This window comes from Candidatus Babeliales bacterium, from assembly GCA_035288105.1.
Lineage (GTDB): Bacteria > Babelota > Babeliae > Babelales > Vermiphilaceae > SOIL31.
The window spans coordinates 1-42,103 of the sequence record DATEAY010000002.1; the positions used below are offsets into that span (position 1 = coordinate 1).

38 protein-coding genes are annotated in these 42,103 nt (G+C 36.7%); 14 read left to right on the forward strand and 24 right to left on the reverse strand.

What is annotated here, in order from left to right; all coding sequences use genetic code 11:
• Window positions 1-86: 86 nt before the first annotated feature.
• Complete coding sequence (locus tag VJJ26_00025) at window positions 87-410, reverse strand: hypothetical protein (protein HLC06548.1); 324 nt, start codon at window positions 408-410, stop codon at window positions 87-89.
• Between the two features lie 367 nt (window positions 411-777).
• On the opposite strand from VJJ26_00025, the gene VJJ26_00030 reads away from it, so the two are divergent.
• Complete coding sequence (locus VJJ26_00030) at window positions 778-1,179, forward strand: hypothetical protein (protein ID HLC06549.1); 402 nt, start codon at window positions 778-780, stop codon at window positions 1,177-1,179.
• A 90-nt stretch (window positions 1,180-1,269) separates the two neighbouring features.
• On the opposite strand, the gene VJJ26_00035 is transcribed toward VJJ26_00030, so the two are convergent.
• Window positions 1,270-1,545 (reverse strand): hypothetical protein, encoded by a 276-nt coding sequence (locus VJJ26_00035; protein HLC06550.1) that lies wholly within the window; start codon window positions 1,543-1,545, stop codon window positions 1,270-1,272.
• Window positions 1,546-1,753: 208 nt separating this feature from the next.
• On the opposite strand from VJJ26_00035, the gene leuS reads away from it, so the two are divergent.
• Entirely contained in the window at window positions 1,754-4,210 is a 2,457-nt protein-coding gene (gene leuS, locus VJJ26_00040) for a leucine--tRNA ligase (GenBank protein HLC06551.1), read from the forward strand.
• A 99-nt stretch (window positions 4,211-4,309) separates the two neighbouring features.
• On the forward strand, window positions 4,310-4,921 hold the full coding sequence (locus VJJ26_00045) for a hypothetical protein (protein ID HLC06552.1): 612 nt from the start codon (window positions 4,310-4,312) through the stop codon (window positions 4,919-4,921).
• Window positions 4,922-4,985: 64 nt separating this feature from the next.
• Here the strand turns inward: VJJ26_00045 and VJJ26_00050 are convergent, their stop codons facing one another.
• The 7 genes from VJJ26_00050 to VJJ26_00080 all read right to left on the reverse strand — a co-directional run bounded on the left by VJJ26_00050 (window position 4,986) and on the right by VJJ26_00080 (window position 11,350).
• Window positions 4,986-6,590 (reverse strand): DUF87 domain-containing protein, encoded by a 1,605-nt coding sequence (locus VJJ26_00050; protein ID HLC06553.1) that lies wholly within the window; start codon window positions 6,588-6,590, stop codon window positions 4,986-4,988.
• A gap of 202 nt (window positions 6,591-6,792) precedes the next feature.
• Window positions 6,793-7,041, reverse strand: coding sequence for a hypothetical protein (locus VJJ26_00055; GenBank protein HLC06554.1), 249 nt, complete (start codon window positions 7,039-7,041; stop codon window positions 6,793-6,795).
• 12 nt (window positions 7,042-7,053) lie between these two features.
• Window positions 7,054-8,511 carry a F0F1 ATP synthase subunit beta gene (atpD, locus tag VJJ26_00060; GenBank protein ID HLC06555.1) on the reverse strand — a complete coding sequence of 486 codons (1,458 nt, stop codon included), beginning with the start codon at window positions 8,509-8,511 and terminating at the stop codon, window positions 7,054-7,056.
• 96 nt (window positions 8,512-8,607) lie between these two features.
• Window positions 8,608-9,042 carry an HI0074 family nucleotidyltransferase substrate-binding subunit gene (locus VJJ26_00065; GenBank protein ID HLC06556.1) on the reverse strand — a complete coding sequence of 145 codons (435 nt, stop codon included), beginning with the start codon at window positions 9,040-9,042 and terminating at the stop codon, window positions 8,608-8,610.
• Complete coding sequence (locus tag VJJ26_00070; GenBank protein HLC06557.1) at window positions 9,030-9,332, reverse strand: nucleotidyltransferase domain-containing protein; 303 nt, start codon at window positions 9,330-9,332, stop codon at window positions 9,030-9,032. Before VJJ26_00070 ends, VJJ26_00065 begins: the two co-directional genes overlap by 13 nt.
• A gap of 135 nt (window positions 9,333-9,467) precedes the next feature.
• Window positions 9,468-10,247 (reverse strand): macro domain-containing protein, encoded by a 780-nt coding sequence (locus tag VJJ26_00075; GenBank protein HLC06558.1) that lies wholly within the window; start codon window positions 10,245-10,247, stop codon window positions 9,468-9,470.
• 380 nt (window positions 10,248-10,627) lie between these two features.
• Complete coding sequence (locus VJJ26_00080; protein HLC06559.1) at window positions 10,628-11,350, reverse strand: hypothetical protein; 723 nt, start codon at window positions 11,348-11,350, stop codon at window positions 10,628-10,630.
• Window positions 11,351-11,757: 407 nt separating this feature from the next.
• Between VJJ26_00080 and VJJ26_00085 the strand changes: the two genes are divergently transcribed.
• Entirely contained in the window at window positions 11,758-13,077 is a 1,320-nt protein-coding gene (locus VJJ26_00085) for a hypothetical protein (protein ID HLC06560.1), read from the forward strand.
• A gap of 166 nt (window positions 13,078-13,243) precedes the next feature.
• Here VJJ26_00085 and VJJ26_00090 read toward each other — a convergent pair whose 3' ends face one another.
• Entirely contained in the window at window positions 13,244-13,678 is a 435-nt protein-coding gene (locus tag VJJ26_00090; GenBank protein HLC06561.1) for a hypothetical protein, read from the reverse strand.
• 120 nt (window positions 13,679-13,798) lie between these two features.
• Between VJJ26_00090 and VJJ26_00095 the strand changes: the two genes are divergently transcribed.
• Together VJJ26_00095 and VJJ26_00100 are read left to right on the forward strand one after the other, a co-directional pair.
• Window positions 13,799-14,557, forward strand: coding sequence for a hypothetical protein (locus VJJ26_00095; protein HLC06562.1), 759 nt, complete (start codon window positions 13,799-13,801; stop codon window positions 14,555-14,557).
• A gap of 109 nt (window positions 14,558-14,666) precedes the next feature.
• The gene (locus tag VJJ26_00100) at window positions 14,667-15,668 is read left to right on the forward strand and encodes a hypothetical protein (protein ID HLC06563.1); all 1,002 of its coding nucleotides are present in this window, start codon (window positions 14,667-14,669) and stop codon (window positions 15,666-15,668) included.
• Between the two features lie 4 nt (window positions 15,669-15,672).
• Here VJJ26_00100 and VJJ26_00105 read toward each other — a convergent pair whose 3' ends face one another.
• The gene (locus VJJ26_00105) at window positions 15,673-16,953 is read right to left on the reverse strand and encodes an FAD-binding oxidoreductase (protein ID HLC06564.1); all 1,281 of its coding nucleotides are present in this window, start codon (window positions 16,951-16,953) and stop codon (window positions 15,673-15,675) included.
• Window positions 16,954-17,172: 219 nt separating this feature from the next.
• On the opposite strand from VJJ26_00105, the gene VJJ26_00110 reads away from it, so the two are divergent.
• A complete protein-coding gene (locus tag VJJ26_00110; GenBank protein ID HLC06565.1) occupies window positions 17,173-19,413 on the forward strand; it encodes a hypothetical protein in 2,241 nt (746 codons plus the stop codon).
• Between the two features lie 76 nt (window positions 19,414-19,489).
• Here VJJ26_00110 and VJJ26_00115 read toward each other — a convergent pair whose 3' ends face one another.
• The 8 genes from VJJ26_00115 to VJJ26_00150 form a co-directional block, all read right to left on the reverse strand.
• Window positions 19,490-20,155 (reverse strand): hypothetical protein, encoded by a 666-nt coding sequence (locus VJJ26_00115; protein ID HLC06566.1) that lies wholly within the window; start codon window positions 20,153-20,155, stop codon window positions 19,490-19,492.
• Window positions 20,156-20,186: 31 nt separating this feature from the next.
• Window positions 20,187-21,884: an MlaD family protein gene (locus tag VJJ26_00120; GenBank protein HLC06567.1), complete on the reverse strand. Its 1,698-nt coding sequence runs from the start codon at window positions 21,882-21,884 to the stop codon at window positions 20,187-20,189.
• Window positions 21,885-21,959: 75 nt separating this feature from the next.
• Window positions 21,960-23,081 carry a hypothetical protein gene (locus VJJ26_00125; protein ID HLC06568.1) on the reverse strand — a complete coding sequence of 374 codons (1,122 nt, stop codon included), beginning with the start codon at window positions 23,079-23,081 and terminating at the stop codon, window positions 21,960-21,962.
• A gap of 350 nt (window positions 23,082-23,431) precedes the next feature.
• A complete protein-coding gene (locus tag VJJ26_00130; GenBank protein ID HLC06569.1) occupies window positions 23,432-24,496 on the reverse strand; it encodes a hypothetical protein in 1,065 nt (354 codons plus the stop codon).
• 80 nt (window positions 24,497-24,576) lie between these two features.
• Entirely contained in the window at window positions 24,577-24,993 is a 417-nt protein-coding gene (locus VJJ26_00135) for a type II secretion system protein (GenBank protein ID HLC06570.1), read from the reverse strand.
• Window positions 24,971-25,549 carry a type II secretion system protein gene (locus tag VJJ26_00140; GenBank protein HLC06571.1) on the reverse strand — a complete coding sequence of 193 codons (579 nt, stop codon included), beginning with the start codon at window positions 25,547-25,549 and terminating at the stop codon, window positions 24,971-24,973. The genes VJJ26_00135 and VJJ26_00140 overlap by 23 nt, the downstream gene beginning before the upstream one ends.
• Entirely contained in the window at window positions 25,524-25,958 is a 435-nt protein-coding gene (locus tag VJJ26_00145; protein HLC06572.1) for a type II secretion system protein GspG, read from the reverse strand. Before VJJ26_00145 ends, VJJ26_00140 begins: the two co-directional genes overlap by 26 nt.
• Window positions 25,959-25,986: 28 nt before the next feature.
• Window positions 25,987-27,198 (reverse strand): type II secretion system F family protein, encoded by a 1,212-nt coding sequence (locus VJJ26_00150; GenBank protein ID HLC06573.1) that lies wholly within the window; start codon window positions 27,196-27,198, stop codon window positions 25,987-25,989.
• Window positions 27,199-27,303: 105 nt separating this feature from the next.
• On the opposite strand from VJJ26_00150, the gene VJJ26_00155 reads away from it, so the two are divergent.
• Window positions 27,304-28,254, forward strand: a complete 951-nt coding sequence (locus tag VJJ26_00155) for a hypothetical protein (protein ID HLC06574.1) — start codon at window positions 27,304-27,306, stop codon at window positions 28,252-28,254.
• Between the two features lie 36 nt (window positions 28,255-28,290).
• Window positions 28,291-29,055, forward strand: a complete 765-nt coding sequence (locus tag VJJ26_00160) for a hypothetical protein (protein ID HLC06575.1) — start codon at window positions 28,291-28,293, stop codon at window positions 29,053-29,055.
• Between the two features lie 156 nt (window positions 29,056-29,211).
• On the opposite strand, the gene VJJ26_00165 is transcribed toward VJJ26_00160, so the two are convergent.
• The gene (locus VJJ26_00165; GenBank protein ID HLC06576.1) at window positions 29,212-29,973 is read right to left on the reverse strand and encodes a Fic family protein; all 762 of its coding nucleotides are present in this window, start codon (window positions 29,971-29,973) and stop codon (window positions 29,212-29,214) included.
• Window positions 29,974-30,070: 97 nt separating this feature from the next.
• Here VJJ26_00165 and priA point away from each other — a divergent pair, with 97 nt between their 5' ends.
• Entirely contained in the window at window positions 30,071-32,044 is a 1,974-nt protein-coding gene (priA, locus tag VJJ26_00170; GenBank protein HLC06577.1) for a primosomal protein N', read from the forward strand.
• Between the two features lie 120 nt (window positions 32,045-32,164).
• On the opposite strand, the gene orn is transcribed toward priA, so the two are convergent.
• A complete protein-coding gene (gene orn, locus VJJ26_00175; protein HLC06578.1) occupies window positions 32,165-32,728 on the reverse strand; it encodes an oligoribonuclease in 564 nt (187 codons plus the stop codon).
• Window positions 32,729-32,976: 248 nt separating this feature from the next.
• On the opposite strand from orn, the gene VJJ26_00180 reads away from it, so the two are divergent.
• Complete coding sequence (locus VJJ26_00180) at window positions 32,977-33,843, forward strand: hypothetical protein (GenBank protein HLC06579.1); 867 nt, start codon at window positions 32,977-32,979, stop codon at window positions 33,841-33,843.
• A gap of 65 nt (window positions 33,844-33,908) precedes the next feature.
• Entirely contained in the window at window positions 33,909-36,263 is a 2,355-nt protein-coding gene (locus tag VJJ26_00185) for a hypothetical protein (protein HLC06580.1), read from the forward strand.
• Window positions 36,264-36,267: 4 nt separating this feature from the next.
• On the opposite strand, the gene VJJ26_00190 is transcribed toward VJJ26_00185, so the two are convergent.
• The 3 genes from VJJ26_00190 to VJJ26_00200 all read right to left on the reverse strand — a co-directional run bounded on the left by VJJ26_00190 (window position 36,268) and on the right by VJJ26_00200 (window position 41,130).
• A complete protein-coding gene (locus VJJ26_00190; protein ID HLC06581.1) occupies window positions 36,268-36,912 on the reverse strand; it encodes a hypothetical protein in 645 nt (214 codons plus the stop codon).
• 71 nt (window positions 36,913-36,983) lie between these two features.
• Window positions 36,984-38,600 carry a cation transporting ATPase C-terminal domain-containing protein gene (locus VJJ26_00195; GenBank protein HLC06582.1) on the reverse strand — a complete coding sequence of 539 codons (1,617 nt, stop codon included), beginning with the start codon at window positions 38,598-38,600 and terminating at the stop codon, window positions 36,984-36,986.
• Window positions 38,590-41,130 carry an HAD-IC family P-type ATPase gene (locus VJJ26_00200; protein ID HLC06583.1) on the reverse strand — a complete coding sequence of 847 codons (2,541 nt, stop codon included), beginning with the start codon at window positions 41,128-41,130 and terminating at the stop codon, window positions 38,590-38,592. Before VJJ26_00200 ends, VJJ26_00195 begins: the two co-directional genes overlap by 11 nt.
• A 73-nt stretch (window positions 41,131-41,203) precedes the next feature.
• On the opposite strand from VJJ26_00200, the gene VJJ26_00205 reads away from it, so the two are divergent.
• Together VJJ26_00205 and VJJ26_00210 are read left to right on the forward strand one after the other, a co-directional pair.
• Window positions 41,204-41,539, forward strand: coding sequence for a hypothetical protein (locus VJJ26_00205; protein HLC06584.1), 336 nt, complete (start codon window positions 41,204-41,206; stop codon window positions 41,537-41,539).
• A gap of 69 nt (window positions 41,540-41,608) precedes the next feature.
• Window positions 41,609-42,103 (forward strand): IS5 family transposase (locus VJJ26_00210; GenBank protein ID HLC06585.1); only part of this gene is annotated, 495 nt, incomplete at its 3' end.

A 42,103-nucleotide genomic window follows, 5' to 3' on the forward strand; every position in this document is an offset into this window, starting at 1 on the left:
TACCGCTTAAGGATTTAACTGAGGATCAGTTAGACCGGATTGAAACAAAGATAAATAATTTACCAAGGAAGTGCCTAGGTTTTAGGTCAGCCGCCGAGGCGTTTGGCGCTGAGATAGTCGCACTTCAAACTTGAATGAACCGATTGATATTCATTATTACCACGGAAATCATCAAGAAGTAATGCCTTCACTCCCGTTATCTCTCGTAATCGTTTTACATTTTTTGGATCAATAATTGTTAACTCCAATAATTCAAGAGCTTTTTCAACTGCATCATTGGACTGTAATTGATCACCTTTGTGTCGCCAATGAATTGCCATTTCTACATCACAACCAATATTCGCTAATTGTTCAATAGTAGAGAATTCAAACCAAGAATTTTTTGTAAAAGTTTCACGTATAATCTGCATATTTTTCCTTTATAGTTATGTTTTCAGTATAAATCAGGCACAAAGATTGGCAACCCAAAATACCCAAATCTTCGTTATAGTTATTGACTTTTTGTTGTTTTTAAACTACTATATTCAAAGAAATAATTACTGAATTTTATATAGTTAAAAAACCTCCAATCTTTGGGGGTTTTTTAATGCTCATTTTTTTCTACACAGTTATCACGCAATATGGTATGTCTAAAACATCTATCAAAAAACATCCGAGCCTATCCCTAAACTAATCCTTCGCGCTCATTCTGAACTTGTTGAAGAATAAAGCGCTTGATCCTTCAACAGGTTCAGGATGAGCGCAGCGAGTTAGGCTCTAAATTAAAAAGGAGTTCTCATGTTGATGATTAATGAAGACAAGTTTAATACACTGCTACTCTCGCTGAAATATATCTACGGATTAGTACCCATCGCCATTGGCCTTGATAAATTCTTCTTTTACATTGTTAATTGGAATATCTACGTAAGTCCTACCGTTATTCTCTATCTTCCTTCTATAATCACTCCTAAAATCGTACCAATAGTGGGAATCATAGAAATTATCGCAGGTATTATTATTTTGAGTAAATATACCCGTTTTGGCGCATATTTGGTTGCTGCATGGCTTGGTGTAGTAATTCTTAATTTACTTACCATAGGCGGCATGTACGATATTATTTTACGCGATATTGCAATACTCGTTGGCTATGTAGCGTTTGGTGTTTTAACAGAGCTCAAGGAAACTGCGCGTCAACAATAAGTTCAAAAAGATAATTTCCGCTTGGCCATTTTGAAAGACTCAGCGGAAATTATCTTTAATTAATCACACTTTTTAATTGATCTTTCTCAATTATTTTTCTCCATCTGATAATTTACTATAGTTGCGTTTCTGTTTTGTAAGTATTTTTTTACATCGAGAGGGTAATGGTGAAGGAGAACGCCTATTTTGCTCCTGAATTATTTTTTTTCGTGCTTCTGGCGTTAATCTTTCAGTTTCCGGGGCATACCACGGTCTTCTTTCTTCTGGACGCAATCTACCAAGCTTTGGTGAATTATTATCCATAGTCATCAACAATGCCGTATTGAAAAGAAATGGCGCAATAAATAGTAGAGCTGTATTTTTCATCAAATGACCCTTTCTTTATAAAATAATAAGCATAAAACCCCTATAGCCTACGCTATTTTCACCATTATTCACAAGTAATTCAACAGAAAATCAAAATTTTGCCAAAAAACAATACTACACTAATTACTGTTTGTTTTTTTGCGCATAAAAATAAACAGTTTATACTGTAAAGTAATGATTTTTTCAGATACCATAAAGGAATGTCTCAATGAATTATGATGTTTCAGCAATCGAAAAAAAATGGCAGAAGCGATGGAGTGAACACACTCCTGCAAAGACTAAACCTGCCAACGGCGAGAAGAAGTTTTACTGCTTAGATATGTTCCCGTATCCATCGGGCAGTGGCTTGCATGTGGGGCACTGGCGCGGATATGTACTTTCTGATGTATACACACGTATCAAATGGCTTGAAGGTTATAATATTTTGCATCCAATGGGATGGGATGCATTTGGTCTTCCTGCAGAAAATGATGCAATAAAAAAAGGTATTCAACCAAAAGAAGGTACCGCACACAATATTGCTCATTTTAAAAAACAACTGCAAGAAATTGCTGCACTCTACGATTGGGATAAAGAACTCAATACAACAGATCCTGATTACTACAAATGGACACAGTGGATCTTTTTACAAATGTTCAAAGCAGGCCTTGCCTACGAAGATCTTGCACCAATCAATTGGTGTTCATCATGCTTAACAGGTCTTGCCAACGAAGAAGTTATTGATGGTAAGTGCGAACGTTGTGGATCAGAAGTGGTGCAACGCGAAATTAGACAATGGATTTTAAAAATCACCGCATACGCAGAAAAATTGTTGCAAGGTCTTGATACACTTGAATGGCCAGAAAAAGTAAAATTGATGCAACGCAACTGGATTGGTAAAAGTGAAGGATTAATTTTCTCTTCTCCTGTAAAAGATTCTCACCTTGTGTTGGAAACATTTTCTGCTCATTTTGAAGCATTTTGCGCTGATACATTCTTAGTAATTGCACCAGATCATCAGTTGTTACCATATCTCATTGAAAAATCACCACATCGTGATGAAATCATGGCAATGTGCCATGAAATTGAACAAGACCGCATTCGTGACAAAGGAGCCGCAGGCCATGAACCTAAAGGTATTTTTACCGGATGCTACACAATTGATCCTGTTGGTAACGGAGAACTTCCTATTTGGGTTGCAAGTTTTGCGTTAGCTGATTATGGAACTGGTATTATTAAATGTTCTGCACATGATGAACGTGATTTTGCGTTTGCAAAAAAATATAACATCAAACTTAAAGCAGTATTATTCCCTGAAGATGCGCAATTGCGCAAACAAGTGGAAAATTTTGAAATCTGTTATACCGATATGAAAAATGGGATTCTCTCTGAACCAACTCTTTTTGCAGGGAGAAGGGCTGGTGATGTACGTGATGAAATAATCCGCTACTGTGAAAAAAACAATCTTGCGCGACGCACAACTAATTATAAATTACGCGATTGGATATTCTCACGCCAACGTTATTGGGGAGAGCCTATACCATTAATACATTGTAAAAAATGTGGCATTGTCCCTGTTCCAGAAGACCAGCTTCCCGTACTGTTACCAGAAATTGAACACTATCAACCAACAGGAACTGGTGAATCTCCACTTGCAGCAGTACACGATTGGGTACATGTTGCATGTCCACAATGTAACGGCCCTGCAGAGCGCGAAACAAATACTATGCCACAATGGGCAGGTTCATGTTGGTATTTCTTACGCTACCCAAACCCGCACTTGAAAGATAAACCGTGGGATGCTGCTGACATGAACTACTGGCTTCCCGTTGATTTGTATGTTGGTGGTGTTGAACATGCAATCTTACATCTTCTGTATGCACGCTTTTGGGTAAAAGTGTTGTATGATTTAGGCCATTTACCATTTGATGAACCATTCAAACATTTGTTCAACCAAGGCATGGTACTAAAATATTCAGAAAAATCTGGCCTTGTTGAAAAAATGTCAAAATCAAAAGGCAATGTTGTCAGCCCTGATGAAATGGTTGCAAAGTATGGTTCAGATGTATTGCGCATGTATATTCTTTTCATGGGTCCACCAGAACTTGATTGCGAATGGCAAGATAGTGGTATTGAAGGTGTAAAACGTTTTGCACACCGCGTGCACGATTATTTAGTTAAACAGTCAACTATATTGCCACAAGGTGAACAAGAAGACATTGCAGTTACTCGCCGCACACATAAATTGTTACAAGATTTTCAAGAACGTATTGATTTATTCAAACCAAACACTGCACTTTCTGCATTCATGGAATGGATTAATGATGTAACAAGTAACAATATGCGCTTGAGCCGTGATTCGGCAGAAAAAGTGATTGTTGTACTTTCTGTGATGGCACCGCATATGGCAAGTGAATTGCTTGAACAATTGTTTAATAAACAATTGCAAGATTGTTCTTGGTCATACGCAAATCCAGAATATACGTATGAAAATAATGTAGAAATAGTTATTCAAGTTAATGGTAAACATCGCGGTAACGTACAAGTAAAACGCGAATCTGAGCAATCAGTTGTTGAACCATTGACAAGAGTTGCTATTGCAAACTGGCTAGAAAACAAAGAAGTAGTCAAAGTGGTTTTTGTGAAAGACCGTTTGATTAGTTTTGTAGTGAGACAAAAAAAGTAAAAATAAAGAAAGCAAACTGTCACTATACAATTTGCTTTCTTTATTTTTTATAAAGGTGGTAGTGTTATTATAAAATCACCATAAAAAAAAGGAGATCCAATGCACACTTTGCATGCGAAAAGCAATCTCTTAATACTCTTTTTGTGCACGCTTCTCACCATACAACCCTTGAATTGCATGCCCCCACAAGAATTAAGCTTTGAACCATCGCAACCTTACGCAATTATCTGCTTTATATCTTTTTGCATAGGAGCTGCGCTTTGTGCTCTTATTCATAAATATTGCGTACATCAACCGGTAATTCAACCAATAAAAGACTCATCAGAAAAAAAAGAAGAGAAAAAAAAGATTTTTGATGCGCTCAACACAAATATACTCACCATAAAAACAGAACAACAAAAAATGGTTGATATCGTAACAGAACAAAGTGAAACGACCAAAAATTTTACCATAACTAATAATTGGATGCAGCTAGTACTCTGCGCTGTTGCATATCAAACATCTCTAGCAAAAAATGATCTATTGCTCAAAAAAGTAAAAAGAATAAGCAAAGAACGCAATGGCTATGTACCAGCACCTGTAGCATATTATTGGATGAATAAATATAAAGAACAAACAACTTTACTTGAAGAGTACAAACGGACATCAATGTCTACTGAAGCCCAATTATTATTTGGAAACAAACCAAAAGAACTTATCAAAGCTCCGTAAACACTATATAGTAATTCTAATAGCTCAACATACAATAGGAATGACTATGAACAAACAAATAACCCTAAAATAACTCGTCAACAAACTGATTAATATGCTGCGCAGTAACAGGATCACCCATTGCACGGTAGAATTTTTCATCATATTCACGTGTTTGAACAACAACAGGCATTGCAATTGCATGACCAAGCAATAGTGCCTGTTTTTTGGTGTCTAGAGAAGCTAAAATTGATCGTAATGCTGTTGCACCACTTACACCAGTCAGCACCGCCTGGATATCTTTTTCATCATTCAATTGTGCAACAATTTTGGTACCAATTTGAGAAATTATTTCTGGATCAATACCAGAAGGCCGCTGATCAACAACCAGCAATGAAACATAATATTTACGCATTTCTCGTGCAATTACGCCAAAGATTGTTTGGCGTGCAGCTTGCGGATTTAAAAATTTATGCGCTTCTTCAATAGTAATCAATAATTTTTTTGGTTCATCATGCTTTTGTTGCGACCCCAAAAATTTTTCAGTTTTAGCAACATACTCAGAGTGAATACGGCGAGAAATAATATTGGCAATCAACAAATACACAAATGTGGAAGTATAATTACCAAACTCCACAACAATATTGATGCCTTTATCAATAAATTCCATCATCTGATCGATAACCGGTACATGCGCACCTTTGTGTAACGGCTTAAAGAATGGTAAACGCTCAATGCGTTTTAATTTTCTATATAACGCAGCAATTGATTCTGGATGCGCACCAATTGATTGTGCAAATTCTTTTAACGTCTCTCCCTGATTGAGTAGCACGTATAACCAATCCTGTTTATATTGTGCAACAATCAAATATGCAGCTTCAATTGCCGTTGAGTGGAGATTAAGTTCATCTTGTAAAGACAGTATATCTTCCACCTGAATTGATTGGTACGAAAGCACAATATCAACATCGGGGCTGCCGCCACGGCGACGAGTTGAATCGGGATCCAGTGAAAAAATAGCAACGCGGTCAGGGAACAATGTTTTTAGCCCTTTAACAAATGATTGATGTTCCGATTCTTTACGTGCTTGCAGACCATATTCACTGTGCATATCGAAAATAAGGTTAATTGCTTTATCGTTCTTAATCAGTCCGGCCAATACTAATCGCGTTAAAAACGTTTTTCCTGTCCCTGTTTTACCAAAAATACCATTGCTGCGTTCAGTTAATTTTTCTAAATCAATGCACACAGGCGTATCCATATCAAGCGGACAGCCAATGCTAAAATATTTTTTACTGATATGCGCTTCATCACCAAAAATAAGCGCTACATCTTTTTTATCTGCTTCGTGAACTACTGCAAAGTGAGCAGGAATAGTTTTAACCGGCGACGGTTTGTCATCTTGAGTAAGCATCAGCATTGGTTTTAACGTAGCAGTCGCATAGATGTCGCGTTGTTTTAATAACGATGTGAGCAATTTTTCTTCTGGTGTGGGCGGATACAGTAAAATATCAGGATGTGTAACTTCTAACGTCAGATCAGTAATGAGTGAAAAAAAGGTATGAGATTTACCCTTGATAGAAACAAACTTACCTGTTTTTATTTCTTCAAGCGAAGTATCAGGAGAAATGCGAATGACCAAACCTTCCGTCAGTGAACCGGATATGATATGGCCAAGAATTTTTTTCATGACCACATCTTCGTACTTATAATTATTAATTTACTCATCATTACTCTCCGCGCTCATCAGTTTAACCCCTTGTTTCGATTCTCTTCACATGGGGACCCCCAATGGAGCTCTTAGCGGAATTGGGGATAATTAAGCGCGCTTTGACCCTTCAACAAGTTCAGGGTGAGCGCGAGGAAAAAAATTATCCAGAAAAATAACGCTATTAACCTTCTTGGCTAATAAGTGCAGTTGCACTTGTTCTAGTTACTTCCAAAAAACCTGGACGAACAAGACGAATTATTTTTTTTTCATCCGTATCCAAAACAAATGAAAAATCAGAACCTGCAATAAGAGAGAGAATTATCGGCGCATGATTGGGTTTTACTATCAATGTACCAGATGGCGTATGCGCTTCAATCCATTGCACCGTATATTCATACTTATGTTGCGGACTGACTACTGCTAACTTCACGCGCAAACCTCTTTATACTTGTAACAATTTTTCAGTTTTTTGCAGAACTTCTTCAAGCGTGCCAACCATGTAAAACGCTTCTTCTGGCAAATGATCATAATCACCGGTTAAGATTTTTTCAAAATCCTCAATCGCCTTTTCTCGTGATACGTAGCGCCCCGGCATACCTGTAGCAAACTCTGCCGTAAACAATGGTTGCGTTAAGAATTTTTGTATACGTTTTGCACGTTTAACAATAATTTTGTCTTCTTCCGCTAACTCTTCCATACCAAGGATAGCGATCACATCTTGCAACTCTTTATATCGCTGCAAAACATTTTGAATAGTACGCGCAACACGATAATGACGTTCTCCAATAATATTTTCTTGCAAACCTTTTGAGTTAGATACCAACGGATCAACAGCAGGATAAATACCAAGTTCTACCAATTTACGAGAAAGAACAGTGCTTGCATCCAAATGGATAAATGTTGTTGCTGGCGCCGGATCAGTGATATCATCGGCAGGAACATACACTGCTTGAATTGAAGTAATTGAACCATCAACAGTACTTGTTATGCGTTCTTGAAATGCACCCATTTCAGAAGCAAGTGTGGGTTGATAACCAACAGCGGAAGGCATTCTACCAAGAAGCGCCGAAACCTCTGAACCTGCTTGTACAAATCTAAAAATATTATCAATAAATAACAGTACGTCTTTTTTTTCTTTATCTCTAAAATATTCTGCCATGGTAAGTCCCGTAAGACCAACACGCAAACGTGCACCAGGCATTTCACCCATTTGACCAAACACAAGTGCCGTTTTATCAAGGACACCTGTTCGTTGCATTTCTAGCCACAGCTCATTTCCCTCACGCGTACGTTCACCAATACCGGTAAACACTGAAACACCGCCATGTTCTGTAGCAATATTACGGATGAGCTCTTGCACTAAAACTGTTTTACCAACACCCGCACCACCAAAAAGTCCAATTTTTGAACCTTTGATATATGGACACATAATATCAATAACTTTGATCCCTGTTTCTTGGATCTCATTTTTTACTTTGATACTGGTAAATATGGGAGCTGATTTAAAAATGGGCCATTTTTCTTCTGTTTGAATTGCTGGTTTACCATCGATCGGGTTGCCCAGTACATTAAAAACGCGCCCCAGAACTTGTCTACCTACCGGCACTGTAATAGGAGCTCCGGTGTCAACAACTTCCAAACCACGGGTAATATTAAAAATATTTTCTATCGCTATGCATCGCACTGCACCATCACCAAGCTGTTGTTCAACTTCTATGCTTGCCTTTTTTTGCGGCTCGCCATTCCGTTGCGGAAAAATAATATGCAGCTCATTAAGAATATGTGGTGTAGATTCATACGGAAATTGGACATCAACAATAGTGCCTGTTATGCCAAGGACATAGCCACTTTTTGTGTTGTGTGGGGAAGCAGTTTTTGCAGTATTTTCGAATTGATTCATTATGATGCACCTTGTGCATAAAAATAGTGTAAATCCTACGTAGTATTTAACCTAAACCATGTATTGTTCTTTGTAAAGAAGAGGGTATTACAAACTTCATTTTTTTAGAGTATTTGGCGATGCTTTCATAATAATCGCCTGAATCACGTCATGATGCTTTTGAATATCCGCGGCAACTTTGTTTGCCAAATCAATATCATACACGTGAGTGGTTAAATTTCTGTCTTCTATCAAATCAACAAGTTGAACAGTTTCTTCTCTATTGGTAAGTCCTAAAGATAAACATTCCTGAAATACTTTGCGAGGAGAATCAATAGCAACTCCACGCACTGCAATTACATACTCTCGTAAATACTTCCATAGCAAATCGTACGTTAATTCAAATCGTTTAATCAAAGAGTCCCGTATGAGATCTATTGTCTCGCAATCAGCATTTTCATCAGCCAACGCCTCTTTATATTTTTCTATAGCAGTAGCTAGTCGCCGATGAATTTTTACTAAGTTGTTATATTTTTTCTCTAATTTTTCCATAGCACGCCTTCCTTCAAAATAAATTCTTTCATAGCTGCAGGAATTGAATGCATATCTACCACATCAATTTTTTCAGGAAGATTGAGTCCTTCAAGCACGCCACGAGCTTTGGCAACTTCTCTTAACTCCATCTCTCTTCCTAAATCAATTGCTACATCGATGTCAGATCGTTCTGTATGATCTCCACGAGCGCGAGAACCAAACAAGTAAATCGTTGCCGTTGGAAATAGAACAGTAAGCAATTGTACCATTGTCTCTTCTTGCGGAACATTATGAGATAGTTGTGTCATAACATAATACCTTGTAATCTAAATTCATTTATATCGATACATTTTAGGATACCATCATTCGTATCATTCCCAAGAAAATAAAATAAGAGCACTCTGAAAATTATCAGAACGCCCTTATTTTTAAAATCAATATTATTATTTTACACGCAGCATGTTTTCATATTTTTTGTACACAGCAAGATCTTTGTCCGAATAAAGCACAAATCGCACTTCATTAAAAACTCCTGGGTGTGTTTTTACAAAATCACTCACTGCTGCAAATGCAACGGGCGTAGCTTCATTAATATCATAACCAAATATTGCCGTACTAATCGCAGGGAAAGCTATGCTCTTTAAGCCATTATCTTGAGCAACTTGCAAACTATTGAGGTATGCATCGCGCAATAACTGCTCTTTGTTGGGAGTATCACCACGAGGTCCTGTTGCATGAACTATTTTCTTAACACCTACTTTTTCCAAATTAAATGCTGGAGTAATTACCGCCTTACCCGTTGGGCAACGCTTACCGCCAGACATTATTGGCATTGCATGAGAATATTTTTGCAACTCTGGTCCAGCTGCTTTAGCAATTGCAGCAGCAACACCACCACCATGACTTAAATCTTCATTTACAGCATTAACAATTGCATCAACTTTTTGTTGTGTAATATCACCTTGCACAATCGTAATACGCGTTCTGTTAATCCTTCGTGGCCTTGGACCATTCGTTTTTTTAACGTGCTGCACTTTTTTTATGTCTTCAGGTGGCAATTTTTCTGCTGGCGCAGGAATTGCAGGAGTAATTTTTTTTAATGGAGATGGCTGGACATCCTGTTGTACAGGTACTGCAGCAGGTTGGCCCCCTACTCCCCTAGCCACTACAGATCCAATACTTAAAAAAACCATAATAGAAACGATAGCTTGTAAGAACTTCATACATTATCCTTTTCACTATAAAAATACCTCTACCATTTTTAGCTATACATAGAGCTTATCCGAAAATTCAAAATTATCTAAAATCTTTAATTTTATCCCTGCGCTCGTCAGCTTAACCCATTTCCAGTTCCTTCCAATGGGTACCCAATTGAAACGAAGTGAAGATTGGGTTAAAAAGGATATCCCCGAGCGCTCGAAGATATCCTTCAACCAGCCTTCGTCAAGACTTCGGCCGGCGCAGTCCGCCATAGCTTGAGCGACGGCGGGCAAGTTCAGGACGAGCACACAAGAAATTGACCAGAATAGGAGCTTAATTAATTTTCGGATAAGCTCATAAAAAACGATTGGTTAATGAACAAAAAGAAAATTTTTTTATGGTATCACGATTCGCCAAGATTCACATCAAAAGTAATATCATTTTTGGCATTGCCTATTTCATGCATTGTTACCGTAAAATTCGGTCGATAATCTGATGATTTTACAAAAATAAGCCACTCATACTGTCCACCAGATTTAATTATTACTTTTTTATGCAATGTTTTTTCTTTAAGATCTTTGCTGATACGGTGATTCATAACAGCAGATTTTATGCCTTGTGCTAAGAATATACAGCCTAAAGGAATCGCAACAACAGCTGCACCTAAAAAAGGAAGAAGTACAACACCGGGAGTTCCAACAGGAAACGTCACTATAGAAGTAATGGTAAATGGAAGAGCTGCAATAAACCCACTTACAGCCGCCCCTGAAAGACGAGTAATAGTATTTGTTTTTTTGATCAATACATTAACATCATGGAATAACATTTGTGGAATACAAATTCCATTAGGAGAAATGATATAACGTTTACCGCTTAAGTTATGAACAGAGAGATAGATTATTTCAATGTCATCCAACAATGCAGTTCGTCCATCAAAAAAATAATATTTTTCTGCGCAGCTAAATTGTTTTGCGCGAACAGTAATGCCTTGTTCAGTTTGTGTATAAGCAAAATAATTTTTAAATAATTGCAATGGTCTACGCGTATAACTTGATACTCTCATGCACCCAGGCAACAGCACCAGGGCTGCTAAAAAGAGACCTAAAAACTTCTTGTTATTTTTCACCTCAAACCCCCACCCAAATTTTCTTGTTGGATTTTAATAAGATTTATGATTAATAATAATTCTTATTTATAATACAGGATGGTTTAGATATGCGCAAAAGCCCTCATTAAATGGGACAAAACCTCAAAGACTCCGTTCGTTCTGAGTAGTCCTACACCGCTCGTCCTGAGTGTTTTTGTCCTCAAAAATGTATCGAAGGATGAGAATGAGAGTTTTAGGTAGCCTGGTCAAAGAAACTAACCGGCAAATTGATAAGTATAAAACTTGTTTTATTCCGTACCCTTCGATACATTTTTACTATGTAAAAACACTCAGGGCGAGCGGGACAGGAGGTATCGTATATAATTTCAGCAAAGAACTACGATTCTTCTTGCTACAATAAAAACTCCCCCTTAAAAGGAATAAAAATGGACTCTCTAGTGCTTGAATATGAACACACCTGCCAAGTTGACAGTAGTGAACTCAACACCTTACAAGATAAGCTATTGCCAGAAATTGAACGGATTTGCGCTGCTCATACAACTGGTTACAACTCCGACTATGCATCAATAAACCTTCCCTTTGATGCAGAACTATTACAAACAATATGCGCAACGGTAAAAGAAAAAAAACAGCTGCATCCAACAACATTAGTTGTAATTGGCATAGGTGGATCAAACCTTGGCACCATTGCAATTCTAGAAGCATTACGAGGAAAGTTTTATAACGAAGCACACGAAATTAAAGTATATTTTGTTGACACTGTTGACGCCGACCACGTACATGACATTGCACAATTAGTTGAACACGAACTTATAACAGGCAACAATATTGTTCTCAACGTGATTAGCAAATCGGGCACTACAACAGAAACGATTGCCAATTTTGAAATCTTTCTTGAAATTCTTAAAAGTCACCGTCCCTATAATTATCATACATTTGTAGTTGCAACAACGGATCACAGTTCTGCTTTGTGGCAACTTGCACAACGAGAAGAGTTTACACTTCTTACCATTCCAAACCGTGTTGGTGGAAGATATTCGGTTTTTTCAGCAGTTGGATTGTTTCCACTTTGTTTTTTAGAAGTTGACTGTAAAAAATTACTTGAAGGCGCTCAAAATGGTTTTGCAATGTGCACACAAAAAACTATTGCTTCCAACCCTGCTGCACTAAGCGCAGCTATTATCGGAACTCATTACAATCGTGGTAATATCATTCACGATACATTTCTTTTTTCTGTCGCACTTGAATACTGTGGTGCATGGTACCGACAACTATCCGCCGAAAGTCTTGGAAAAGCTTTCAACAAAAATAACGAACGTATCAACACAGGTGTTATACCAACAATTTCCATTGGCAGTATTGATCTGCACTCTGTTGCACAACTCTATTTGGCGGGACCATACAATAGGTTTACAACGTTTGTAAACGTGGAAAAAAATAAGTCGGAAGTAACACTTCCAAACTATCAAGAATTTGAATCACTTGTGCCACAAATTCAAACAAAATCACTCGCAACAATCATGAATGCTATTTTAGAAGGTACAAAAAAAGCATATCTTCACGATAATCGTCCTTTTGTAACGTGCAAGCTGCCAGAAAAATCTGCGTACTATATTGGCCAATTTATGCAGATTAAAATGATTGAGATTATGTACCTTGGATACCTCTTGAACGTTAATCCGTTTGATCAACCAGAGGTTGAGAGTTATAAGAAGGAAACGAAAAACATTCTGGCTAAAATGTAAGCCGTATAAAAAATAAGGAATACCCTTCGATACATTCTACTTCGCCAAGGCTTCGTAGAACACTCAGGGCGAGCGGAATTTGAGTATTCTTTTTCTCCGCTCGTCCTGAGTTTTTTTGTCTGCAAAAAAGTATCGAAGGATGCGGAAAGATAAAATAACAACTTATTTAAAACGTCAATCTTATAAAAAATGATGCACAAAATGCTGCTAATAAGTTACTCACCAACGAGAGTATAAAAAAATGTGTCACAAAAAAAGGGCGCCAGTAATTAATAATACAATAAAACAAACACTGCAATACCGATAAAATTCCACCCAAAATTAATGATGCATCAAGAGTACAATAGACATTAGGCACACCACCACCAATAAATTTCCATTGAAAAAAACTAATCAAAAGACATGAAACAAATCCAAAATATGTAACAATTGCAAAAGCATATGAACCTACGGTCAAAAATAATGCTGGCATAAGTCGCATACGGCCCATCAGAATAAACATGAACCACGTAAAAACAAGTCCCAACGTAAGCTGATACCAACCCCACGTCATCATCCACAATAGTTCATCAACAAAAAAAGTTACACATCGCATCAACATAGTTTTTCCTGTCTTTTAAACACATTCTTTCCAAATATAAAGGTGATCTTTCTTTTGACCCTTGTCAAACAACCAAAAACATTAGTATCTTGTAACAAATTTAACTCAAAAGGGAATGTAATGCTTTATACATCTAAAATTCGTACTTTCTTTTTCTCTCTTTTACTTCTACCACCACTTTTTACCCATGCACAAGAAAAAGAACCTCAAAGATGTACCATTAACAATACTCCCGTTTCAAGTCCTGTCTACAATGTGGAAATTAGTCCAATAATTACCACCACCGCAACAGCTACCATTCACGCAATTGGGGTAAAAATAAGAGATATTATGGTACTCATTTCACAAACAGCAAAAGAAGCGGTAACAAAAAAAAATTTTGATTTACTCAAAGACCTTATAAAACAACTTATCTGGCAAAATCGTTATAAAATTACAGGAAGTACGTTGGTTGGATCGTACAGCGCTACCAGTTTGTTACTGATCGCAGATTATAATCAATTAGATACTATGTTTTGGGCACACTGGAAACACCAAAGCACATTTGAAGATTTATGCGCAATTCCACAAAAGGAACTTACAAAAGAATTAATGCTCGCTATTGGTCAACATCATTACAATAAAACCAACCCAACCGATCTTGCGTATCCACTCGTTACCTTCATCAAAGCAATAGATTGGGAAGTAAATACCATTAAGAGATACATAACTACCACCAAAATTATTAAACATTTACACCTTATACCAATCTTTCCAACTAATGACAATAAGATTAATCAGGCAACAAAAATGCTTGCGAGAGCCCTTTTTATCAAACATATCTTTTTATCATGGCTCGCAGATTATAACCTCACCAGCACACAAAAACTGAATAGCTAATGACGAAAACGTCGATCAGAAAACTCTATTCTTAAGCCAATTGCCAATTTGTCACAATTTGATAGACTTATAGTATACAAAGGAACCTTAAAAATTAAGGGGTTATACTATGAAATCATATATAAATCTTGGCAATCTTAAACAATTACTTTTTATCGGTCATCTTTTTGTTACTTGTTTTGCTACTGCAGAGCAACAACAAACTACCGAACAAACCTTTTTTAAAGAACCACTTACACAATATACTAAAAAATGTTGGCATAATACCGGTGGTTACAATAAAGGTATTAAGTTTTTTAAAGATGCCGATGGAAAAGATTTCGTTTTGAAATATCAAGATACAATAACAGCAATTAATGAAACACTTGCAGCTCAAATGAGAGCATCCGTTGGTGTTCCAGCTAATCAGGTAATACTTCTGCCTAAAGACACACTATTTATGGGAAAATCTTTACAACACACAGCAACATTGCACACACACGCGCCAGGAAAGGCAGTACGTGATTCCCAGAATATGCCGTATTATGTTGATATACAAGATGGACTTTCTAAAAAAATAAATTTAAAAAGCATCTCTGAAAACGATGATCTTTGTCAGAATGTAGCCGCCAACTTGTACGATGACAATAATGACGGTAGTAGAGCAAATCTTTTCTTTGCTCAAGAAGGTAATCGATTTTGTGCGATTGACCTGGGTAATAGTTTTCATCATGCGCACAGTTTAGTCGACAAAAATAGCTTGCCACATGATCTCCTTGCTACAAAAGCATGTAGTTTTGTAGAAAAGCTACGTGCAAAAAAATTATCACCTCAACAAGTTACAGCACTTCAACGTGTTGATGAAACATTGGATAAGCTCATAACACACTATCCATCACATAAAATATATGATGAATGGATGAATGTAGCACAACAAGCAAACTACACGTATAGCCCACAAAGAAAAGAATATATTAAAAAGCTTGTTGAATATAATTGTAGTGAAATTCAACGATTACGTCCTCATATTGATTGTGCCATAGAAGCACAGAAAATTTCCTACACATTGCGCAGTATGGCAGAGCCAAGTAAAAAGGCCAAACGTGATTTTTGGCACACGATGAATTCGTAATTTTTTATAAACTTCCAACGGCTAAAAAGTTTGATAACGCAAAAGTTAGACGTGTTCCCAAAATTCTCTGCGTAACAGGTCCGAGTGTAAACGATCTGTATGGTGAAAAATGCGCATCAAACTCCGTATTGTTATTCACAATACGATCAGCACAATGCGTACCAAGCGCTGCTGCAAATGGTAATCCACACGTTCCCGCGATGTAATACACCGATGACATTTTTTCATCAAAACCTGCTACCGGAAACACATCTTTACTGATACCAATAATGCCCGGCCATATGTATTCAAATTCAACATTAACGGATGGGAATTTTTCTCTGAAGTACCGCATTAACTTTCTTGCTACGCGCGCGTTATTGTGCGATTCGTTTGCATACGTATACAATAAATCTGATCCCCCTAACATTAAACGATTCTCTCCGGTCAAACGATAATATTGGTAAATCATATCCGTATCCCACACCATAAACGGTTTTTTCGGGAAAATACGCGCAATCTGCGCATCAGACAATGGCGACGAAATCATCAAAAATGTTTGCACGTGATATATTTTATCCCACAAAGATGACAATGCTGGTTCAAAACGATCAGTGCACACAACAATGTGTTCTGCGTTGATTGTTGCGTGCGGTGTTTGTACTTTTTTTTCTTGAATGTTTATCGCAGGCGTTTCTTCATAAATCTGCACACCAGCCTCTTGCAAAACGTGTTTCATACCAAGACAATATTTATACGCATGTATACCAAACGTACCATCATATGATATCCCACCAACATACTTATTTGAGCCAATAACGGAACGCACTTGATCGTGCGAATAAAGAACACTTGTGTAACCAGCTTTTTCACGATTGTTGTATTCTTTTTGTATATCATTAGTAAACGCACGTGCACTGTTTGCAAGAATAAGTGTATCTTGAACTTGGTAATCACAATCTACGTTATAATTTTGAATATTGTTGGCAATGGTTGTGACACCTGCACCAATAAGGTTCCATAATTTTTTTCCTGTGTCTTGGCCAAAAATACGCGTAAACTCAAATAACGATAATTCTGAATCGGGAGTTATAAATCCAGAACTTTTGCCTGAAGCTCCCGCTCCACAATAATTTTTTTCAATAAGAACAACTTTATAGCCTTTTGCATGGAATGCCTGAGCGGCTGTTAAGCCCGCCATGCCTCCACCAACAACAAGAACATCGGTGGATATGTCAGAGGTCAGTGGTTTTGCTTTTGTGGTATTGAGATACCAAAACACTTGATCTTGGGGTAAAAGTTGCATAATAATGCCTCCCTTTTTTCTTTTTTGATTGTATAGGCTACTACGCCAGAATAGTGGTGACAATGGATGACAAACCAGAATCTATAGCTTTTCCCTCTAAAAAAGCCCTTTCCATATGAACTATATAATCATTATCATAATTAAGTTGAATTTATATCTGAAATTATAATACAATTATATTAAACCTTATGGTTCAGGTAAAAAGTTAAAGGGTCTCGAATGAAATTACAAAAAACAACACTTTCAATAAGGATAAAGGCTATTATTAGCCTATTTTGCCTACTCATTTCAGCACAAACAATGCCCCTTCAGCGAGCGCAAACTTTCTTAACCCCTGAGCAAAGACGCTATCTTGCAGCACGGCAAGCAGTGTTCCGTCAAAAAATAAGAGCCCAGGCATTATCTGCCACAGAAGCTTCTGTATGGATACGCACCAATGACAATGAAGTAATGATGCTCCCGCAGTGGAAAATAGACGAAACAGAAACGCTCAAATCTCTTTTCTCTTCCCAAAAAGATAAAAATAGCCAAACAAATCCAATCGATGCATCTATGCTGACTAAAGCTGAACTAGAATTGCTTTCCACCGCTCTAGATAAAATAGCTGCTGGGCAATTTGATCAATACTATGCAAGCCTAGAACCAGAGTATAAAAAAAGCCTTACCGATAAAAGCGTTGGTCCTGGTCAATTGCGTAATCTTATTTCTCTTGCCGGAAAAGTTAAAGCTCACACATTATCCGCATTCCTTGGATCCTACTTTTTGCCTACTGATATGCAAAAACATCTGATGGTACCGCAGATCATTAACCCTGTAGTTGATTACCTAAAAAATGAAATTCTCAAGAAGAATATTCTTCACACAACTATTCTGGCAGGTCATCAAGGCAAACTAGTCAATGTTGAATTTAGTAAAGACGGCAAAGTAGCAGTGACAAGCTCAGAAGGTGAACGTGATAATCTTATTACCTGGGATGGTCAAACCGGAAAAAAATTAAAAACGTTTACTGTTACGCAAGGCGATATTAAGTTTGTTGCTATAAATAACGATGGCAGTAAAATTCTTATCAATGCAACCCAAAACTCTCTCAATATGCAAGAATTCTTTAATGCTAGTGATGATAACGATCAGAATAAACAACCTAATTCACCAGAAAAAGAAATACTTGTCTTATGGGATGCTAAAACTGGCCGCCCTATTAAAATACTCGATAATCTACCTGATACCAATGTCAACAATGCACAATTTAGTAGCGATGGACAAAGAATTGTTGCTGCAGTTGGTCACGATGACAATCAACAAAATGAAGAAAAAGCATATATTTTGATTGCTGACAGCGCAACAGGAAATACAATTGCAACACATGAAATAAAACAAAATTATCCAGATTTTACACTTAATCCTAGTGGCAACACTGTATTGGTAAGATCCGAAATGAATCTCATTCTGTATGATCTTGGCACGGGTAAAGAAATCAAAAAGCTCGATGGTCCTACTGAAAGAATTTACAATGCAAGCTACAGTACCGATGGAACAAAAATTATTGCCTATGGCTTTACCGCTCAAACTATTTTTATTTGGAACGGAAGAACAGGAGAGCAAATAACACAGTTTAATAATATTATTTTATCCAAGATAGAACTGAATTCTGATGGAACAAAAATGCTCACTGTCTCTCCGGGCACTACCGATGTCATATCTGTGCGCGATGTCGCAACGCAAACAGTATTACATACACTCGATGGGCAGCAAAGCCAAATAAGTTCTATGCGGTTTAGTCCAGATAGCACGATGATTGTTTCAGCAGGACAGGGCGACAAAAATATAATTGTATGGGATGCTATTACCGGAGAACAACTGCGTACATTAGACCATCCTAGCAACTTTACTGAAGTTGAGTTTAGTTCTGATGGAAAACGCATTCAATCACATTCTAGTCCTACTGAAGTTGAAGAAAAATGCACCATAAAACTATGGAATACTCGTACCGGAAAAGAAATACACACATTCATTGCAGACCACAATTTGTTAGAAATGGATTCAAATTTTCTCAATATAATAGGCCCTGATGATGCAAATAATCGCAACTGCATCTTGTGGACATCTTTTAGCGATAAAGAACGTGCTACGTTTGCAAAAATAGAAAACAATCTCAATCTCAGTCAGGCGCATTTCTTATACCAACTTTATATGGCAAAATTAAGCAATACACCACTATTATTCGATACCAGACAAGAATTTCAAGGACTGCCAACTGATATTCAAACCATGGTTACAATGTACCTAAGAAGCTCATTACCAAAAGTTTCTTTACCACAGCCAAGCGCTTTATCACAGCCAGCATCAGCACCAGTGCAACAGCCTGCAATAGTGATACCGCAACAAAAAACATTAACAACGCCAGTTCAAGTCCCCACACCAAAAGCACAAACGTGGTGGCAATGGATGACAGGTAGATAACAAATTTTAAAAGAAGTGCGCAGATCCTTACATCATCAAGGATCTGCGCACTTCTTTTTATGTCATCAAACAAAATTTAAATCTTGTCAACTTCACCTATGATAATGCTTGAAAGTACATAATTACTTACAGAACTCAAGAGCATCGCCTTCCAAGAATTGTCATTGCCTATATAAGATTTTACTAAAGGCTGAACTATATATTTATCTGCTGCATCACAAGTAACTTGTGCCACACAAGCTTTACCAAATTTTTCGCCATCCAGCGTAGCTCCTTTTTCTCCGAGCATATTACGACCTACTGTAATTAAACCAGCCGTAACAATTAACTGAACATTATCTGCTATAAATTCTCTTTCTTTGTGAGAAATATTATCGGTAATTGCATTAACAGCCTCAGCTTTATTGATTATAGCCATAGCGTTACCGACCGCATGATCAACGATTGGATACGCAAGATGGTCAATAAGATTATCATTTACCCAATCTCTCTCTTTTTTCTTCGCGTAAAACTGAGCATGCTGAACATATCTCGCTGCGAATTTTTTATCGCTATAAAGAATATAGCCTATTGCCTTAGCCTGTATTGCAGGATTATATACACTTTCTGTTCCCTTTTGTATTACTGTATCTTTAGCCCTTTGACGTTGTTCTGGTGTCCATTCAAAGCTTATCTTTGCTTCGGCTATATTGATACAACAAACCACAGAAATTGCACACAAAATATAGTTATACTTTTTCACTAAAAATCCCTCATTACTTTACTCAATATAATTACGTTTTCATCAATCCACTTGCACCGGATAGACTGCCAAGAACATATTTTACATCATCATCACCAAATCGCATACCAATACCAACGAATGCATTTGCGTTTTGTTTACTGATAAAGTCATCGGCACCAAAAGTGAAGTAAATGTTACGCATCAAAAACATTCTGTTGAGCCACTTCAAATGTGGACGTTTATCTTGGTGGAATTTAGTAGGACCTCTACGGTTAAAACCACGGAAATCGAATCCTTCAAACGTTGTTACCCAACGGAAGTTATCAGTTTTAAGTGGAAATTCATAATCGGCACCCATTCCAGCAAAACCATCCATCAAGCCAATCCGCAATGCAAGATCGCCAAATATTTTACCAAACTGCAAACCAACTTTAATGGCATTGCGATCAAACCACAATTTTTGTTGTCGGTACACTGGTTTTAATTTATCCTCAGACGCAAGCGTATTTTCGTAGAGATTATCGGACAATAATTGAGGTCGCGCATCTACTGCTGCGGGTGGATTAAATTGTTTTGCGGGATCTATAAAATCAAGATTATCGTTTGTATACACGTATTCTTTATCTCTACGATATGCAAAACCATGCTCAGAGCTTGTTATTTGTACTACATAAAAATGTTCTTCATTCGGGTGAATACGAATATCAAAATATCCTTTTGAATCTTCGTAGCGATAATTTTCCGCCGGACGGTGCATTGATTCAAAATGCGTATCGAATGTTATTTGTAAACGATCAAGCTTGCTTACATAATTTTTAAATCCTGATACAGCAACTTTAAGATCACGATATGTTTCATCTTCGTTGACAAGTTTACCCAGCAGTCCTTTTCCTTCATCAATTTTTTCTGCAACAGAACTGACGTTTCTCAATCCATCACGCGCTTGTGCTGCTGCTTCTTCAAGCGCTTCTGTTGTCGCTTCAACACGAGATGCTATACGTCCAAAATCACGATCAAACACATTGGATATTTTTTCGATACTATCTTGGAATGATGGGAATACATTGTTGTCCAATCTATCAGATAACATTTGTACGTTAGCACCAATTGCTAAGAATGCGTCAATATTTGCTTCGTTACGCACAAATGATCGTTCAATTACATTGGTGACTGTAGAAAACTTTTCTGCTGCATTGTCTAAATTAGTAATAAAAGATCTAATTTGATCAGCTCCTTGTGGTCCTGCTAATGCTTCTTTGAACGATTCACTTACTTCACGAACATTACCAGCAATTTCTTTAAATTCGCGGAATAAATCATCAAGATCTACCGGATCAACTCCTGATTTTTGTAACGAATCACCTTCGTGTAGCTGTCGTAATAATGCATCACCTGGAACAAGGTCTACATATTTTGGTCCCAAAAGACCATCCTGACGAACAACGGCACAAGCATTCTGATACAAAGGAAAGTTCTCCGAAACCATTACAATAGCTTCTGCTTTAGCGTCAAGTTTTGAATCACTTCCTGGAATAAGTTTAATTTCTTCAACCCATCCTACTTTTACACCCGAAATTTTTACCGCCGCTTTACGTGATAATCCAGAAATATCACGAAAATATAAAATATATTTTGTATATTGTGCGCGATCAAAGCGAAATGCTCCAATTTTAAAGCCCATATACCCAAAAACGGCAAGTGCTATTAAAACAAAGATTCCAACACGCGTCTCTATTTTACCTTGCAAACTAATTTCCTTATACCCCACGTTACATTTCATTTCACGCGGGGGACCCCGGTGAAGAAAAGAGTGGGATTTTTTTTAAAGCCAATATAATTTTTTTATTACAACATCATATTCAACAGTATCTCCTTGTGAACGCTTATTTCTTTCCAGAATTGCATACACAATTTGTGTTATTTCACCAACTTTTCCATGAACAAGAACAGAAAAAAATCGTGGAGCAAAAGTGGTGCTCAGCACTGAGTCTATATTTTTAGGCAAAGTCCGCAACTCTTTCCCATACACCGGCACCAAAGTTGTTTGCCAATCCTGTTGCCAATTGGATCGCTCTTTAAAATTTTTTACCCAACCTTCAACTTGTTCTTTTCTTTTTTTTATATCATCAACTTCTACTCGTGGCAATCCAAATAATCCATTTATTGAATCTGAGAAAAGCCACGGTTCAACTTTATCCGAACTGGACCATACCGTAAAAATATCTGTTAAATAAATAGTATCTTGTTTTTTTGTTGTTGGTGGTTGATAAAACAGAATATCTTTAAACTGACTAAACTCTTTTCTTGTAATTAATTCTGTCGCATCATTAAAAGGAACTTTTGCCTCTTTTACTATCTTTTCAAATGCAGGGAACAGGTCTCCCGTTTTAGTCATACGTTCAATAGATTTACATATTTCCTGCATAATCGCTTTCCACCCGGATTTTTCACTACCACGAAATGCATTTTTTTTAAAATCGATGATACGGTTTAGATTAATTTTTCCATCTTCGCACATCAAACAAATACTGATCGTGCCATCAACACCATCAACAGCTTCCACTAATTTAAATTCTTGCCAACGATTCAGTGTTGGCAATATGCGAGATAATAAATCTTTTTCAGGACTATCTTCCTTAGCTTGCTTATTCTCTGACGTACCCGCCGAAGCCTTGGCGGAGGAGGATTTTTTTTGAGGAGATTGAGCCAATTGTGCAATTGCAACCTGAACACCACCCATGGCTAACATTTTTGCCTTTTCACGCTCAAATATCATGTGCGAAAAAGGCAGATAATAAGAACCGCGATGTCCCACATATGTCACTACCATCATTGCTGCTCCAATGACCAGCAATGTGAAAATCATGATGTAACCGGGACGGGCACGATTGTTTTGTATATTTCTCATATTCGTACCAGTTTCTTCGTCATTCATCCTAAACATGCATATCCCACACTTCTAAGAAGTATCCCAGTTCCGCTCGCCCTGAGTGCCCCACAGGGGTGTATCGAAGGGTAATTCCTATAAATTAATTCTTTTGCTCTATTTTTCTTATCATCCTTCGATACATTTTTCATCCCCAGCTTTAATCCCCAACTCCGTTTCTCTTCATTGGGGTCCCCAGACGGAACGGAGTGAAGTATAGGGCTAAGCTTCGCTTCTCTACGCCGGGGTCCCCGTGTGAAATGGAATGGAACATGGGGTAAGAAAACACTCAGGACGAGCGGATAGGATGATATTAGCAAAGACACGTTACGAACAATTAAAAATAAATTTTCACTTAATTTCATAAATTACATTTGCTTCAACAACTTAGTTAAATTATTCAGTGTATTTGTTAACGATTCAATACTATTATACACAACAACCTCCTGTGAATTGCCCTGTTTACCTTGCGCTCCTGGCGCTGGTTTGCTACCTGGAGCTGGTTGCTTTGTTTCATCTTTTTTTGGTGGTGCTGGTTCTTTTTTGTCTTTTTGTTGTGCTTGTATTGAATCAACAGGAATTTCGCACACTATCGTAAACTCTGTATCTTTTTTATCCTGTTTATCCCACAACGTTATCTTGAATTCAACGCTATGCGGAATACGCGGAAATTCTGGCTTATCTTTATCTTCTTGTTTGTTAGCATCTTTCTTTTGTTCACTTACCCACTCTTTGAGCACTTTATATTCATACGATATTTTGGGCTTTTCTTGAGATGCTTCATTCTGCGCAGCTTTTTGTTCTTGTTTTTTTTCAATACGTGCAGTAAACGTGGCAGTAAAACTTTTGATACCCCCAATAACTTCATACGGTCGCACGTTTTTATATTCTGCAAGGTCAAGCTCCATGCTTTCTTGACGGAAGAGTGCATAAGAACCTTTTTTTTCTGGTTCCGGTTTGCAAGTATATTGCACACGAACAACTTTTGGCTTTACCACACCAACATCTTTACCAACAAAAACCACTAACGGGTTATTGGTAACAAACGTTAGCGTATCAAGCATGCCATCTTTGTTTGTGTTATAAAATATTTTTTCAATGGGCTTTTGTTCTTTTTTATCGGCGCTTTTTTGCGCAGGTTCATCTTTTTTATCAGACGATTTTTTTTCATCATCACTTTTTTGATCAGCTTTTGCAACACCGTCATCTGCTGTCTTTTTTTCTTCTGCTTGTGTTGGTACAAACGCACCAGCTAAATCTTTTTCTAACTGATTAGTAACAATGCCAATACGCTCAGAAACATCAATCATATTGTCTATTGATAGCTGAGAGCGATTTCCTTGAGATAATGCCATCAGTAAAATACCTGCAATGAGAGAAGCAATTAATGTTGCAACGATAAGTTCAATTAACATAAAACCTTTTAACCCCATGTTACGCTTCTCTCCACATGGGGACCCCTTCATAAAAGAAAAATTGCAAATCGAGTGATATTTATGACTTGCGCTATACTTCATGATTTCTTTTGCTCTGGTTTTTTATAGACAAATGTTACCAATTGTTCTTGCTTTTTTTGTCCGGCTTCAGTCCAGGAAATGTTCACTACCTCTTTATGCAAACCACTCAATAATGCCAGCGATGATTTTTGATCTATGCCCTTTTCAAGAGAATAGGTGAGCGTTGTATCAAAATCAACTTCCTTTTTTTCAAACGAAAAACTTTGTGCTTCGGGCTCTTGTTTTTGACGAGCTTCATATAACACATTTTTGCACAATACAATAAAATCATACTTTCTTGATGAACGTCCAACCCGCTGCATTATCATACTATGCAGAATAAAAATTGGAGTAAGAGCCAATCCAGTAATCATCATTGCCAGAAGACATTCAATAAGCGTAAATCCACGTTTATGGTTTTTGAAATGTATCATATGTTTTAAATTGTGCACTAAAAGGGTTAAGTACCAATCCTACTGGTCGCGGATGATTATCGCGTACATCTTTTGTATCATTACAATTAATCACCACGTTTTGCACCATACCTTCAGGAATAATGTAAAACCACACTGATGCGGTTTTACTTCGTGCAAACTTTGCCATCATATCAAACCCTTCAATAAAAAACTGCTTGATAAGAATTTGATCAGGTATAGTGCATGATGTATCTTCAACGGCATTTGGAATCGGTTTAAAAACAATTTCTCCTGAACGATCTTTTTCGCCGGAATCTGCCGCAAGAGTAATTAATTTTTTACCAACATCAACATTAATACGATGTATTTTGTGCGTTATTAATGATTGCTGCCAACCAAATTGTATCAAAGTGTTGAACCGCGCTATAAACAGTTCTCGTTCATAGCGCGGCGTTGTTCGCTGAAAATTTGGCATAAGGACTGAACCTAAAATACCAATAATTGCAATCACTATTAGTAGTTCTAATAAAGTGAAACCACTTTTTATATTAATCCCAAACACTAATCCACTCATCTTTTGGAGAACCCTTACCATTAGGACCATAGGAAAGTAATTCATAAGGATGTTTGGCTGGCGGCGGCGTTATTTTGTAATGAAATTTATTGCTCCATGGATCTTCAGGAACCGCGTCTATTCCTTCTTCACCATAATATGGGCCATCCCATTTTTTCACACGCTCTCCACTTGGCTTTTTAATCAAATCTTTCAATGTTGCTGGCATCTGACCAACTTCACCTTGATACCGACTAATTCCAATTTTAAGATTTAACAACATTGTCTTACATGTTCCTTTTTTTGCCTTTTTAAGAGCATTATTTACTGCAGGTGCAAGAACACCACCCAAAAGGCCTATGATCATGATAACAATCATCAATTCCATCAACGTAAAGCCCGAACGGGTATTTTTTAGTGCAATCGCCATACATACTCCTTACATAAAGTAAACTGTTTTAACCTATATTTTGCATTTGCTGCAACATTGGCATTGCAACCGCCATCACAATAAAACCAACAATGCCTGCCATCGCAAGCAACATTATTGGTGAAATTAAACCTGTTAACGTATCGATTAATTCAACATAATCTTTTTCATAGTTATCAGCAACAGTCAGCAACATTGTATCAAGCTGACCAGTTTGTTCACCGGTTTTAATCAAATAAATAGCAATTGGTGGAAACATTTTTGTCTGCTGCAAATATTCTGCAATTTTACCTTCTTTAACAATATTATCACGTGCTTTACGCAAGCTTTCTGCAAGCACACGGTTATCAATAATATTAACTACAATATCAAGCGCTTCGGCGATATTAACACCACCTTCAAGCAATAATCCCAGCGTATAACTAAACTGCACCACTGCATTCATCTGAGAAAGACTTTTTATTAAAGGAAGACGTAATTTGAGTTGATCATACTGTCTTCCACCAGCGGATGTTGATTTCCAAAATTTGAACAGTGCAATAACAGAAATTATGCCAACTATGATAGCTATAAAATGATCTATCATAAAATCAGATGTCGATAAAATAAATTGTGTCGGCCATGGCAATTCTTGTTTTTGTGATGTAAAATTTTTCGCCATATCTGGCACAACTTTCATCACCAAAACACCCACAACACCAATTGCAACAATCAACTGGATAATTGGCTGCTGCATAGCACTTTTTACCTTTTTGGTGATTGCTTCTCGACGTTCCAAAAACACCGTCAATCGTTCAAGAATTGTTTCTAATTTACCGGTAGCTTCACCCGCGCGCACCAGCTGAATGTAGATTTTTTCAAATACTTTTGGATATTTACCCAGCGCATCGGCTAATGATGTTCCTTCTTTAACATCATCTTTAATACGCACAAGCATATTTTTCATGCCGCCTTCAAATTGCTCAATAAGTAATTCTATTGCTTGCAAAATAGGAACGCCTGATTTTAAAAGAATAGCGAGTTGTTTTGAGAAGAGAATTTTATCCTTGATTGTTATTTTTCTTTCAAACAGCCGTTTAAAAAAACCAGCTGTTGAAGTTCCTCCGGTCAATTCAATTTTGATAGGAAACAAACCTTGTCGTGCTAATTGTTCTTTTAAGGCTTCTCCTGATGGTGCATCTACAACACCATGTACCTTCTTACCATCTTTTGAAAACGCCTCGTACGAATATAACGCCATAAAAGATTCCTCAGCAACATTATTATTTCATTGATCAATCAAATATCTTTGTGATACCATGAAAACCAATTGAGGTTGTTTACCATTTTATCGGGAGTTAAAACCATGATGCATTGTTTAACTATATTGTTATTATTATACACTCTTTCCATTCATAGTATAAATGAGCGCTCTTTTCAAGAAAAAGATACAGCACTACAAAATCAAAACGATCTTATTATATCCCTCCAGCAGGAATTGAAAACTCCTGAATATGCAAAAGAAATTCTACCGAACGATTTCTCACATTTTTCACAACTGCTCAGTTTTGGTACAACAAATAACCAACCTCCAGTCTACCTACGCTCAGTAGTAAAATCATTTTCTAATCTGTTAAAACGCTCTCAGTACGTAAATGCTTCTGCATTTTCACAACTGTTAGAAAATCTACCCGCACAACTTGCACCGTATTTTACATTACCAGCATCACGTGCATATATAAGCAATTCAGCGCTTTATGACGCAGCATTTGTTGATCGCTTTAAGGCAACAGTCAACAATGTCCTCTTTTCAAAATTTAGTACAGAATATGATTCATTCAGACAAGACCCCAATACGTTTTTAAAAAACATTAGTACCAATATTGTGACTATTGCTCAAGAAGAAATGACTCAAGAACAACTCCGCCACAGTGTTATCAGATTTTGTGAAATTGCGTTAAGTAAATTAATCTGGGATCCGACAGCACAGGAAAAAACATGGTTAACTACCAAACGCATTGCTGAGCAACTTGCAACACTTCTTGAATACAACATTATTGATGATACTAATGACCTAGAAGACCTACATTTAACATTACTTAATCGGTACTGTTATTTTATAGAACTTACTGCAACGGATATGCCAGCATCGTTTTTTGCAGGCATTAGAAATGATCTTACATCACGTGATATTGTTCTTTTTGCACTTGCAGAACAAGATAGTATTCTTGAACCAAAATTATCGTATATGCAGCGTACACTTATAGAAGCAGAAACAGCTGCATATCGCCATCAAGCAGGATTGCCACGCTTGTAAAATCTTAAAAAAATAAAAAAAAGAGAGTAGTAAATAATGGAAACACCGCCAAATCCCTCTACTCACCAAATCGAAACGGTTGTTCTAACCGATTCAGAAGCAGATAGAAATTTTTTGAAAACAAGCCGAGACTTGTTTGATAAAGTTACAATAATAAGCAAAAACTATGAAGATTATCAAACAGCAGAACAAAAACGAATTGCTAACCAGAATGACCTCGTCTCTTCCTTGGCAACTCTAAAAGAGCAACACAAATCATTGGATAACAGAATGATTTCTCTAGAGAATCTTATCATACAATATGGTGAACTAACAGAATCACATGAAACCTCCATAGAAAACCTTAATACTAACCTCAATGAGTGTATCACCGATAGAGCAGCACATAGCTCTCTTTTAGCATCTCAACACATTGATATTGAAAATTTTAAGAAAACTTTGGAATCCCATGCATCAGATATCTCAGGATTATTGAATAGTCTTCAACTGGAAAAAGAATCTCAGGATGAAGAAATCTTATTACCTGAAATTCTACAAAGCTACACAAATATCCTCGCTTCTTTAACAGGCTTAAAAACAACAGTAGAAAGCATCAGCAATCGAGCAATAAAAAACTCTGAGAAAATACTCATATTGGAAACGTCCCATAAGATAAAAAAACTAGTCCCTGAGACAAAGAAACAAGAATTAGAAGCTTTAAAAAATGAAATAAGGCATATGCGATTTTTTAAATGGTTAAGTGGTGGAACTCTTGCCTTAGTTCTTGCTTTTTGTTGTTGGATTCATATGCACCAATCATAGACTACGATAACTTCCGTTGCAAAGATTCTGTCTCGTCACACATTTTTTCAAGCACAGCATATTGTGATATGCTCATATTATTCACAATTCTTTTCAAATGTTATGCACATAATGGTAAGTCAAATAACAAAAAACACAATCGACACTATTAGGTTTTTATGACAATTCTGATTGCTCAATAGCTTCTAAATAACTATCCAAGCTATATTCAACAGCTTCAATTATTACTGTATAGAATTGCGTAAAATCATCAGTCTGACGAGCATATTCAATTGCAGCAATATATTCAGCACGTTTTTCTCTTTTTATAATTGCAAGCGGATATCCCTGTTGCAGCAATAATAAATTCATTAACAATCGCGCAGTCCTACCGTTCCCGTCAACAAATGGATGTATTGTAACCAATTTATAATGAGCAAGCGCTGCTATAATAACCGCATGTTCTGTTGCACTGTGTAGCCAACTCATAAAATCTACCATCAGAAAAGGGACTTTTGCTGGATTAGGAAATACTGTTGCCGAACCTACCACTCTGACCATAACTTTACGAAAGTTTCCCGCATGCATATCATCAATTTTTTGCAGAATTATTTTATGAATAGCTAAAATATCGTCAAGACTTACATCATTGTGTTTTTTTTGCGCGAGTTCTCTAATAAAATCAATCGCTTGTGCATGGTTAATTACTTCAAGATGTTCACGCACGGTTTTGCCTGCAATTGTTATACCCTTTTCAACAACCATTGCAGTTTCACTCATCGAAAGCGTATTACCTTCTAGAGCATTGGATGTATACGTAAACTCTATTGCAAACCATTCTTGTAGGTTGTTCACGAGCGCCACAGGTAAAGGTCGCGCAGCGTCTAATTTTTTCTTTTTTTGGTCGATACGATTAAGAGAATCTTGAATACTTATCATAAAATTATATCTTTCACAGCAACTGCATATCGTACATTACTTGTTATTATACTTAATTACTCTTACAAAAATAACCATTTTTTTGTATAGTAAAACTATGTTTATTCGCGTCAGACTTTTAAATGGATTACCCGAACCACTGTGGTATGCTGTACCACAAGATCGCAATTATGGCTCTTTAACAGGGTTTATTGTACAAGTACCAGTACGCGATCGCATTATACCTGCTCTAGTGATTGATGAGCACCGAACAAAACCACACAATCTTGCGTTTGAACTGAAAAACATTCATGGTCTTGAACCGCTTCCAGCCGACGAACATTATCTCGCCTTTTTAAAAACATTAGGCGATTATTACCAGATTGAGTCTCTTCATTTTATCAAACGTATTCATCATTTTTTAGTGAACAAAAAAGAAGATACATTATTCATTAGTGATGATGAAAAAATAATTCATTCAACAGAAAGTTCTGTTGTTCTCACCGATGAACAAAAAAAGGTGTGCTATTTTATCACCCCACATATTGGAAAAAACTATACACCAACATTATTGCACGGCGTTACGGGATCTGGTAAAACTGAAGTCTACAAGCATATTTTTTTACATGCACTGAGCCAAAACAAAACAAGCTTATTATTGCTGCCAGAAGTAACGCTTGCTATTGCGTTTGAAAATCGCCTCAAGGCTGAGTTGCCTAATATGCCTATTTATGGCTTTCATTCAGGCAAAACACCAAAAGAAAAAAACACCATTTGGAACAATCTCAACAACAAAACTGCAATGATTTTAATTGGTGTACATTTACCTGTGTTACTGCCCATTCCAAATCTTGGCGTTATTATTGTTGATGAAGAACATGAAGTTGGGTATCAAGAAAAAAAACATCCAAAAATAAACAGCAAAGAAGCTGCTATTATGCGTGCGCAGGCGGCGCGTATTCCCATTATGCTCGGATCAGCAACACCATCAATCAGTACATTGCACAACGTAAAAACAAAAAAATGGGCATTCTTTCAACTCAAAAAAAGATTCTCTGGGGTACTGCCTGCGGTGCACATTGTTTCTTTAACAGAAAATAAAAACAGAAAACAATTTTGGATCAGTAAAGAACTTGAAGCAGCAATAAAAGAACGTCTGGCAAACCGCGAACAAACGATTATTTTTATCAACCGCCGAGGTTTTAGTTTTTTTGTGCAGTGCAAAAACTGCACATTTATATTTTCATGCACCAGCTGTTCTGTCAGCTTAACATTACACGAAGACGATCGACTTATGTGCCACTATTGCGGAGTAGCGCACATGTTGCCTAAGGCATGCCCTGGATGCAAGGGTGGTGCTGATAACTTCTTAAAAAAAGGAATTGGTACACAAAAAGTGGTTACCATTTTGGAAAAAATGTTTCCACACGCAAAGATTGCACGTGCTGATATGGATACCACAACCAAAAAAAAGGTATGGCAACAAACAATTGCTGATATGACGTCTGGGACAATTGATATTTTAGTGGGCACACAAACAATCACCAAAGGTTTTCATTTTCCTAATGTTACCCTTGTTGGTGTGTTGTGGGCAGATTTGCACTTGGGCTTTCCGGTGTACAATGCAGCTGAAACTGCACTACAACAACTAATCCAAGTTGCAGGCCGCGCGGGTAGAAGTCAAAAAGCAGGCACCGTTATTATTCAAACAATGGCAGAACATACATTGTTTAACCATTTAAATGAAATTGATTACCTTCAGTTTTATGCAGCAGAAATGAGCATGCGCACAGAATTAGGGTATCCACCCGCAGCTCGCTTTGCAGAATTGGAAATTAAACACATCAATGAAAAAAAATTGGAAACTGATACAAATAACTTGATTGATTACTTGCATGCGTATGCAAAAAAAGCAGATTTACAAGTGAGTATTCTCGGACCTGCCAAACCGCCGGTATCAAAAATAAAAGAGATACATAGCCGCAAGATTTATATCAAAGCTAAATATTTTGCGCACATTGCGCAGTTGTATCAACAAGTGAATAAGAAAAATTATTCGAGTTCAATTTATTTTACTCCGAACCCGCTTTAGCCCAACCTTTTACCCCATTTCACTTTGTTTCATTGGGGTCCCCATACGAATAATGAGGATGGGATATAAATCTGGCATCCAAAAAAAGAATTTCTTTTAAACAGGAGTCCCCGGCGCAGTTTACGAGGCTGGGGTTAGAAAAAAATGTTTACGAAAATGTTTTAGCTCTGCAATTGATTCATACACATCACTCAATGCACGATGCATATCAGATTTTTTATATTCAATGTTTTTATCTTGAGGATACCAACGTCGCACTAATTCTTTGATACTCGTAACATCAACAATGCGATAATGCAGATAATGAGTAATACTTGGCATATATCTGTCCAAAAAAACACGATCCTGCCACACAGAATTACCTGCTAACATACCAGTATGAATTGGACAATGTTGTTTAATAAAGGCAAGAGTTTCTCTTGCTGCCTGCTCCAAACTAATTGTTGATTGGCGTACTGCATCAGTTAACCCTGTTTTACCATGGTGATCTTGGCACCATTTACCCATAGCAGCAAGTTTTTCTTCTGGTTGATTAATGATAAATGAAGGCCCTTGCGCAATCACATTCAAATTACCATCAGTGATTACACTCGCAATTTCTATAATAACATCATGTGCAATGTTCAATCCAGTCATTTCAAGATCAAGCCAAACAAGATTCCCTATAATGTCATTCTTTGCCACATCAAGCACCTTTTATAAATGATTTATGTCATATAAAAAGCATACCATCAGCCCATCATGTTGCCAACAAAACAAATTGTGCATTTTGACAAAACAAATTTTTGCACACTATACTACGGTAAAATTTAAACAACATTATTTGTTCGTTTCCTTTTATCCCCAGCTCCGTTACTCTCCGCCGGGGTCCCCGTGTGAAATGCAATGAAACATGGGGATAAAACGATATCGGACGTTCCTGTGGAGAAAAAATGAAAATATCTCATTGCAAACAACTCATTATATCGTTAATTTTTTTCAGCACTAGCACATACTCGATAACACAAAGATACGCAAAAAACAAACCAACCGAATTTGTCACAATAGCAATTCTTGCTAAGGATAAAGCTCACACACTCCCATTGTATCTCTCTTGTTTGGAACAACAAACATGGCCTGCCAACCAAACATATCTCTATATCCGCACTAATAATAACAATGATGATACAGTACAAATTTTACGCGATTGGATTGCACGTATGGGAAAAAGATACGCAAAAATATATTTTGATGACTCAGATGTTGCAGCACCAGTTGAACAATTTGGACAACATGAATGGAATTATACTCGATTTAAGGTACTCGGTGATATTAGGCAAGCTTCTGTAGATTGGGCTTACAAAAATAATTCTCACTATTTTGTAGCAGATTGCGATAACTTTATTTACCCAGATACACTTGAGAGTCTAATCAAAACAAATTTACCCATTGTAGCACCACTATTGCGCTGCGATTCACAGCGCTATTATTCCAATTATCATGATATTGTTGATGATAATGGTTACTACACACCATCTATGCTCTACTACGATATACTCGAACAAAGAATTATGGGAATTATTGAAGTTGCTGTTGTTCATTGCACCTATTTTATTCGTCACGAAATACTCAACAAAATGTGTTACAATGATGAATCAGCACGATATGAATACGTTATCTTTAGCGACTGTGCACGCCAACAAAATATTCCACAGTATATCGATAACCGAACAATTTATGGATATATATCTTTTGCTGAAAATGAAGAAGAATTAAACACTGAGCCATTCTTGGACATATTCACTTCTTTACCAGTTTGATGCAAAACGGTAGGATAATAACGCGATAATCCATTAAAGTTTCACAACAACAAGGTTTGTACGTTATGCAAAAATTACGCGTTGGCGTCCTTATGGGCGGCAAATCACTTGAAAAAGAAGTATCTTTTAATTCTGGCAGAACAATTTGTGATCATTTAGATACTACACGATACAGCGTAATTCCACTCTTTCAAACTGATTCAAAAATATATGTGTTACCGTGGCATTTTCTACATCGAGGTAAAACAACTGATTTTGAACATAGACTTGCAGGACAAGCCGAATATGTTGCATGGGATGATCTTAAAAAATATATTGATTTTATCTACATCGCACAACACGGCCGCTATGCAGAAGATGGCACCTTACAGGGTTTTCTTGAGATCTTAGACATTCCTTATGTAGGTTCAGGGGTGTTTGCAAGTGCACTACGCATGGATAAAATTGCCCAAAAAACTTTTCTGCATAATGCAGGGATTACCACACCACGATACATTGCTGTGGAACCACATCAAATAGATAATTTTGAACAATACAAAAATAACATCCTGCAAAAACTTATCAATGCACATATCAGCAACAACTACGTAGTAAAACCATCTAATGAAGGTTCTAGCATTGGTATTTCTATCATCAATTCTATCGACGACCTTGAATCAGCACTTAAAAAAGCATGCTACGTTGAACGCGGTAAAAAAAAACGTGTACTCATTGAGGAAAAAATTACTGGAATGGAATTCACGTGCATTACGCTACACAACGGCATAACCGGTGAATATATATCACTACCACCCACAGAAATTATCCCCGAGCTCGGAACAACGTTCTTTGATTACGAACAAAAATATATGCCCGGTCGCGGTGTCAAACGAACACCAGCCAGTTGCAGTTCAGAAACAACAAAACAGATTCAGCAAACCTGCATTGCTGTTATGCGTGCGCTAGAATTCACCACCATGAGCAGAATTGATGGATTTGTAACTCATGATAATCACATAGTTATCATTGATCCTAATACACTCTCTGGCATGGCACCATCCAGCTTTATATTTAATCAAGCAGCAGAACGCAACATGAGCCCATCTCATATTATTAATCACATCATTGAAACAGAATTACAGCAGTACAACATGCTCGATGCTATTGTCACACAAGAAAAAATGGAACAAACAACCATGCATACTGAAAAAATCCGCGTCGCTGTTTTACTTGGTGGCGCATCAAATGAAAAAGAAACATCTCTCGATTCAGGTCGTAACGTATTCTACAAACTTTCACCACACAAATATGATGCCATCGCTGTTTTTGTCGGCAGTACTTTAGAATTATACACACTTACTCAATCACAACTTGTACGTAACTCAACCAGAGAAATTATCGAACTCTTACAAGAATCTCAAAAAATAAAGTGGAATGATTTACCAACCATTGCCGATTTTATATTTAACGCATTGCACGGAGGTGAAGGCGAAAATGGATCAGTGCAAGGCACATTAGAAATGCTCGGCATTCCTTACAATGGCTCGTCAGTTTTGACCAGTGCATTATGCATCAATAAATATAAAACAAATCAACTCCTTGCTTCGCATGGTTTTGATGTTCCACTGAATATGTACGTTACAAAGGAACAATGGAATTCATCCTTCGATACACCCCTGCAGGGCACTCAGGACGAGCGGAGAGAAAATATTCAGAATAAAGAAAGCAACAACCAAATTAGCCCTCCATCAGTTATTTCTGATGAACATAGCTTCCTTCCGCTCGCCCTGAGTGCTCGTCGAAGTTTCTTAACGAAGGAGAGTGTATCGAAGGGTAACCTCACATACCCCCTCATTGTCAAACCACACGACGATGGTTGTAGTGTTATGGTACAAAAAGTACATAATGAGACAGAATTGCATAGTGCGATTGAAAAAATAGTAGAACACAAAGATGCAGTATTAATCGAAGAATGTATTATTGGAATGGAACTAACCGTTGGTGTGATTGGTAACGACCATCCACGTGCACTACCACCAAGCCAAGCAATTAGTGCACAAGGCATATTGTCTATCCAAGAAAAGTTTTTGCCCGGTGCTGGTGAAAATCAAACTCCTGCACTGCTTTCCCAAGAAGCACTACGTTTTGTACAAGATGTTATGGAAAAAGTGTACACAATACTCCAATGCAAAGGATATGCACGCATTGATTGCTTTTACCAAAACGCGCAAATCAGTCCTACTGGCAAAGAACGTGTAGTAATTTTGGAAGTAAATACATTACCAGGCCTAACTCCGGCAACATGCCTGTTTCATCAAGTAGCAGAAATTGGATTACGACCAATGGATTTTATTGATACATTAATTATGCTTGGATTTGAAGAACATAACCCTAAGAATATCACTCATGAAAAATTGATATTATGCGAAAAACTACAATAACTACCTATTTCGATAGAAGTAATAGCAAAAGAGTGTAAAATCCTAATTTTGATATACCAGAAAAATTAAAAAATGAGGCTATGCTATAATTACCATTACACCTACCTGCTTTTGTAAGCGCTAAAGAAGGCTCTTTATACATTTTTTCTTTTAGTTCTTTTGCTACATAGCAAACAGTTAAACTATTTTTATCATTTTTATATAATTCATGAACAATACGTTGACCAGTGTTTTGGTGCTGCTCCACATCATCAATAAATGATTGTGGAACAAATGTTGGAAACGAATATTGCTTTTCTAAAATACTTATTTGCTTGTGCTCATCTAACGTCAGAAGATCTTTCTGAATCATATAAGGAATATTATTCACCAAATCTTTTTTGAACTGTACGTAACCCGCATTATCTAAACAGTCTTCAGATACCGCAGAAACAACAGGAAAAAATGTATCCGAAGGTTTCGATCGCTTCAACATACCAAATTTTTCACATCTTTCTTTTGTGTTACTATCCACTTGCTCAGCAGAAATAGCTGTTGATTTTTTGAATAGAATACAAACCTCAAGGCTTTGCTCCATTGCAATGACGGAAAGCGAAAAACTTACACACATTACACTGACCACTATTTTTAGTAACAACATATTTTTCATCAAAAACCCTTTAAATCCCTATACAAAATAACCACTTCTCATGGTAAACAAAGAAATGGTAACCATATTATTTACTTATCCTCTTGCCTTCGATAATAAAATAACTTTACTATTTCAATCGTAACAAAGTAAGCAATGGTGATAGACCCTATTTTGAGTAGATCTTCAAATTGAGGCTGCACAAACAGGAATGTTTCTTGTCCAATAATGGTAAATGGTAAAACCATTACGATAAAAGCGGAAAAAATACAAAGACTAATAAGCGTTATAGATGGAAGCTTATATCGTAAAAATAATACCTCCGTTCTTAAAGAAAATATAAGAGCCAACTGGGCAAGAGCAACTGAAATAAACCAATTTGTTTGCAATGTCCCTGGATGATGTTTGAAGAGAATAAAAATCATGAAGTTAAAGGGTACACTCACTAAACCAAACAAAAGAGTCACAAAGATATCTTTTATAGAAAAATGTAAAGATTTTTGCAATTCATCTTTGTCTACCAAGTCTGTTGAAATAGCAACCAGAGGAAAATCGCTTATCAAATCCAAAAACAATAATTGTAGCGGTAACATTGGTAAATAATTAATAAGTAAGGATGAAAAGGCAATTGCGTAAAAATTACCTAAATTAGATGAAACGGTAATTTTTACGTACTTAAGAATATTAATCAAAATTTTTCTGCATTCCTCTATACCAAGACCAAGCGTAAGCAAACTTTTTTCCAATAATATAACTGTTCCCACTTCGCGCATTTCTGGTGCTACATCACCAGACACAATACTAACTTTGGCAATAGTAAGAGTTGGTATATCATGAATCAAATTACTCATGTATGCAACAGAATATTTCCCTTGTAAATAAGCAATCATTTGATATTTCTGATCAGATGTCAGTTCTGTAAAAACAGTGCCTCTATGAATAAGTGACATTTTTTGTTCTTCGGTACTATGTGTAAGATCAGAACCAGATACAGTAGCATCCTTATCCTTTGCTAAACCTATGCGTTCTGCAATAGCACCGACAATCTCAACACTATCTTCACTCACAATTTTAATCTGTAGTCCTAAAGAACGCATTTTTTCCAATGCAGAAACATCGCTACGTGAAAAATCTTTTTCGTCAAAAATGAATGTACTATCATCCAATGTTTTGGTTATATCAATACACAATACTTCAATACCCGCTAGCTGCTCTATTGCTGACAATCGTCTTATAATCATTTTATGATCGTGTAATGCCATTGCACCTTTTGTTAGGCAAAAAGTAATAACTGTGCTTACAGATGAAGGAATTGCACTAATTGCCAACGCCATAGAAAACAACATAAATTCTAACCATGTCGACAGTTCTCGTTCAATAAACATATTAATAAAAAATACAAGAACTAGGCTAACTAAAACAAAAAAAAGAATTACATATGTAAGATGCATCGTTCCTTTAATAAGATTGCTTGTTGTATCATGAGATATGCCATCTTTTTCTTGAGGTATTCTCAAAAATACCATTGCCTTATAGCTTTGATACTCCTGATAAAAACCTATAATTATATTGATTATCGCAATAAGGAGTACAAGGATACCTCCAACTACATGCCCTGCAACAAAATAGATTACTGTAACAACAAGAAGCATGCCAGTGAAAAGATTAATTAACTGATTTTTTAAAATTGGAAAAATTTTATTTTTCATTTTTTCTATTCTTACAATAATAGTACGTCAACTTAACACACTCAGCAATCACCATGTTAAATATAATCACACCAATTAACCATGGAGCATGTTCCCAACGCGGTGATGTAAACAGAAATATTTTATGCCCAATAGCAGTAAACGGTAAAATAAGTGCTGTAGAGATAACAAGAAGAGAAAGTCCTATCAATAAATTTGATGGTCGGGGAGCTCTGAAAAACAACATCGGAGCACGGAATAAAAATATAAAAATAACTTCAGAAATAGTACTCGTTATAAACCAACTTGTTTGCAACGTTGCAGGAAAGTGTGATCTGAATACCAAAAATATCGTGATGTCTGCAATAAACATAATGGTACCAAATAATACAATTAAAATTGCCGCATCAGTCATATCATACGTGAGCGGTTTTTGCACTTCTTCATCGCTCACATTATCAGTAGCAATGGCAATCATCGGCAAATCGGTGAGTAAATTTAAAAATAGTAATTGCATCGGCAACATTGGTGGATAGCTAACAAGTAATGATGCAACAGCAAGCGCATAAAAATGACCAAAACTTGGTGCATTAGTCATTTTTGTATATTTGAGTGTATTAACAATAGTGCGTCTACCTTCTTCAATTCCTAAAATAACCGAACTTAAACTTTTGCGCAGCAATATTATTTCAGCAGCTTCACGCGCAACTGATGCAGCATCATTAACAGCAAAACTTACGTGTGCAATTTTAAGCGCAGGTGCATCATTAATACCATCTCCCATGTAACCGACTGAATATTTTTGCTTTAAGTGTTTAATGATTTCGTACTTTTGTTCGGGATTTACTCGCGCAAAAACAGATCTGTTATTCGCCAAAAATATTTTTTCTTCTTCAGTAGCTTTTTCAAAATCTGTGCCCAGTACAACATTATCAACATTTTCTTCAAGCCCCAATTGCCTTGCTATGGTAAAACAAACATTTTTACTATCACCGCTGAGTATTTTAATCTGAATGCCCAATGATTCTGCTTTTTTTACCGTTGTCAAAGCAGTACTTTTAAGTGGATCTTGGAATGCAATAAGACCAATTGTTTCATAATCATGATCGTCTGCCGTAATGTCATACGAATCAGCAGAGTAAGAAGCACTATTTTTTGTAGCAATTGCCAAAATACGGTTTCCCTTTGATTCTTCCGTATCAATCCAATCATGAATCGTTTTCTTTTCTTGCTCATTTAAAAAAGGACATTTTTGAATCACAATTTCTGGAGACCCCTTGATAATAAGCGTGTGCACATCTTCTTTATGCACAAGCGCCAAACATTGTCTTTTTTGTGGCGTAAATGGCGATTCTTTGAGCAATGTATGTTTTCCAATATGAGCAGTATGTTCTGGTGTTAATTTTTTTTGTAGTGCTAAATCAAAACCTTTTGTCGTATTTTCTTTTGCTGCCATTTGCGCAGAAGAAAGAATCGCATATACCAATGTTGCATCAGGATCTGCACCATAAATATTTTCAACACTCAATGCATTTTCTGTTAATGTTCCTGTTTTATCAGTGCAAAAAACTTCAATGCTACCAAGGTCACCAATTGCTGACAATCGCTTTACAATCACATTGTTTTTTTTCAATGATGAAGCACCTTGAGATAAACAAAATGTGATAACCATTGGCAAACCTTCTGGAATTGCCGTAATAGTAAGTGCTGCTGCAAAAAGAAAAAAATCGACAAAATTAAGTTCACCTTTATGCACAACAATATGCACCAAAGCGGTTAACAGCAAACTAAAAAAAATAAGATAAATGGTAAACCGTGCAATCGAAACGGAACCTTTTTCAAGACTACTCTTTGAGCTTACTGTGTTAGTCAATGCTGCAAGAGTGCCAAGTGCCGTATGTGAACCAGTACCAATCACCACACCAACCCCTTTGCCTTGTGTTATAACAGTACCAGTAAATCCTATATTTTCTGCCTTATACATATCAGTTACCGCTTCATCCATTGCATCCGCACTTTTTACAACAGCAACCGATTCTCCCGTCAAACTTGATTCATCAATTATTAAGTTATGAACCTCAATAAACCGACAATCAGCAGGAATAACATCACCTGCATATAAAATCATAAGGTCACCAGGAACGAGTTGATTGATATCAATATTAGATTCATTACCAGCACGCTTGACAGTCACTTGTGACATAAGACATTTTTTGAGCGCCTGCATTGCTGTATTACTGCGATATTCCTGATAAAACCCAATACCCACATTCACCGCAATAATTGCAAAAATAATAATGCACTCAGCGACTTTGCCCGTGAGTAAATACGCAAGACCAATCACAAAAAAAATACACATAAAAGGACTGAGCAACTGTCCTTTTAATATTTCAAACCATGTAACATCAACTTCTTTAATTTCATTAAGACCATATATAGCAAGACGTTTACCAACTTCCTCTTGTGTTAAACCTGAAGTTGATGCGTGCACATCAGCAAGTGCATCAGCAATTGAAATGTTGGTATAAAAAGAAAATTTTTTATTTTCCATTTTGGTTCCTTTTTGTACCATTCTATGCGATCTATTTCTGCTGATGCAAGTGTTTAGATGTACGCTATTTTATTTGAAGAATTCACATAAAAAACTATTTGATGTAGACTGTACAAGAGTTTGGTTTACACTATTACCAGTAGAAACTGCCTATAAAACATATCTTAAGTTCTACGAAAAAAGTAAAAGAAAAAAAATCGAATATATAGAGAATGAACTAAGAGCTCAAGAACAAGCATTACATATTTTTCTACGATTTTATTCAAAAAAAATACACAATAATACAATTGCTGTTTCATCGCCATTCGCTTCAGAATTGAATATCGAAACGGCATTAGCACATATATATGAAAAAGAATTGAACTATTATCAATTCTCTACTGAATATAAGAGCTTATCCGAAAATTAATTAAAGAAGAAAGCCCTTTTTAAAAAGGCTATAATAGCCTTTGGAAACAAACAAAAAAAAAGGGCTGTTATGAAGTTTATATCAGATAAGCTGTGGTGTGAATTAAAAAGTGTATTTTCGACAAAAAAAACAAAAGTTGGACGACCTGAATTTGACAATCGAGTTGCATTGGAAGGGATTATTTACATATTATACGCGGGTTGCCAGTGGAAGGCGTTACCAGAAAAATATGGTTGTAGTTCGACAGTTCATGGAAAATTCATGAGATGGTGCAAAATGAAAATATTCAAAAAGATGATGATTAAAGCTCGTGAATATTATCGCAAACGTAACTCACAGAATAATTGGTATGCACTTGATACTGTTATAAAGAAGGCTCCTTTTGCAAAATTTGCTGGTAAGAACCCTACTGATCGAGCAAAAAATGGAATTAAGGAAGCAATTCTTGTTGATAGAAAAGGTGCACCTCTTTTTGTACATGTTGCTGCAGCAAATGTTCATGACTCCAAATTGCTTGACCCCATAGTCCAACAACTTAATAAGTCAAAAAAAATCCGTATTATC

What these genes read in the sequence shown, in the direction of transcription:
- VJJ26_00025 (HLC06548.1), bottom strand. Translation starts at nt 410, where the DNA reads ATGCAGATTATACGTGAAACTTTTACAAAAAATTCTTGGTTTGAATTC.
- VJJ26_00030 (HLC06549.1), top strand. Translation starts at nt 778, where the DNA reads ATGTTGATGATTAATGAAGACAAGTTTAATACACTGCTACTCTCGCTG.
- VJJ26_00035 (HLC06550.1), bottom strand. Translation starts at nt 1,545, where the DNA reads ATGAAAAATACAGCTCTACTATTTATTGCGCCATTTCTTTTCAATACG.
- leuS (HLC06551.1), top strand. Translation starts at nt 1,754, where the DNA reads ATGAATTATGATGTTTCAGCAATCGAAAAAAAATGGCAGAAGCGATGG.
- VJJ26_00045 (HLC06552.1), top strand. Translation starts at nt 4,310, where the DNA reads ATGCACACTTTGCATGCGAAAAGCAATCTCTTAATACTCTTTTTGTGC.
- VJJ26_00050 (HLC06553.1), bottom strand. Translation starts at nt 6,590, where the DNA reads ATGAAAAAAATTCTTGGCCATATCATATCCGGTTCACTGACGGAAGGT.
- atpD (HLC06555.1), bottom strand. Translation starts at nt 8,511, where the DNA reads ATGAATCAATTCGAAAATACTGCAAAAACTGCTTCCCCACACAACACA.
- VJJ26_00065 (HLC06556.1), bottom strand. Translation starts at nt 9,042, where the DNA reads ATGGAAAAATTAGAGAAAAAATATAACAACTTAGTAAAAATTCATCGG.
- VJJ26_00070 (HLC06557.1), bottom strand. Translation starts at nt 9,332, where the DNA reads ATGACACAACTATCTCATAATGTTCCGCAAGAAGAGACAATGGTACAA.
- VJJ26_00075 (HLC06558.1), bottom strand. Translation starts at nt 10,247, where the DNA reads ATGAAGTTCTTACAAGCTATCGTTTCTATTATGGTTTTTTTAAGTATT.
- VJJ26_00085 (HLC06560.1), top strand. Translation starts at nt 11,758, where the DNA reads ATGGACTCTCTAGTGCTTGAATATGAACACACCTGCCAAGTTGACAGT.
- VJJ26_00090 (HLC06561.1), bottom strand. Translation starts at nt 13,678, where the DNA reads ATGTTGATGCGATGTGTAACTTTTTTTGTTGATGAACTATTGTGGATG.
- VJJ26_00095 (HLC06562.1), top strand. Translation starts at nt 13,799, where the DNA reads ATGCTTTATACATCTAAAATTCGTACTTTCTTTTTCTCTCTTTTACTT.
- VJJ26_00100 (HLC06563.1), top strand. Translation starts at nt 14,667, where the DNA reads ATGAAATCATATATAAATCTTGGCAATCTTAAACAATTACTTTTTATC.
- VJJ26_00105 (HLC06564.1), bottom strand. Translation starts at nt 16,953, where the DNA reads ATGCAACTTTTACCCCAAGATCAAGTGTTTTGGTATCTCAATACCACA.
- VJJ26_00110 (HLC06565.1), top strand. Translation starts at nt 17,173, where the DNA reads ATGAAATTACAAAAAACAACACTTTCAATAAGGATAAAGGCTATTATT.
- VJJ26_00125 (HLC06568.1), bottom strand. Translation starts at nt 23,081, where the DNA reads ATGTTTAGGATGAATGACGAAGAAACTGGTACGAATATGAGAAATATA.
- VJJ26_00130 (HLC06569.1), bottom strand. Translation starts at nt 24,496, where the DNA reads ATGGGGTTAAAAGGTTTTATGTTAATTGAACTTATCGTTGCAACATTA.
- VJJ26_00135 (HLC06570.1), bottom strand. Translation starts at nt 24,993, where the DNA reads ATGATACATTTCAAAAACCATAAACGTGGATTTACGCTTATTGAATGT.
- VJJ26_00140 (HLC06571.1), bottom strand. Translation starts at nt 25,549, where the DNA reads ATGAGTGGATTAGTGTTTGGGATTAATATAAAAAGTGGTTTCACTTTA.
- VJJ26_00145 (HLC06572.1), bottom strand. Translation starts at nt 25,958, where the DNA reads ATGGCGATTGCACTAAAAAATACCCGTTCGGGCTTTACGTTGATGGAA.
- VJJ26_00150 (HLC06573.1), bottom strand. Translation starts at nt 27,198, where the DNA reads ATGGCGTTATATTCGTACGAGGCGTTTTCAAAAGATGGTAAGAAGGTA.
- VJJ26_00155 (HLC06574.1), top strand. Translation starts at nt 27,304, where the DNA reads ATGATGCATTGTTTAACTATATTGTTATTATTATACACTCTTTCCATT.
- VJJ26_00160 (HLC06575.1), top strand. Translation starts at nt 28,291, where the DNA reads ATGGAAACACCGCCAAATCCCTCTACTCACCAAATCGAAACGGTTGTT.
- VJJ26_00165 (HLC06576.1), bottom strand. Translation starts at nt 29,973, where the DNA reads ATGATAAGTATTCAAGATTCTCTTAATCGTATCGACCAAAAAAAGAAA.
- priA (HLC06577.1), top strand. Translation starts at nt 30,071, where the DNA reads ATGTTTATTCGCGTCAGACTTTTAAATGGATTACCCGAACCACTGTGG.
- VJJ26_00180 (HLC06579.1), top strand. Translation starts at nt 32,977, where the DNA reads ATGAAAATATCTCATTGCAAACAACTCATTATATCGTTAATTTTTTTC.
- VJJ26_00185 (HLC06580.1), top strand. Translation starts at nt 33,909, where the DNA reads ATGCAAAAATTACGCGTTGGCGTCCTTATGGGCGGCAAATCACTTGAA.
- VJJ26_00190 (HLC06581.1), bottom strand. Translation starts at nt 36,912, where the DNA reads ATGAAAAATATGTTGTTACTAAAAATAGTGGTCAGTGTAATGTGTGTA.
- VJJ26_00195 (HLC06582.1), bottom strand. Translation starts at nt 38,600, where the DNA reads ATGAAAAATAAAATTTTTCCAATTTTAAAAAATCAGTTAATTAATCTT.
- VJJ26_00200 (HLC06583.1), bottom strand. Translation starts at nt 41,130, where the DNA reads ATGGAAAATAAAAAATTTTCTTTTTATACCAACATTTCAATTGCTGAT.